Origin of the sequence: Roseivirga thermotolerans (assembly GCF_014653175.1) — a bacterium.
GTDB lineage: Bacteria > Bacteroidota > Bacteroidia > Cytophagales > Cyclobacteriaceae > Roseivirga > Roseivirga thermotolerans.
The window spans coordinates 461,372-519,042 of the sequence record NZ_BNAG01000002.1 but is presented as its reverse complement, the minus strand read 5'-3'; the positions used below and the strand labels follow the sequence as shown (position 1 = coordinate 519,042).

Below are 57,671 nucleotides of genomic sequence, written 5' to 3'. Positions count from 1 at the left end.
GAATGTATTTATCTAACTCCCTTTTCATTTCGAGGTGTAAATTGCAGGCTCCAAGTACTTCTTCCAGTCGCTCATCATCGGCCTTTACTTCTACACTCAGGTTTCCTTTGCCCACATCTTCTACCAAACCATTGTATATGAGTTTGCCTCGTTGCAACACACAAAAGTGAGTACATACCTTCTGCACCTCATCTAGCAAATGACTGGCAATGATGATGGTTTTACCACTATTGGCAATGGATATAATCAGGTCTCTGATTTCGGCAATACCCTGTGGATCGAGCCCATTGGTTGGTTCGTCCAAAATCATTACCTCAGGATCGCACAACAAAGCAGAAGCAATAGAAAGTCTTTGCTTCATACCCAAAGAATAGGTTTTAAACTTTGAGTTTTTGCGTTCTTCCAGCCCTACCTGAAGCAATACCTCGTCTACCCTTTCATAGGGTACTTGTTTGATATCGCAAACAATCATGAGGTTTTGCCTACCGGTAAGGTATGGGTAGAAAATGGGGTGCTCCAGTATGGCGCCAATGCGCTTACGCGTAGCAGGTCCACTTTTCTTTCCAAACCACTCAAATTGCCCGGCTGTGGGGTTAATTACATCCAGAATCATTCCGAGTGTAGTGGTTTTTCCACTTCCGTTGGGGCCTAATATGCCAAATACATTACCCTTCTTTACCTCCAGGTTGAGGCCATCAAGGGCTTTTATCTTCCCATAGTGCTTGGAAAGACCTTTTATTGATAATACTGTGTCCAAATCGTGAATTTTAGGTTGACCTTACTTAATTGCTTCTGACAGATTGAGGCTATTGGAGCTATTATTGATCAGGTTAGAGAGCTTCATGATCTTATTGACATTAGGATAGCCCTCAATATCTATAATGCTATATCCGGTTTCCATTCGCACAATCACCACAAAGCCTTGCGGACGGCTTCTGCCCTCTTTCATGAAAACACTCATTTGATTACCTTCAACCCTGCCGGACATGAGCTCCTCATAGCCTTCTGATCGCACATCTTCTGTCAGCTTTTCAAACAATTGTCTGTCTTGCTGAGACGTCCAATCTTCGTATAAAAAGAATTTGATTTTTTCTATTCCATCAATCATTTCGGCCAACTGTGGCATTTCTGAAAACTCTTCAGCATCGAACTGACCTTGCAGACTTTGCTGCATTCGAGCATACATTTTTAATGTACTCTTATAAAAGAAGAGCGATGTGGTGGGTTTATGGTCTTTTCGAAACCGCTCTACATGCTTGCTTTGCGCTGTGGCAAAACTTACCATACATAGGCATAGACCAAGGGATAAGATTTTTTTCATGTGTAATCGTTTTGTGTTGTCTGCACACATGAAATTTGCTAAAACCGCAAAAGTGTAGTTCCGAAACAGGGCTCCGGAGGGTGGTTTCAGCTCATTTCATACATCCAAATAGTGAGCTTTTGACTTAAAAAATTGGGACGGAGCCAATCGTAAAGCTCCGCCACAATTCGGGTATAATTTAGTTTCCTTTGCGCTGATCCAGGAATTCAAGTTCCTCAAAACCATCCATTCCTATTTTCTTGGACAGCTTATATAGGGCGTTCAAATCGATTCCGTCTCCAACAATGCTTAGCAAGCCAAACTCGTTTTTGCCACCCATTACCATAAATAACTCATCGATTTTATTGTTGCTTTCTTTGATAAGGAAACGGATGTCTTTGTCATCTTCTCTTACGGACATAAGCTCCTCAAAACCTTTACCTTCTACTAGTTTAATGGCTTCGGCATACATTTTTCTTCCGTCTACATTCTTATCTTTCCCCAGCACCTGCACGCGCTTAATTTTGCCGAGCGACTCTTCCATCATTTTTTGCTCTTCAGCGTTATCCATTTCCAGACGACTAATCATCTGAAACATTTTACCGCTAAAGTTTACGTGCATAAAGGAAGTATCAGAAACGTACTTGCTAAAGTACTTCGATATCGCATCAGTCTGTGCCTTTGCTCCTACAGCAAACACAGCCATAACCATTGTTAATACTAACTTTTTCATATTCATTCTAACTTAATTTTCAACATTCATTTCACTTAACATTTCCAGGCCTTCAGAGGCTTCACTCATTTTGGCAAAGTCTTTCAGCTCGGAGGGTACCTTGCTTAGGTTGTTGAGCTCCGATACGGTTTGTTGCCCCTTGTTCAGGTAACGCGAAACAATCAGTAACTGCTTTTTCAACTCGGCATAGGCTACTTCAGGGTTGTCAAAAGTATCTTCTACCACCACTTCTTTTTGTTGTTGCTGATAGAGCATTCCTGAAACCAGAAGCACTACCACTGCGGCCGCAATTTTGTAGTACTGCTTAAAATAGTCGGTCCATTGCACTTGCCTGGTTCCGGCCGTTTCACGAGAGTCAATCTCAGCAAGAAGGGCCTGATCGAACGAATCGTCCAGTTCTGCTTCTTTGGCTTGTTTAAAGTGGGCGAATAATGCTTTTTCTTCTTCCCAATCGGTTTCGTTGGTGGCAGAAAGCAACTCTCTTTTCAGTTGTTCTTCTTCCTGAAGACTTGTATCTGCCTCCCAATATTTTTTTATTAGTTCTGATGTCTTAAAGTCCATAAGCATCTACTTTTATTAAGCTCTCTTTTAATTTTCTTCGCGCTCTGAACAAATTGGTTTTTACCAGATTGATGTCTATGCCCAACATTTCGGCAATCTCCTTATAGGCATACCCTTCTATATCTCTTAGGTGCATTACTTCTCTTTGCCTGTCCGGAAGATTTTCAATCAGTTCCATAATTCGTTGCATCAAATCGCCTCTTTCCGTAACCACAAAGGGTGTATCTCTCTCCTTTCGGGTATCGAATTCCACCTCAAAAAGGTCGGTCTTCTTTACGTGCTTGCTTCGGAGTTTGTCGAGCGACTTGTTGCGCGTAATTTGCATGCACCAGGCTTCTATGTTTTGAATTTGCCCCAGCTCTTCCCGCTTTTCCCAAACCTTTATAAGGCTCTCCTGCACTACGTCTTTCGCCAGTTCCTCATCTCTTACAATGTGGAGCGAAAAGCGGTAGAGTTTATTCTTAAGAGGTAAAATCTCTGCTTTGAAGCGCGATACATCCATAATCAAAAGTGAGACGCCATGTGATGTACCGATGTTAACACAGGCATGAAAAAAAAATATTGGATATCTGAATATACGGCCAAATCGGGCTATCGGCAAACTTGCTGACGCAGGTCTTCAACCTCGGGTAAAGTGGTGGTTTCACGAGATAAAATCTCACAAGCCTCTTCTCCACGGTTCAGACTTTGCAGCGTTTGGGCCCAATAGAAATGAAGCAAGGGTACTTCATTGTCCATTTTAGCGGCTAATTCAAAGTTACGAATGGCATCTTCGTATCGCTTATTTAAGTGAAAGTAGTAACCTCTGTTTCTGTAAGCCCATGCGTTGTTTGGCGCACCAATTATTGCTCTGCGCAAATCTTCTTCTGCTGCACTTATACGGTTCATCTGAAGGTATAGATACCCTCTGTTGTTCAAGTAATACGCATTGCCCGGATCCATTCTTAGAGCTATGTTAAACCAGTTGAGTGCATTACTATACTCCTTCTTTTCCATGGCTATGAGACCTCGGGTGTTATAGATATTGGGTTCCGATGCGTCAATAGACTCGGCTCTGTTCAACAACTGCTCTGCCTGCTCAAATTCCTGAAGCATATAAAAACTGTTGGCCTGGTTCACCATGGCTTCTGCATCGTTCGGTTGCATTGTGAGGGCCTTTTCGAATGCATCGATTGCCTCAGCATAGGCCTTATCTTCGTGCAGCGCAATGCCTTTGGTGAAATAGACAAATGAGGAGTCTGGATAAATGCGTTGTAGCCTGTTTAGGTCTTCTATGGCCTTGCTATGCCGGTGGTCGGCCAGGTAGGCGTTGGCCCTGTTGCGAATGGCATCGGCATAGTGTTCATCTATCTGTACCAACGCATAGCTGTAATCATTAATAGCCTCCGCATAGCGACCATCTTTGTAATAGGCCACACCACGGTTATTATAGGCCTCTTTCATAGAAGGTGCCAGAGCAATGGCTTCTGTATAATAACGTACGGCTTCGTTGTACTGCCCCTGATTCAAAGCTTCGTTTCCTTTAATGAAAAACCTACCCGCCTTGTCTTGATCAGAGTCGCAAGCCACTAATAGACTCACTAGTACAATTAACTGAAATACTTTCTTCATGCCTTTGGAGGGGCAAATTACACCTTAGCTCCTGCTCAAACAATGTAAAGTTGAATAAAACTGTTTGGTGTAGGCGAACAAAACATAGCGGTTTGTGCATTCCGTGTCTTAGACGCAAAACCCTGCAATTAGCAGAGTTCCTATTCACACAGTATAATTTAAATTATCCTCTAAAAAATAAAACTTTGGCCTTATTTTTGAGACAAATGCGCCAAACTACTGCTATGAAAAACTTACTGATTCTACCTGTTCTGCTTGTTGCATTATCCGCTTCTGTTGTTGCCCAACAACAAAAACTTCAACTTACGGTCACTCATTCAGATACTTCTATAACTGATCAAAAGAAGAAACCTCTTATTGAAATACATTTAGGAAACGAAAAACTTCTGCTCTCTCCATTGGCCCGGCTAGACCAAATTGATCAGGAGGCCATAAAGAGCATAACCGTATTGAAGGGACAATCGGCCACGGCTCTGTATGGAAATGCAGCAAAGAATGGGCTCATTCAAATATGGTTGAAAGACAGCCCTGAAACACGAGCTTATTTTAACGTTGAAAAAGGAAGGCGCTCCCATCTACTGGAGGTACATCCTGTTTTAGGCAATGCCTCTGAATCCCAAAGTATTACGAATCAAAGCGAGGCCAAAGTGCAAGTAAGAAGCCACATAGAAAACCCGGCCATGGAAGATGTTGCTTTTTTGGTACGATATGGCAATGAAAGTTATTTACTGACATCCAACGACAACATAGACTCCATTGGCCCGGAAAACATTCAAACTATTGAGGTAATCAAACAAAAACAAGTACTCGAAATTTATGATCTGGAAAATAAAAAAGGCCTTATCATTATTAAGCTAAAGAAAGGAAAAGACAGTAAAAACATTTTTAAAGCCTTGAAAGGCAACAACTAGCCGCAACCTAATTTTCCGGGGCTTTATTGACAACCACCGGTCCAAGGCCCTGTTCATCAAAAAAATAATTCGAATCGTTTTTCTATTTTGGAGAAACGATTTTTTCTATGCCTTTACGCTACGCTGTCCTATTCTGCTTTTTCCTTACTATCGCCTGCACTAAACCTAGGGAGCAAAAACCACCTAACATATTGCTAATTATGGCCGATGACCTTGGCTATGGCGAACTGGGTAGCTATGGTCAGCAGGTGATTCAAACTCCCCATTTGGATGCACTGGCCAGAGAAGGCACGCGTTTCACCAATTTTTATGCAGGTTCTCCCGTGTGTGCACCCTCACGCTATGTACTGCTCACCGGCCGGCATACGGGTCATGCCTTTATAAGAGGTAATGACGAATGGACAGAACGTGGAGATGTTTGGAATTATAAAGAGGCCATAAAAAACCCTGAGCTCGAAGGTCAACGTCCCATCCCTGCTTCTACCCTGACCATGGGGGAAGTATTACAATCGGCAGGCTACCAAACGGCTCTGGTAGGCAAATGGGGGCTAGGAGCTCCAAATACAGAAGGCACACCTAACCGGCAGGGGTTCGACTATTTTTTCGGATACAATTGTCAGCGCCAGGCACACAACTTATACCCCGTTCACTTGTGGGAAAACGAACTTAAAGTTGCCCTGAACAACGACACGGTGCCTCCAGGCACCAAGCTAACTGCAGAAGCCAACCCATACAATCCGCAAGCTTACGATGCCTTTACTCAAACGGACTATGCACCGCAAAAAATGCAGGAGAAAGCACTTGAGTTTATAAAAAACAGAGATAAAGAGTCTCCCTTTCTCCTTTACTATGCCAGCCCTCTCCCCCACGTACCACTACAGGTGCCACAGCCATATGTAGAAAAGTACCGAGACATTATTGGTGAAGAAAAACCCTACCTGGGCCAGAATGGGTACTTTCCCCACCCCTCTCCGAAGGCCGCCTATGCAGGTATGATCAACTACTTGGACGATCAGGTGGGAGAACTCGTTGCATTATTAAAGCAAGAAGGTATTTACGAGAACACCTTAATTATTTTCACCAGCGACAATGGCCCAACCTATGCGGGAGGAGTAGACCCCGAATACTTTAATAGTGCGGGGCCATTCCCCAACGCTTATGGTCGCACCAAGGGTTTTACATACGAAGGTGGCATTCGTGTACCACTTATTGCCTCATGGCCGGGACATATCCCTTCAGAATCCATATCTCAACACATCGGTGCTTTTTACGATCTGTTGCCCACAATTAGCGAACTGGCTGGCGCAGTTATACCCCAAACCGATGGAAAAAGCCTTGTTCCGGTACTTAATGGCAAGCAAGCCAAAAACACTCACAACTTTCTGTACTGGGAATTTCCGAGTTATAATGGCCAACAGGCTGTACGTATGGGCCGATGGAAGGGTATTAGAAAAGACATGATGGAAGGCAACTTAGCCATAGAGCTGTATGATCTGGAAAACGACCCGGCTGAACAGCATAATCTGGCTAATAAACACCCCGATATTGTGGAACGGATAAGAAAAGCAATGGAAGAGGCACATGAAGAGCCTGAAATAGCTAAATTCAAAATCCCTGTACTGGATAAATAGTAGAACCAATGGGCAAAAACGAAAACAAAACCACGGAAAACAACGCCAGCGTTGATGCATTTCTAAATTCGGTAAAAGACGAAAAGAAACGTGCCGATAGTTTTGCCATCAAAAACATGATGGAGCGAATAACCGGCAAACCAGCAAAAATGTGGGGCACGGCCATTGTTGGTTTCGATGTATACCACTACAAATATGACAGCGGCCGGGAAGGTGACTTTATGAAAGTAGGCTTCTCTCCACGCTCCCAAAATCTGACCCTCTACATAATGCCCGGCTTTGAGCGGTACGATTCCCTAATGAAAAAACTGGGGAAATATAAAACCGGAAAGTCATGCCTGTACGTAAAAAGGCTGGAAGATATAGACCTGGAGGTATTGGAACAACTTATTCAAGAATCGTACGATTATATGACCAAAAAATATGGATAAGATAAAGCACAAATTAATTCCCGTTCTGTTCTTTATTTCAACAGTGGCTGTATCGCAGATACATGCCCAAACACAAACCCAATTCAATCACCTGGCCATAGTGGTCAAAGACCTACAGCAAAGCAAAGATTTTTATGCCAAAGCCCTCGGCTTTAAGCCCATTGAAGACCCAACGGGCAATCCTTTAATTGACTGGATGGGCAACAGTCGAGGCCAGCAAATTCATATGCTTCAGGGCGATATGAGCGCCATACAATTGACCAAATCATTCCACCTTAGTTTAGCGGTAGAAGCTCTCATGCCCATTATCAACCGACTCAAAGAACATCAAATACCCTACGAAAGCTGGGAAGGCGAGGCGGGTAAAGTAACGATCAGACCCGATGGTGTAAGGCAAATCTACATTCAGGATCCGAACGGCTACTGGATAGAAATAAACGATGACTGGAAATAGCTTAGGCGTATCCCCTATTTGCTCCTAATTTTTGAGAGGCAGGTAGGGTAGTTTGGCTTTGTCTGGTATAAGTTGCAATGATGAGCAGACTTTTCACCTATCTCTTGGCAGCTTGCCTGTTTGCCCTATGCCTTTTCAGCTATCAACTTGTTCCAGACAATCTTTCCGATCAGTTTTTGGGCATTGTAAAACGCAACCTGAAAAAGGAACGCAAGGAGCTGCTAGAAGACATGAAAGAGATAAGCAAACAAGGGCTTATTTATTTTGAGATTTATGATGAAGCAGGCCAACTCATTACTACGCTAAAGCAGCCCATTGACTTTGAACACGAGAAGCTCAAAAAGCTCGAAAACCTAAACTTCACCATAAAGTCGGTAACAGCCAGTACCCTTTTAGGCTCCATTTCCCTTCCTTCCAATTTACCTTAAGCCACTACACGGGCAGCCCATTCAGGTTTAGTAGTCTTCACCCTGGCCTTCAATTCGTTAAGAATATTATATAGTCCAAAATAGGTTCGGTTTATATACAAACCATCCCGGGCTCCTCTGGCCTTTTCAGACGCTCTGAATTTCTTGGATTCAGAAATTACTTCTCCCATCTCAAAAATCTGTCGAAAGTATGTATCGTCACCAAAATCAAATTCGTCCTGATGAAACGGTTTTCCCAACAAGCCCATCATATCTTTCACAACACCTGAGAAATAGGCCTTATCCTCAGCCATATCATCGTCATAAATAAACTGAAGTTCCTTAAATCGGTTTTCCAGCTCATTGTCGGCCGTAAGTATATCTTTTCGAATAAGGCTAAAGTAAGGGTCATAGAACCGATCGGGAATCACCTTTACACAACCAAAGTCAATTACACCCAGTGTACCCTCGTCATCAATTATAAAATTACCGGGGTGCGGGTCGGCATGAACCTGCCTGAGGGTGTGAATTTGAAAGTCATAGAAATCCCACATAGCTTGTCCCACTCTGTCGCGGGTGGCCTGATCGGGGTTAGACTTAATAAACTCCTTCAACACTTTGCCTTCCATCCAGTCCATGGTAATAATTCGATCGGCCGAAAGATCGGGGTAATATCTGGGGAATTTTAGGTTAGGAATATGCGAACAAGCCTCAGAAATCTCCATAGATCGTTCTACTTCCAGATGGTAGTCGGTCTCTTCCAGCAACTTGGTTTCTACCTCCTCCATGTAATGATCCAGGTCTCGTTCGTTCAGGTTCATTAGGCGCACGGCAAACGGACGTACCAGCTTGAGGTCGGACTTTACCGAATTGGCCACTCCAGGATACTGAATTTTTACGGCATACTTATGGCCGTCTCGGGTTGCCTGGTGTACCTGGCCGATAGAGGCCGCATTGACAGCCGACTTGGTGAATGTATCGAAAATCTCCATCGGATTTTTCTGAAAATACTGCTGAAAAGTCTTTACTACCAACGGGTAAGAAAGTGGTGGCGCACTGTATTGAGCCATGGAGAATTTGTCTTGATAAGCGGCTGGTAACATATTCTTATCCATGCTCATCATTTGCGCCACTTTTAGTGCACTACCTTTCAATTCACTTAGCGAATTGTAGATATCTCTGGCATTATCGGCATGCAATTCTTCTTTTCCCAGAGAAGGGTTAATGGCCTTCTTTGCATAATGTTTTACATAATTGCTCCCTACCTTGGCTCCGGTAGTCACAAATTTGGCAGCACGCTGCACCTTAGAGGTAGGTATTTTAGATTGTTCTTTCATGAACTGGAATTAACGGTTCTGGAATAAAAATTTGCCAAAGTCTACGATGGCATCGAGCGGGCCCCGCCCCAAAAGATCAAAGGCCAGGTTTACAGACTTTTCAATAGCGGCATCGGTCTTTTCAAAAGCTTTGCTTTCATCCTTAATCCAAAATCCGAGCACAAATAGAAATTGCCACCAAAGCGCTTCGTCATATCTTTTACCAATCAACGGACGGCTTTGTACCTCTTCTGTTTCTTCACCTTCTAGCAACAACTCTCCCACCCATTCTTTAAAGCTCTTTCGTACGGTTGTGAGGTAGTATGGAGTAAGTTCAGGTCTTATTTTGCGCGGCACCGTTTGCAAAATGTAGCTACGGTTAGTTTTAAGTAGCTCTATAAATGTGTAGAAGAAAGCCAACATTTTTTCGCGTACCGAATATTCATCATATACCGGGTCGGTCTTTAGCGTGTCTACTGTTTGTCTGAACCAATGCAACCAAATATCTTTTTCAATGCTTTCGAACGAGTTATAGTGGTTGTAGAAGTCTTCTTCCTTAATTTTTACCGACTTAATGAACTGGTAAATTGAAGCCGGTGCCTTGCCGTGTTCCAGCACATGACCAATGTAGCCGTCCCTTATTTTCTGGTCTGGCGACTTTTTTGAGGTAGCTTTTGCCGCTTTTGATTCTTCCATGCCTCACTAACACCAGTTATATGAAAAAGGTTGACGATTTAAGCCGAATGTGTCCTTTAAAACACAGTTTTTTTATTACCTCCTCTGGTGGATAGGACTAAGCCGTTTGTGTTTTTGGCTGGTCTTTGTTACCCAAGTGCTTCATCGGTTCGTCATTCTGTCAAATCAGCCATTTTTATGGAGTCATACAGCATAGAAACCCGGGAGCTCAATTTTTACTTTAAAGACTTTAAAGCCCTGAGCAATGTTAGCCTGCAAGTACCCACAGGTAGTATTTTTGGATTTTTAGGCCCCAACGGAGCAGGCAAAACCACAACCATTAGAATTTTACTCGACCTTTTTCATGCGCCAGGTGGTAGTGTAAAACTTTTTGGCAAGAGTTATGAAACAGCCCGCAGTGCTATTCTAAAACAGGTAGGTGCGCTTATCGAAAACCCCAGTATTTACAAACACCTCACCGGCCGCCAAAATCTGGAGGTAATTAGAAGAATGGTGAACGTTCCTGTATCCAGGATAGACGAGGTGCTCAGGATTGTTCGCCTTGTTGATAATGCCGACAAAAAAGCCAAGCATTACTCTCTGGGTATGTGTCAGCGGCTAGGCTTAGCGGCTGCCTTACTGACTGATCCGGAATTACTGATTTTGGATGAGCCCACCAACGGCCTGGATCCCAGCGGGATTATAGAAATGCGGGAGTTAATTATTCGCCTTAATCGCGAACATGGGAAAACCATCTTCCTTTCCAGCCACATACTTTCAGAAATTGAAAAGCTGGCCACAGACGTTGCAATTATTGATCAGGGAGAGGTGCTTTATCAGGGCAAGTTGGACGGACTCCGCCAAGGGTCCCAGCTAACAGAGCTCAGGGTAGAGCTCAACCATGTGGCCACCGCTGTTCAGGTACTCAAAACCGGCAACTTCACCATTTCCGAACAAAACGGGCAGTCACTGATCTTACCCATTCAATCCCGGCAGGAGATTGCGCATGTAAATAAGCTGTTGGTAGATGCCGGCCTGGAGGTATACGGATTGAGCACAACAGCTCAAAATCTCGAATCGATATTTCTTAATCTCACTAAAAAACTTGATCAGTAATGGCCATTCTAGCATTGAAAAAAGGTATTTCTGCAGAAATATATAAGTACCGAAGCACCTTTGTATTTTGGTTCGTTTTGTTGGCCCCGGCCTTTATTCCGGCCATAAACCTCATTGCCTTTTTAAGAAGAGGCGATGCCATTGTTGCCCGGGGTGGTACGGCCTGGGAAAACCTGATGCAGTTTAGCAGCGGACCTGCCAACTTTCTGTTTCCCTTCTTTGTGATTATAGTAGCACTCTTTGTGAACACCATAGAATCTAACTCCAACACATGGAAACTCATTTATGCTCAGCCGCTTTCCCGACTGAATGTGTTCTGCTCCAAAATGCTGGTGTATATAGCCATGTTGTTTTGCAGCCTAATGCTCTTTGGTCTGATGACCTACGCTGTTGGTTGGCTGGTGCACCTGGCCAACCCTGACCTGGGTTTTGCCGATCCGTTTAATCTGTGGCATTTACTTGGCAATTGTTTTACCATCTTTCTGGCCACGCTGGGCTTTGGATCCATACACTTTTACTTAAGCCAGCGCACCAAAAACCTTATTCTACCCTTAGGTATTGGAGTAGGTGGCATTGTATCGTTTATGATTCTGGTGCAAGGATGGGAATATGCCAGGTATCACCCCTACGGTTATCATGTATTGTCTTCCGGGCCGGTTGGTACCGAAAACTTTAGCCTCTGGAGCCACATGGAACCGGTGTACCTAAGTCTGGCTTTGGCCGCGGTGGTCTTTTCCATTGCCGCCATTGATACGCAGCGTAAACGAATTATTTAGCATTAACCTCAGCCATATGATAGCTCTTTTCCAAAAACATCAGCCCAGACTACTCGTTGTTATTCGATTTTTTTTAGGGCTTACTTTCTTCAGTTCCGGCATGGCCAAACTGTATTTCGAGCATAGTTTCCCCGGTTTTATTGGCCCTGTTTGGTTAGAAGATGAACTTTCGACCTACGGGCTTGGGCTATATGCCCGGTTTATTGGAGCCAGTCAGGTAACCATAGGTTTGCTACTCCTTACTCATCGTTTTGCCACCCTTGGCGCAATTATGTGTTTGCCCATGATCTCGAATATTTTCATGGTTACGGTTTCTCTTGGCTGGCAGGGCACTCCTTATGTCAACGCCTTTCTTATTGTTCTTAATCTGTGGCTTTTGATTTATGACTACCCCAAGCTGAGATTCATCTTTGCCGAAAGGCATATGGCTACCCGCGAGATAAGTACCGGAAGAAGTAACCCCAAAGCCGACCTGATTTGGGCCATTGGCATTTTGACTGTTCTTGCCAGTATACCTCTCTCCTATGTACACCTGGAAATAGCCTGGGGACTATGTGCACTAGCTTTGGGAGGTATTGCCTGGAACCAGTTAAGGAAAAAGAAAAAATAATTAGCGAACAGCGGAAACATTCCCAACGACAAATCGTCCTACTAATATCCCACACGTGGGATAACATACATCCAAATCGTGCCCTGGCTGCTTGCAGCTGGGGTTTTTTTGTTTATTAATTAACCTGAGTTAGATGTAACGAAGTAGCAAAATATCCCCTCTTAGGACGTCATTGCGGAATTTTCCTCTGAAAACTTCACATACGCAAAGGAAAATATCCGCAATCTCATTTAGACTCTGTTGAGATACCGAAAAAAAAGCCCTTTTTGAGAGTTTAAGACCTGTTTTTCCGGCATGACGTTCTTTTCGTACATCGAACTCAGGTTAATTAGGCTTACTCATTTAGATCGCATTTGTTAGATCCAGTATACTAGCCACAAGCTGTGTCCTCACAGCGTCTTTTAACAGCCATTTGTGAAGACACAAATGGAGGCAAGGTTCAGAAATGTACTTCTTGCGACTTAAGTAAGTAACCCTATTATTATTTTAAAAAGCATGCAACTCGGCCACCTTTAACGATGAGCAGCCTACAGCAAAAAAGCAAATGCCTTCGCCCAGAACTTCACTACCACTTCGCACAATTCTTTACCTTTGTGTTTTATGGCAATTGAATATACCCGGAACGAGAAAATTGGGAGCCAGCCCAATAACCCTTTACATGGCGTAAAGTTGGCTCATATACTTGAGCATTTGGTGGCCGACATGGGTTGGGAACACATGGCCGAGCAGGTCAACATTAATTGCTTTAAAAGCAATCCTAGCATTAATTCCAGCCTTAAGTTTTTGCGAAAAACTCCCTGGGCACGAGAAAAAGTAGAGCGCCTATACCTTAAACAAACAGGGGCGCTCTAAGTATATTTTCAGTAATAGACGCTTTACCAGTTATGATGAAGGCTGATTTGCGCCTGGCCTTTATCCCAGTTATTGGTGGTTTGTTTCATCCATCCCAATTGCATACGCAGTTTGTCATTCAAACCATACCCCATTCCCACATACGTGCGGTTTCGGTCGAAGTATTGTACGCTTCTTCCATCGCCAATACCTCTTTGGCCATTAATAAATAACTCATTGTACAGGGCTATATATGTTGTGCCCTTCTTCAGCTCCGTAGCATTGAGCGGAATATTCACAAAAATATTGTACCGGTATCGGGTTCGAAAATTCTGATCGGCTACCCAACGTTGCTCGTATCTAAACCGATGCGTGAGGAGCACTCTGCTGCCCAGGCGGTGAGGAAGCAAAGCCTCCTGATAAATGCGGCTTTCATTGAAAGTATTCGTACCATCTCCAAACTCTCCGGTGGTGATGTGGCCATACCCCAAAGTAAGCAATACGTTCGATTTTTCGGGAGTATAGGTGATACCTGTGCGTAGCAACAACTGCTCAAGGTCGCTTCCGGCATTCCAAAAACGGAACTGATAATCGCCCTGAATACCAAAAGGGCCGTCACCAAACTTCTTGTTAAAGAAGTACATGTACCAGGCGCCCAATTGGTCTCCCGGTATGTTTTGAGCTTTTAACGATGAAAAAGTAAGCAGAACTAGCAGGAAAATTATAACTCTCTTCATTCTTTAAATTTTACAGTGGCCAAAAGTAGCCCACCCTTTTTAAACATTGATGTTGTTTGGGGCCGAAAATAACGGAATTGTGCTATTGCGCACAGCCTTGTTATGCCAATGCCAGTATCCTTATTCAAATTCAGCACAAAAACGTAAGTATCCCACCCCACCTACCACAGTTTTGGCATTAGATTTCAAAAGAAAACGAAACACGCCAAAAGCAATTTTTCCCTAACTTCGAAATTCTAAGAAACGACTATCTATGGAAAAACAGCCAGCGGTTAAAGTAATTGAAGGATATGAGCACATTGAGTACAGCCATGTACACTATGAGCCCGAAGAAATGATTCAGAGAAGTCGCAACTTCTTTGAGTGGATGGATACAAGAAGGTCTGTTCGCGAATTTTCGGATCGGCCGGTACCTAAAGAAGTTATCGAAAATATTATTAAATCGGCTTCAACAGCCCCTTCAGGCGCACACAAACAACCCTGGACTTTCTGTGTGGTAAGCAATCCGGAACTCAAAAAGCAAATCCGGGAAGCTGCTGAAAAGGAAGAATACGAAAGCTATACCAACCGAATGAGCGATGAGTGGCTCCAAGACCTGAAACCTATGGGAACGGATTGGAGAAAGCCTTTTCTAGAGATAGCTCCGTACCTAATCATAGTTTTCAAACGACCATTTGAATACAATGATGATGGGTCTAAACATCAGAATTATTATGTCAACGAATCGGTTGGTCTGGCCGCAGGAATGCTCATAACGGCCATTCACGATGCGGGTTTGGTTACTCTCACCCATACGCCAAGCCCCATGAATTTTCTGCAAAAAATCCTGAACCGTCCGGACAATGAAAGACCTTATTTGCTCCTTCCTGTAGGCTATGAAGCCAATGAGGTTTATGTGCCCAACATTAAGAGAAAAAGCCTGGACGAAATGGCCGTGTTCTATGAATAGCAGAATACTCTGCCTGGTTTTGTTACTCTTGTTGGCCTGCCAGAGCATCTGGGGCCAACGGTATTCCAAGCGCAAAATCCGAAAAGACCTGCAAGAATTACCGGGGTTCGAAAACGCCTATATAGGCTTTACATTGGTTGACCCCGAACGATCTAAGCCAATTTTTGAGCAGAATGCTCACAAGCACATGACTCCGGCATCTACAACCAAACTCTTTACGGTGTTTGGAGCCATGCAGCACTTGCCCGACACATTACCGGCTTTGGAATACATAATAAAGGGAGATTCCTTGATTTTTTGGAGCACAGGTTATCCGCTAACCCTTCATCCGGATCATCCCGATTCTACCGTCATACAATTCTTAAAAGCCTCTGACAAACGGCTTTACTACTGGGTTCGGCCTACCAAAGATTCGCGCTTTGGCCCGGGTTGGGGCTGGGACGACTACCCTTACTATTACGGAGCTGAGAAGTCTGTATTTCCATTGTATGGCAACAGCGTGAGGTTTATTCTCAACAATCAAAACAAAACCTATAGTCTCCAGCCTTACCATCAGGGATTTAGAGTAACCACCGACTCGCTGAATGCACGGAGAAACAGAGTGGTAAGAGATGAATGGTGGAATGAGTTTACGATTGATTTTTCTGATTCGGATGAGCCCGACACTCTTCTTAGGTCTTTCCATTATAATCATGCTCTTTTTACCGATTTACTGGCCAAAGAAGTAGGCCAACCCATTGAACGCATTGCCTTAAATAAGCGTCCACAGTACTACCAAACCCTGCCCGGAGTTCCTGCAGACAGTCTTTATAAGTGGACTCTCCAACCTTCTGACAACCTCTTTGCCGAACAGCTTCTGCTCATGATTAGCGGACAAATGAGCGATACTCTAAACACAGAAAAGGGCATTGAGGCAGCAGTGAATAGCTGGAAACAACAAACCAACAATCCGGAAGATTTAGTATGGGTAGATGGTTCGGGGCTTTCGCGCTACAATATGTTTAAACCCTCAGAATTCATTGCCCTGCTGAGTTTATTCCGTGAACAGCGCATCTTACCTTTAATGGCTCAGGGAGGCACTTCAGGAACCCTTCAAAGCCGCTACGGCCCTTACGTGTATGCCAAAACCGGAACCCTGCGACATAATCATTGCCTCGCGGGCTACATTCGCACTGACAAAGGCAAGCTGCTTTACTTTGCACTTATGGTTAACCACTTTACGGCCCCCACCGGCACCATTCGCAGCTCCATGGGAACCATGCTGGAAAAGATAAAAAGCGGCTACTAAAATTAGTTTTAAGTAAGGTGTTTCACATGAATTAATACGCCCGGCCGGGGCCGTACCAATGCCCTTACCTGGCCTTTATGCCACTCCAAAGCTTTTGTGGAGGCACAAGAAACAGGGAAAACTTCAGCTGAGTGCTGTCATCTACCTTAAACTCCTCCACTGCATTGCGCAATCGCTCTCCGGGTTCGGCCACAAAAAAGCTCAGGTTGCTCAGATAGCTTACTTCACCGGCCAGCCAAAGCCAATCGTAGAGCTGCTTCTCAAGCATTAGCCCACCATATATATCGGCTCTTTGCAGCGTAAATTGACCCGACCCGTCTTGCAAAGCGTCTGTTACATTATATCGCCAGTTGTCAAAAGCCAATTTTGCTATAATGTGCGTCTTATTATCTGGGTGGAACCTTAGCTGAGCGTTACCCGGTAGATTGAGTTCAAGCAACCACTTATCCCTCAACTGCCTGTGATACAATAGTGTAGGATATACATTCCAAACACCCAGTGCATAATTAACCACTCCTCCATAGCCCCAGCGAACCCGTTCGTTAGGTTTCCGGGTAAGCATACCCGATATATAGTGTCTACCGGCAAATCGGTTCAAGCTGAATTCGTTGCTGGCCAATTCAGACACTCCAATAAGAATAAGCTGTTTACTGTTTTCCAGCGTTCGTTGATAAAGCAAGTTTATGCCCGTATTGAAGAGTTTGCCCTCATCGAGCTTTTCGTAGAGCGGTTCGTTGGTGCCCGAAAGAGACAAAGTCTGATAGGCCAACTCTGTATGCTTAAGCTGTACACCAAAAAGTGTTTTCTCTCTAAGCACCAGCGGAATGCCAAAGCGATACTGCCAAAGCCTATCGGTTTGGATTCTTGTGGTAAGCCCATCGGGACCCATGGCACTGTAGTTACCAATAGAAGATACGGTAACCTCCGACACTCTTGGCCTGTAAGTCATCAGTTTCTGCCCAAAAGCAGCAAAGCATACACATTTAAGCACCGCTATTAGCAGAATGTACTTCCGCATAGGTTTGGTTGTTAGTAGTTTTTAGCAAGCAAGACTTCAAATAAACGAAATTCCTGCTTAGCGCAGATTAGCTACCACTCTTAAAAAAATGAACTTTGGCAGAAGCGATAATTTTTATCTTGAGGCCTCATTCAACAAAAAACCAAATGAAAAAAACGCTTCTGCTTTTATTCAGCCTATTTTTTACTCTAACCGCCTCACTGCAGGCTCAAATCACTTCTCAAACCTTATCCGGCCTACACATTAGAAACATTGGCCCCGCCACCATGAGTGGTCGTGTGGTAGACCTGGCCGTATATGAAGAAGATCCCTATACCTTCTACATTGCCACAGCTACCGGTGGGGTATGGAAAACCACCAACAACGGAGTAACCATGGAGCCGGTTTTCGAAAATGAAAACACCCACTCCGTTGGAGCCATTGCCCTGCATCAAAAACACCCCAACATAGTATGGGTAGGTACCGGTGAAAGAGCCAACAGACAAAGCTCTTCCTGGGGAGACGGGATTTACAAATCGAGCAATGGAGGAAAGACATGGCAACACATGGGCCTCAAAGACTCTCACCACATTGGCCGAATTGCCTTGCACCCTTCCGACACCAACGTGGCCTATGTGGCTGCAATGGGCCACCTTTGGGGCCCCAACAATATGCGTGGTCTTTATAAAACCACTGATGGTGGAAAAACGTGGAACCGAATTATTTATGTGAATGACGACACCGGAGTAGTTGACGTAGCGTTGGACCCGCAGAACCCTGAAATAGTTTATGCCGCCACCTACCAACGTAGAAGAACACCTTTTGGCTTTGATGGTGGAGGACCGGGTTCAGGGCTTCACAAATCTACCGATGGAGGTAAAACCTGGAAAGAACTAAGAAACGGACTACCCGAGGGCGACTATGGAAGAATTGGAATTTCCATCTTCCGTAAAGACCCTAACATTGTCTATGTCTCCGTAGAACAAGGCTATCAATACAATGCCTCTACTGCCTATAATGAAAGAAGAGCAGGCGTTTACAGATCGAAAGACAAAGGCGAGAGCTGGGAGTTTATGAGTGATTGGAACCCTCGTCCAATGTATGCCAGCCAGCCACTGGTTGACCCTAGTGATGCTTCACGCATATACATGATGAACCAGTACAGCTATTCAAGCGATTCTGGCAGAACCTTCCGTCCGGCCCGGCAGTCCCTGCATGGAGATGATCGCATTTTTTGGGTGAACCCAAAAGATTCGCGCCATGTAATGAAAGGCGATGATGGAGGAATTGGCATCTCCTACGACCGTGGCGAAACCTGGCTATTTATTAACAACCTTCCCGTATCTCAATACTATAGAGTTGCAGTAGACATGGCCACTCCTTACAACGTGTATGGCGGCTTGCAAGACAACGGAAGCTGGGTAGGCCCTTCTGAAACCTACCGAAGTGCGGGCATTCTCAACGAAGACTGGAAAAAACTAGGAGGCGGAGACGGCTTTTTGAACCTTCCCCACCTTACCGACCCTGACATTGTTTATACCGAATCGCAGTATCTGGGCTTATCCAGACTTAACATGAAAAACGGTCAGCGACAAAGCATTCGTCCGGGAGACCCCAGAGGACACATAAGTGCCAGACGAAACTGGGATGCTTGGGGGCCCGGTATTCCCGAGCCCGAACTCGGCAACGCCATGGCACCAGCCAACTGGGACGGCCCGTTCTTCCTGAGTTACCACGACCCCAACACAATATATGCTGGAACCGACCAGCTTTGGAAAAGCACTGACGGAGGAGCTACCTGGAAAAGCCTGGGTAACCTCACCACCCGTGTCAACCGCAGAGAGCTCACCATTATGGGACAAAGAGCGGATACCTCTACCCATTCGCTCGATGACGGTATACCCTACTATCCTACCCTGACCGCAATTGCCGAAGACCGGTTTGTTGCCGGACACCTGTATGCCGGTACTGACGATGGATTACTACAGGTTTCTACAGACGATGGTAACACCTGGACAATTGTAAGCGATAAACTTCCCGGTTTGCCAAAAGACTCATGGATCAACACCATTGAAGTATCTTCGCACCATACCGGTACAGCCTATGTGGCCATTAACAACTACAGAAACAACGACTTCAACAACTACATCTATAAAACGAGTAATGGTGGAAAGACCTGGGAGTCTGTTGCAGGCGACCTTCCGGCCAACCGGGTGGCCCGGGTACTGCGCGAAGATCCTAAAAACTCTGATTTATTATACCTGGGCACTGAACTTGGCTTATTTGTTAGTTTTAATGGAGGCAAGAATTGGGTGGAGCTTAAAAACAATATGCCTACCCTCCCCTTCAATGATCTGGTAATTCACCCCAGAGATAACGACCTGATTTTGGCCTCGCATGGCAGAGGGGTTTGGATTCTCGATAACCTCTCGGCTTTGCAGGAAATTGGCTCTCAATGGCATCAAAAAATGGCACTCTTTAGCATTGCCGATGCAGAAATGGTTAACCGAAACATTGGTGGAGCACATACAGGCGACATGTATTATCGTGGAGAAAATCCGCGCTACGGAGCAGCCATTGACTATTACTTGCGCGACTCTGTTGATGCCGGAAAGCTCAAACTCACCATTCATGATATGGCCGGCAACGAACTGGCCGAAGTAAACACCTCCGGCAAAGCAGGAATTCACCGGACCTACTGGAATTTCCGTGGACCAGACTTCAAAGCCATGAACTCCGATCCAAACAGTAACCGAAGGGGTCGAGGATTCGGCCTTGGCGGACCGGAGGTAATTCCCGGGCTTTACAAAGCAAGATTATCTTATGACGGTAAGGTAATAGAGCAAACCTTTAGGGTTAAAAACGACCCTCGACTAGACGTGAGCATCAATGTGCAAAAGGAATGGCATGCCTCATTGCTCAAAATAGGAAAACTATACGAAGCCGTGATTGATGGTATGCTACCGGCCCAACAAATGGGCTGGCACCTGAACAAACTGGATAGAGAAAAGGTAAGCTACAATGAAGACGCTGCAAAAGCCATTCACCAACTCAACGACCGTTATGGTGAACTGCTCAGTAGGGTGCGCTCACTCTATTATGAGTCGAGTGGATGGATTGGCCCCTGGACAGGCGACCAGAAGGCGCAATTTGATTACTACTACTCAATGCTGCCAAAACTGGCCAATGAAACCCAGCAAATCATTAAAAACACTATTCCTCAATTAAACAGAGGCTTAAAACGAGAATTCAGATACACCTTAGATTAATTTCAACACTATGAGAACAATGAAACTATGGACAATAGCTCTTTTGGTACTCTTTAGCCTTGGTCTGAGTGCCCAGGAGTTCGAAAGACATATCCCAATAGAATCGGCCGTTAAAAGCCTGCATGCGGTAACCATTAAAGGTAAAAAAGTTCAGTATGAAGCTACTGCCGGCACACAACCCGTGTGGAACGATGCCGGTAAACCGGTGGCCACCCTCTTCTATACTTATTATGAACGAACAGATGTCACGGACAAAGACCGTAGGCCTCTGGTCATCAGCTTCAATGGTGGACCAGGTTCGGCCTCTGTGTGGATGCACCTGGCCTACACCGGACCTAAAATTCTCAGGATTGATGACGAAGGCTACCCGATTCAACCCTATGGTGTGAAAGACAACCCCCACTCCATTCTGGATGTGGCTGACATTGTGTTTGTAAACCCTGTGAATACGGGCTATTCTCGAATCGTGGACCCGGAAGCCGACAGACGTCAGTTTTTCGGAGTAAATCAAGACATCAGCTACCTGGCTGAGTGGATCAATACCTTTGTGAGCAGAACCAACCGATGGAACTCTCCAAAATACCTGATTGGCGAAAGCTATGGAACCACGCGGGTGTCCGGCCTGGCATATCGCCTGCAAAGCAGCCACTGGATGTACCTGAACGGGGTTATATTAGTATCGCCTACCGAATTGGGTATCGACCGTAGTGGCCCTGTAGAAATGGCCAACAGACTTCCGTACTATACCGCTGCAGCCTGGTATCACAAACAGCTACCTTCTGACTTGCAGAGCAAAGACCTGCTGGAAGTACTGGAAATGTCGGAGCAATACACGCAAAACGAATTACTTCCGGTGATTGCCAAAGGTGCCTGGGCCAGTGATAGCGAAAAGAACGAAGCCATTCGCATGTTCGCCCGATACTCCGGTCTCGATGAAGAAGTGGTAAGACAACATAACCTGGATGTACCGGAGAATTTCTTCTGGAAAGATTTGCTCAGGCACGAAGGATTCACTGTAGGACGACTGGATTCCCGATATAAGGGTATCGACCGAATGGACGCAGGGACAAGTCCTGACTTCAATTCGGAGCTCACCAGTTGGTTACACTCTTTTACCCCGGCCATTAACTACTATTTCCCTAATGTGCTCAATTACAAAACCGATATTAAATACAACATGTTCGGTCCGGTAAGCCCTTGGGATAGAAGCGGAGACAATACGGGTGAGAACCTGCGGCAGGCCATGGCCATGAACCCCTACCTGCATGTAATGACCCAGTCGGGCTATTACGATGGAGCTACTACATATTACAATGCCAAATACAACATGTGGCACTTAGACCCAAGTGGTAAATTGAAAGACCGCCTTAGCTTTAAGGGTTACCGAAGTGGACACATGATGTACCTTAGAGCGGAAGATCTGGAGAAAGCCAATGAAGATATTCGTGAGTTTATTCGCAAGAGCATACCTCCTGCCGGTACTCCGGCCAAGTATTAGGAAGCCTTGATTGGGGGTGGTAGAGCTTGGGCTTTCTAAACCATAACTTGGGGCTTAAAGCCTGAAGTCTTCTAGCTCCAATCGCAAAGACTCATAGATAACGAACCTAAAAGAGGGTATTTAAAAAGCTAAGCAAGCATCACCCTGAACGCGCCTACCTGTCTCGGTAGACAAGTTCAGATGATCAGTTTGAAGTTTTGAAATACCCTCTTTTTTAGTGTTATAAATTACATCGTGCTACTTCATACTTACAATGTATTAATTGCTCTTTTTCATAGCCTCTAAAGTCACAAGCAAAATAGCATAATGCACTTTAAGCTAAATTTTACACTGACTTCTGTCTTTCTTTCAGCTTGGAAGTTTCATCGATATACCAAAGTTCATTTGTTTCCAGTGGTGTAGACTTTATTTTGGCATCATTGCTTTTCATCAAGGTTCCCAAGTCAACCATCCTCAGCTGATTATTGTGCTGGTCAAAATAGTAATACTTAAGGTTCTTGTGATCTCGCACAGCACTCCATAGAGTTGAGTCTCCCACTTCATCCGGATGCTCATGCGGTGCAACGGTACCTATAGGCACGGCCACATTTCCCAACATCTGTATAGTAGCACCTATTGCGTCCATATTTTCAATAGGATCGTTATAGACTGTTTCCATAAGTAAATGAGTTCTTATGAATCTGGAAATTGGCGTTCCATCTCCCGGCATACCGAGTAGCCCACTCCCATTCACTTCTTGCGGATCATTCTGACCCTTTTGCCTATTAGTTGGTCCTATGCCTTCATGCTGTAGTAGAAAAGACTGGTAGTTCTTCACTTGTTCATCATATGGGGGATAATTAGTCAAAGCTCCTGAGGCATGTAAAAAAGGGTTATGCTCTTTGTCTCTACTATCGTAGATTTTGACCTCTTTGTTAATAAACTCAATAACCACACTGTTACCATCTACATCTTGCACATTGAAATGGAATGGCAGTTTCTTCTTTTCAATACCGATTTCGAGCTCAAACACTTTTAACGGGCCTTTAGGGGCAAAAAGCCCATTCAACTCGTCCAAATTGCCGATGTTACCCAGAATAAAGCTAGCCAAATACCAGCTCAAGAAAAGGGTATTATTCTCTTTATCTTGCGGACTGTAAGGAAACTCAGAGCCGGGCAACCATTGCATAGAAACGGCTATTCCACATTCATTCAATCCATCGGCAAAAACCCTTGTCTGAGTGTGCCATTGTTTCGAGCCCCATTCATTCGCAACCCCTATAAAAGAATAGCGACTTCCTCCATCCTGTTCATATAAGTTTATTCCAATTTCCGATAACACTTTTCTAATTCCTGAGGGCATGTAATCCTCGTGTTTCGGCATAAAATACAGATATGCTGCATCGCGCATATTCTCAAAATCCATAGTTCTTCCGCTAATGCGGTGATTCTTGAACGGCATGTAAAATGTTGTACACATAGTAATTGGTTTGTTGTGAATATTTATTTAGAGTATTAAACAGATTCGCTTCAATGAACAGACTGTCTGATCAAAAAATTGGGCAGAAGTATCAAGAGAAATAATCTTGTTTGGTTTGATTGTGGTATTGCAGTGTTTTGCTCCAATGAACAAGTGTAAACTTACCCAGTCTTCAGGTTATTCAATAAAAAACAAGGTTTAAAATTCAGACATACTTGGCCAAAAAACAGACATCTCTTCCTCAGCCCATATTCTAACCCATTGAACGACAGTTGTTTTTTTGTAATTTCCATTTCCTAACGCACATACCTTATGCCTTCAGCCAAAAAAGAAATCATCAATTGTCATACGCATATTTTCACCCGCGACCATGTGCCTCCCTTTTTAGCCAAATCATTTGTGTTTTGGCCTTTCTATTATCTTATCAATCTACGATGGATCACTTCGGGCATTAAGAAATGGCTTCGCTTCAGCGGTCGGCAGAAATATGCCCCCAACTCGCTTTACAACCGCGTAAAAGACTTTATTCAAGCCATCAACAATCACATACTCTCGGGTATTCTTCTCAAAGTGTTGGCCTTTTGGCTATCCATTAATGCCTTCTTTGTTCTGGTTTCCTGGCTTTCGTCCATAAGCCCGGCAAGTAGCGGGTTCTTAGCACAAATCGAAAAGCTTCAGGCGCGTTTAGCCGAATGGTTTGTGGTATTAAAGCACCCCTCTGTGGTCTGGCAAATCAGTCTGGTAGTAATCGTTGTTTTTTTAATTCCTAATTCGCGCAAGATCATTTTTACACTGCTTAAGCTCATTTGGAGGTTCCTTCGGTTTATTCCCGGCAAACGCACTTTCGAATTATTGGAAAGATACTTGTTGCTGGGCCGGTTTGCCTTGTATAAAACGCAGAGCGGAGTGTTTACACGTCTAAAAAATCAATATCCTTCAGGAACCCGATTTGTAGTACTACCCATGGATATGAAATACATGGAAGCTGGAAAATTGCCCGCTCAAGGCGCTTTTAAACAACAAATGGCTGAGCTGGTAAAGTTGAAGAAAAGCAGTTCGGGGCAGTGGCTCGAGCCCTTTGTGTTCATAGACCCAAGAAGAATAAGAGAGGAAGGCGACTCATTCTTTAGCTATACCGTAGACAATGGAAAAGTAAACCTGAACGATTGTGCTATTAAAGAATACATAGAAACTCAAGGGTTCAGCGGATTTAAAATTTACCCTGCCTTGGGTTACTATCCTTTCGATGAAGACTTGTTGCCCTTATGGAAATATGCAGCCGACCGTGGGATTCCTATAATGACCCACGCTATAGCAGGCACAATTTTCTACAGAGGTAAAAAGAAAAAAGAATGGAATGAGCATCCGGTTTTTCAGGAGTCTGATGGCAAAGGAAATATGAGACCGCTGAGCCTTCCTGAAAAAAAGAACTACGATTTCAGTATCAATTTCACCCATCCGCTCAACTATCTGTGCCTGCTCAGCGAACCTCTGTTGAGAACATTGGTAGCCAAATCGACCAAACCTGTCCTTAAAGAGCTTTTTGGATATGTAGATGAGCAGACCCCATTGGCTCACCACCTTTCTCACCTAAAGGTATGCCTGGCTCACTTTGGAGGTGAAGAGGAATGGGTAAAGTATTTGGAATCGGACCGGTATTCTTTTTCGCAACAGTTAATTAAGGACAGAAGTAGGGGTATTGATTTTCGTCTCAACCAAAACTCAAGCATCAATTGGAACATCCTTTCGCAGGTATGGCGGTTTGTAGACTGGTATTCCATTATGTGCAGCCTTATGGTGCAATACCCCAATGTATATGCCGACATTAGCTATATACTGAGTAAGCCCAGAATACTTCCTCTTCTTAAGGAGACCATTAACCCTGATATAAATCCGCAGTTGAGCCAACGGGTATTATTTGGCACTGATTTTTACGTGGTGCGTAATCACTTTTCTGAAAAAGATTTGCTTGCGCAGTTAAGAGGGGGATTAACGGAGCTTGAATTCGACCGAATAGCGCGGGAAAATCCGGTGCATTATTTAAAAAAGTACTGAAGGCCTAAACTAAAGAAAAAGGGCAAAATAAGGACAAAAAAAAGAGGCTGCCCTACCCGACAGCCTCAAATTTTCACTCAGCTAACCACTCCATAGCCGTTTCATGATCTACGAACAAACGCATATCTCTATGGCCTGCACTTAGATTATGATTCTCCCACTGTTTGTATCCTTTTACATCTTCCCTAACCACAACTGCACGTTTGTAAAAAGATGACACTCCAAGCTGAGCAAGCTCTTGAGAAAGTTCACTCATATCGACTTCATCAGCCTTGAGGCTCGCCTCACGCAAATCAGTTATCACTCTATTCAACCCATTCTGATTTGCAATCTTCCCTACTTGTTCAAAGTACCTCTTGGCGATTTCTTTGGTCAGGTCTCCTTCAATTTTGCCGGAGACCAGCTTTAAACTATCAACCACTTCAACCTTAATCATCTCAAAGACCCTTCTCTCAAAAGCGGGTGCAAAATTAGTAAGAAAGACATCATAATCAAACCTTACTTCTTAAATATCAGATAGTTAACAATAATTTTATGCACCACGTTTTCCGGGAAAATATTCTATAGGAAAAAAGGTATTCCCCCTTCTTAATCAATGGCCATATGGGCCCGGGGGCAAATAAGATAGACCTGCCCCGAGACCAATTCATACCATTACAGCCTGGTTTCTTTGTTTGTACTGTACGCTCTCCTTTACAGTACGCGGCACATCATACAGCGCACACTACCACCACCAAACTTTTCTATAGTAGGAATCTGTACGGTTTGAATTTTAGAATGTGCCGACAGACACTGTATTTGAGCCTCTGTGAGGCTGTCATAGGCCGTTTGTGACATTACCAAAACGGACTCTCCCTGCTGGTTTTCAACCTCCAGCATGTTACCGGCAAATCCGTACATCTGATCCATGGTAATTTCAACCACCTCATGACCGGTTGTTTTAAGCGTTTGCAAGACATCAAAACGCTGGTCTTCTCTAATAGACTCTGCGCAAATAACGGCATACTTACTGGCTATGCACATAACCACATTGGTGTGGTATACTGGAACTCCCTCCTTATTAAAAGACTCAAAAAGGACAGGCTCATAACCGTTGAGCTCACAGAGCTTATTGAGAACGTCTTTATGCGTTCGCGAAGAAAGGCAAGCATAGGCCAGGTCGTTTTCATAATCTATGACCACGCTTCCCGTACTTTCCAAAAACTTATCTTCGGCCTCATATTTCGAAATGTCTATTACCTCCTTCACAGGTACTCCTGCCTCAGCTAACTCATCGAGCAAATCCATTCGTCTTTCCCATCGCCTGTTTTCGGCTAACATGGGATATAGAATTACACGACCATCGTGAAAGGAAACCCAGTTGTTCGGAAACACCGCATTTGGCTTTTTTGGCTCATCGGTATCGTCAATCACCACCACATCGATACCCGTAGCTCTTAGGGTTGCCACCGCACCATTAAATTCTTCTACGGCCTGACGTTGAATTGCATATTGTTGCTCTGCTCCTTCTGTTTGTTGAAATGAATTTGTTTCTGCGGTAGATGGATCGTAACCAAAATGTGCCGGTCGAACCATCATTATCTTAGCAGCCGCTTGCTTCATATATTTTCTATTTTAAAAATCGTTTACTCAAACCAAAGCCCAACAACAGGTTGGAAGCACTGTCCGAAAGCCCAGTACCTCCATAAACATCTATCTGCAAACTGGAGCTGAGCAAATAAGTAAGGCCGGCATCCATGGCATGTTCGCTTTGTCCGACCTTTGGAAATCCTCCATAAGATTCAATAAACACTCCCAATTTATCATTGAGCCCATAGGCAAACATGAGGGTGTAAAAGGTATTTCTGTTTTCAAAACCATTGTTGTGGGTCATTCCCAGGTTGGCCGAAAGAGCCAGCGACTCAGCCAGAGGGGCATCTACTGCCAGCCGTATATCGGTAAGAAGGCCACTTTGGGTTTCTTCAAAAATCCCGCCTCCGGCACTTACAATAAGCCCTATATCCGGTAGGGAAGAATTATCCTTAACCAATCCCACTTTGGCGCCAAACATGGTAGGAGCCACTTGGGCATCGTTCACAAAGAGAATATTACCATCAATTACCTGTCTTCTTTTACCTACTTCCTGGGAAAAGCGCAATTCAAACCGTTCAGAAACACCATAGCGTAGCAGAGTATTGTTTAGAGAGAAATACTGGTATTTACTATTGCCATTCGGTTGCATGGTGGCAACCGAATATTCCAGCAAATAAAACCCTGTTTCAACCTGAAATGCTCCCTTGGGAACAATGGCAGAAGAGGTGGTTTGGGTGGGCCTGTCTGTGTAAATATTCTGTGCTCTGGCCTGTACAACCAGTGCCATAAAACACAGCACACAAATGAATTGACTTACCTGTTTCATAAGCCACAAATGTATAAAATTAATGGGCCTTACGTAGTAGGTTGAGTAGCTCTTTTCTGGAGAGGTAGTTCCTTTTAATTGTCAAAAATTTGAACTCCATATCCAATATAGCTAGGGTTGGTGTAACAGGCTCTTCGCCCTCTTCGGCAAAAAGGTAGGCCATTTCATGAAAGCCCTTATTAGAAGCACCGTTAAATACCTTTCCATCAAAAACACACGGGTTTGGGTTTTCGATATCCAGTTTCACCGCATAGAATTTGTCGTTCAGTAATTGCTGTATCGCTGTATCGGTAAAAGCCTCTTTCTGCATTTTCTTACAGTAGGCACACCACTCGGCTTCAAGAAAAACCACGGTAGGTTTTGGGGCTTTGGTCAGGGCACTATCCAACTGTTCAAAATTCATCCAGTTGACCTGAGCCCAAACGGTCGTGCTACAGTACAACAAACACCCGATGAGCCCCGATTTAATCATTGTTGCTCAGTTTAAGACTGACAAAATAGGTTCTGGGACGTCCGGGGCCATAGATGTAGTCAGAATCTCTTGTGGGCCCGGTCTGAAAATCGGCCTGATAGCTATTGAAAAGGTTCTGAATACCCCCACTCAGTTCTATGTGCAGGTTCTTACCAATGTGAAAATGATGCGATGCCTTAAGGGTTGTATCCCAAAACCAACCGGAATTACGCAGCACCAGCACACCACTTTCTTGCAGTATTTCTGGCACCACCATGGGGCCCGTAACTACATTGGAAATAAAAAACTGCCAGTCTGTAGTTGTTTCATAAGTCAGGTTCCAAAAGCCGTATGCATTGGGCATACGGGTAAATCGTTGAGTTGTCACCAACTGCCCTTCTCCCGGGTTTTCCGGCTCATAAAGTACTTGCTCTTGTTCATAACGCGTTTTTTGGAGGGTAAAACCCGACTGAGCCACCCATCGGCTCGAAGGGGTATAGTTAAGTTCGAGGTTTAGTCCCTTTACCAAAGCCCCTTCACCATTTCTAACTTCTTCTATGATGGAACCATTGGGCAACTGACTCCCGGTATTTACCAAAACAAAGGGATTGTTGAGTTGGGTATAGAATCCTTGCAAGTTCAGCTCAAACTGCCGCTGCCCTTCTGCCCGGGTATAGCTCAACGAACCGGTGTAGGCATCGGAAGTTTCTTTTTCCAACCCGTTGGAGAGCAAAACGAATACGGGCTCTCCTCCGGCCGAAGCTATGTGCAAATCTTCATTAAACGCCTGAGGAGCTCTGAAGCCGCGAGCATAGCCCCCTCTAAACTGCCAATTGGAACTGAAAGAATAGAGCAGCGTAAATCGTGGGCTAATCACTCCAAAATCATTGTCAATAGTTCGATCAAAATCACCAACCTGATAGGTACCTTCTACCAAAGACCTATCGAAACGAGCCCCTGCCAGGGTCTTTAATTTTGAGTTGAGCTGCCACTCCCATTGTCCGTACCAGCCTATATTCTTCACCGACTGGTCCACCACACGGTTATAGCCGGGAATACCATCGTCTGTGGTGTTCTCCTGAAATTCAATACCTGAGGTGAATGAATGAGAGCCATCATTGGAATGAACCCATTGCAAGCCTGAAATCCAGCTCATATCATCGGTAATACCGTAAGCATTGGCAGCTAAAAGACTATCTTCAGGTGTTCTGGCTCCTCCCAACCCGCCATAATAGCTCCCTCTATCTGTTTGCTGCATGGAGGCATATAGCGAAAGCTTGTTTCTTTCACCAATAAACTGATCGATATTAAAGGCCCCCATCACTATTTCATGGTCGAGTTGCTCGGTAATATCAGTATACTCAGGCCTCAAATCCAGCCGGTTTCCTCCTCTTCTAAATTCATTGATGTAGTTAAAATCTACCGAGAGCTTTGTGTTTCGCCCCACCTTATAGAAGCTCTTTAGCCCTAGCGTTTCGGCTTGCAGATTCACCATTTCTGTAAAGCCATCGTTATTGGCATCGAAAGATTCACGACTGCGGCTGGTGGCAAAGCCTGTGATTCCGAAGTTCAAACTATTGGAAACATAGGAGCCGTTGACAGAGTGATTCCAGTCGCTGGCTCGTCCATCAATGGAAGCAAAACTACTTCTGGCCTCCCAGGTATTGAGAACCGGCTCTTTCGTAATAATATTGATTGTACCCGCAATGGCATTGGAACCATATAGTGCCGAACCTCCGCTCTTTACAACCTCTACCCGCTCGATCATATATGCCGGAATCATCTCCAAACCATATACCCCGATTAGCGCGCTGAACACCGGCCGACTGTTGACCAAAATTTGTGTGTAAGGCCCCTCCAATCCGTTCAACCGAACCTGGGTAAATCCGCAGTTCTGGCAATTGGTTTCAACTCTTACTCCCGACTGAAAATTGAGGCCATCGGCCAGCGATTGAGACTGGGTAGCATTGAACAATTTTTGACCGATTACACTCACCGCAACTGGTGCTGATTTTTTGTCTATTTCATAGCGACTGGCACTTACCACCACATCATCTAAACCCAGCACATCCAACTCTAAAACCAGCTCTATCTCCAGGGTCTCACCTTGCTTGAGATTAAGCTTTTTGAGTGTTCTTTTATAGCCCACAAATCGAACTTCCAGTGTGACTTGCAAGGCCTCGGCCACTTCAATCCGGAACCGCCCTTGAGCGTCAGTTACATCAGATATGTTACTCTGTTGAACAAATACAACTGCACCGGCTACAGGGCCATCGCCATCCACTACCTTTCCTTTTATCACAGATTGTGCCTGAATTTGGAAAGCACAAAAGAGTATCAGTACAACGTAAACAGCCTTCATCGCAGTAAAATATTTCGACAAAGTTAAACACTTCTAATCATAAGACTAAATAATACTTTACTTTATTCTAATTTTATTTTTAGACTAATCTAAATTATATTAATTAATTATTTTTAAATCAAACAGTTACCAAACTATTTATCATGTCTTTCTTTAAGTATTGAAACTACCTCATTTAGCGTATATCCTTTGGCCTCAAGGAGCATCATTAGGTGAAAAAGTAAGTCAGCCGACTCGTTTAGAAACAGCTTTTCATCATTATCTTTAGCCTCTATCACTACTTCTACCGCCTCTTCTCCTACCTTTTGAGCCACCTTATTTATTCCCTTTGAGAATAGTCTGGCCACGTAAGATTCATCGGTCGGCAGCTGCTTTCTCTCCTTTATAACCTGAGTGAGATAGGAAAGGAATTGGATGTTGTTCACATTGATTTCGTCCCAGCAGGTATCGGATCCTGTATGGCAGGTTGGCCCCTTTGGTTCTACCAAAACCAATAGAGAGTCGCTATCACAATCTACGGCCACAGACTTTAGTTGAAGGTAATTTTCAGAGGTCTCACCTTTAGTCCATAGGCGCTGTTTGCTCCTGCTAAAAAATGTAACTTTTCCGGTATGGAGAGTCTTCTCCAAAGCCTCCTTATTCATATAGCCGAGCATCAGTACTTTGGCCGTTTTAAGGTCTTGGATAATGGCCGGCACCAGCCCATTTTCCTTCTCAAAATCTACTTGATTTATGTCTGTTAGCTTCCTCATTGTTCTATTCTTACAGGGATGTTTTTCTCTTTTAAATATGTCTTCAACTCGGGCACTCCAATCTCCTTAAAGTGAAAGATACTAGCGGCCAGAGCAGCGTCTGCCTTGCCCTTCGAAAAGGCCTCAACAAAATGTTCCATAGTTCCTGCTCCACCCGAGGCTATTACGGGCACAGATACCATGGTTGAGATTTGGGCCGTCAGCTCATTCGCAAACCCGGCTTTGGTTCCATCATGATCCATGGAGGTTAACAAAATTTCACCGGCTCCCCTCTCCTCTACCTCTTTTGCCCAGGCAAGAGTCCTCAGTTCTGTGGGGGTTCTGCCACCCCTCACATGAACAATATGCTCTTCATTAAGCCAACGGGTATCTATGGCCACCACTACACATTGGCTACCAAACTCCTGAGCCAGTTCGTTGATCAGCCCCGGTTGTTTAACCGCAGATGAATTGATGCTGATTTTGTCTGCCCCGGCATTAAGCAAAGCCGACACATCTTCTTTTGAGCTAATGCCTCCTCCTACTGTAAATGGAATATTGATTTCTGCCGCCACCCGTTTTACCAGTTCCACCAGGGTTTTTCTCTTTTCTACCGTGGCGGTTATATCCAGAAAAACAAGTTCATCGGCACCTTCTAAGGCATACCTTGCCGCCAGTTCCACCGGGTCTCCGGCATCGCGCAAGCCCACAAAGTTGACTCCTTTTACCGTTCTGCCATCTTTGATATCGAGGCAGGGAATAATTCTTTTTGTTAGCATGATATAGATATACGATCTATGGTTTTCAGTTATAAAAGGCAGTTTTGCCTGTTCTACTTATTAAAGGCGGCTAGTTCATCCAGAGATATTCTCCCCTCATAATAGGCTTTGCCAACTATGGCACCATAAAGACCTGCTTCGCGGAGCTCATATAAATCGTTCAATTCGGCCACACCTCCACTAGCAATAAGTTTTAGCTGGGGAAACTCTTTAATTATCTTCTTATACAACTCGATTGAAGGTCCTTGAAGCATTCCATCTTTGCTCACATCAGTACAAATACAATACGTTACGCCTTTGGCTAAATACTGCTCTAAAAAGGGGAACAAATCGAGCCCCGAGTCTTCCTGCCAACCACTTATGGCTATTTTTTCATCGACTACATCCGCCCCCAGAATAACTTTTTCTGCACCATAGTGCTTCAGCCACGAGAAAACCATCTCCGGATCTTTGGCTGCAATGCTTCCGGCTGTTACCTGTTGTGCACCGGCTTTGAGTACAGCCTCAAGCGATTCGCCAGACTTCACTCCTCCTCCAAAGTCTACTCTTAACCGGGTTTTGGAAGAAATAACCTCTAAAACCTCCAGATTTTGAGGTTTTTGGGCTTTTGCACCATCCAAATCCACAAGGTGCAAATGAGTAATTCCGGCCTGCTCAAATCTTTGGGCTACCTCTAAGGGGCTATCTGAGTATTCTTTTTTCTGATTATAATCTCCTTTGGTAAGGCGAACGGCCTTGCCGGAGATAACATCTATTGCGGGTATTATTTTCAATGCTGAAATCTTTAGGGTTTATTCGTCAATGATTTTTTAGCCTGGCTGATACTGCAGACTCCTGAGAAACAAGCTCTTTTTGCCTCTCAATAACTATCGATTTGCGGTTTTTACTATCTCCCACAACTCCAAACTATCTCTCACAACTCCAAAAAGTTGCGTAGAATCTGCTCTCCAACTTTTCCACTTTTTTCGGGGTGCGCTTGCAAGGCATAGAAATTTTCTTTTTGCAAAGCGGCAGAAAAGCGGTTTACATAGTTCGTTTCTGCCACCGTATGATCACTCAGTTCGGCATAATAGCTATGTACATAGTACACAAAGGGCTCATCAGGCAAGCCCTTAAACAGGGGCGAATTCATTTGCTCCAAATTGTTCCAACCCATTTGTGGCACCTTCAGCTTTGGGGCAAACTTCTTCACCTGCACATCAAAAATACCCAGGCAATCGGTATTATTCTCTTCCGAATGCTTGCACATTAGCTGAAGCCCCAAACAGACTCCAAAAACAGGCTGTTTCAGATTCTTTATAACCACATCGAGCCCTTTCTTTCTCAGAAATTCCATGGCCGTGCTGGCTTCTCCCACCCCCGGAAAAATCACCTTTTCGGCTGACTGAAGCACTTCAGCCTGATCGGTAAGTACAGGCTCTACCCCCAAGCGTTGCAGGGCATAGGTTACTGACTGCACATTACCGGCATTGTAATTCACAATGGCTACACTCATATTCTTGAAATCTTTTAAGCTTAGGATACAACCGGTCTTTCCTTCAATCGTTTTTCAATCTTCTCTTTTATTTCAGGAATCGACTCGTAAAGCTGCTCATAAGAATCGATAATGAAGTAGTTTTCCTGCATTCGGTCTTTTCGGTAGCCCGTATCTAAAATATGATCTACATCGTAAGCAAAATGGTTAGGTTCATTAGACAAGGAATATTTGGTTTCTCCTGATGAAGACAAAATACCGGCTCCGTAGATACGTAGACCTTCCGCTTCTCTGATAAGGCCAAACTCAATCGTAAACCAGTAAATTCTAGAAAGCAAGTGAATAGCCCACTCGTCTTCAATCCACTCATGACCAAATTGGCTGATGGCCTGAAGAAAATCTACAAAGGCTTGATTAGTGAGCAAAGGAATATGAGCAAACACGTCATGAAACATATCTGGCTCTTCCAGGTAGTCCAATTGGCTCATTTTTCTAACCCACGTTGTAGCCGGAAACTTTTTGTTCGACATTAGCTCGAAAAACAAACCGTCTTCCACTATTCCCGGAACGGCATAGATTTCCCAACCGGTAAGTTGCCGCAAAATTTTGTTGGTATCATCAAAATTGGGAATGGCATCGGCTGTAAAGTTTACCTTATCGAGGCCCAACAGAAACTCCTTAGTGGCCGCTTTGGGCAACTCAGGAAATTGCCTGTCGAACAGAATCTTCCATACTTTCTGGTCTTCTGCTGTGTAATTTTCGTAAATCTGTTTCATATGGTTTTCTAAGTTTTAAGCACAAAAAAAACCCGGCTCTTGCGGAACCGGGTTTATCTATTTTCAATGAGTTTAAATCAATCAAAACATAAAACTACCGTTCCGCGCTGGCGTAGCATGGTAATAGTGGTAGTAATATGCGTTTGCGAATAACATGGCTACAAAAGTAGCTTATCCATTTTTAGGCGCAAGTTATTTCTCACTTTTTACATCAAAACATACATAAATAGGACAGCCGGTTGACTTTTGAACCCGCTATAAAAAAGTTCGCTATCTTAGTAACTACAAACTACTCATGAAAAATTACGCCTTTATACTGCTAGTAATCAGCATATTAGGATGCAACCAAAGCATAGACATTGACCCGGACACAGGCTTTGAAGTGTTTACCATTCCTGAAGGGTCTCACAGTTCTATTTTCCGAAACGAACCTTTTTCAGGCAATGGCATATCGGTAACAGCTCTTTTCGATGAAAGCGCCCGATACACTTTAGAAGTTGCTTCCGATCAGGCCGACATTAATAAACTGGTAGGGTTTTCGGATTGTGGTCAGGATCATCAGAGCGAAAGCGCCCGCATTGGTTGGCGCTGGTTTAATGACGAGCTGCAAATACTCGCCTATACTTACCGGGAAGGGCAACTTAGCTTTGAAATGATGGGTACGGCAAAAATTAATGAGTCCCTAAGCCTCCGAATAAAGATTGCTACCGACCATTATGAGTATTCTGGAGATGGAATGAATACCATTCGCATGCCGCGCACCGACAACTGTGAAAGTGGTGAGAACTACTGGCTATGGCCTTATTTTGGAGGAAATCAGCCAGCCCCACACGACATTACCATTCGACTAACCCGAGAAGTCATCGATTAATTTTCAAACTCTTTCATTTGTCTTCACATATGGTGACCATATTTTTCTAAGTTGAATTGTGAAAACTCAACTGAACCTTGCTTGCTCCCCTCCATTCGATTTTAATAAGTGCTTAAACGCCTTGTACAGAAGCACAGATGAAATACTTTATCAGGTTATTGATGGTTCGGTGTTTCGGCTAATTAAACTGGAAAATGAGTACATACCTGTAGCTCTGACTGGCAGGGGCAATGAAATCATCATCGAAACTCCTCAAAGCCTCACTCCCCATCAAACAGAACAACTAAAGCAGTACGTAGGCCGATGGTTCGATGCAGACCGAGACCTGAAACCTTTTTACGCACTAGTGGAAAGCCACCCAAAACTAGCCCATCTGAGCAGTCAACTGCATGGTTTGCGCATAATGGGCATACCCGATTTGTTCGAAGCCTTATGCTGGAGTATTATAGGGCAACAAATCAACCTCTCTTTTGCACATAAACTCAAACGAAGATTGGTTGAGCTTTATGGCGAAAAGTTAACATGGAAGGAAATGGATCTTTACCACTTCCCTAGCCCCGAAAAAATGTTGACCATAGATGAGGAATACCTCCACAACCATCAGCAATTTTCGCGAAGCAAACTGAAGTACCTAAAAAACGTGGCTCAAGCTTTTGTTTCGGGCAACATTAGCCATCAACGTTTGCTGACTTTACCCGATTTTGAGAGCAAACAAGCGCTGCTTACTTCAGTAAAGGGTATTGGCGTTTGGTCGGCCAACTATGCCTTAATGAAGTCGTTTGGTGCCCCTAAAGCCATTCCTTTTGGTGACACTGGCCTTACACAGGCGCTCTTTAACCTGGGGCTTATCGATGACCGGAAAAACGAAGACGCTATTAGAGCCTTTTTTAAAACCATGCCCGGTTGGGAGGCGTATACGGTTTTTTACCTGTGGAACAGTCTTTCATCCTAATGCCAGAACAAAAGTTTATAGGCTACTCGGTTCTCAAAGTTTCTGCCGGATTCATATTTCTCACTCTTCTTATCTGAAGATTGAAAGTAAAAAGGGTGACTGAAAGCAGAATAAAAACCGCTACTGCCAGAGGTCCCACTCCTATGCCGGGAGCATAGGCATATACATTATCTACCAACGCACCCACCAGCAATACCGCCAAAGGACAACCAACCAATATCGCAAGCAGTAGCACAAAACGGAATTTTAAAACAATGGCTTTAGCCAAGTTGAATGAAGAAGCGCCCAGCACCTTTCGAATACCATAGTCCTTAATCTGACTGGATATGTTGATGCTCACCAAGCCATAGAGCCCCATGGCAGCCAGCAAAATGGCTATACTGGCCGTAAAGATCATAATGTTTCCTATTCCTCGGGTTTCGTCATAGAACCCTTCAAACATCAATTCCTGAATGCCTACATACACAGACTTCTCTTCTACCATAGCCTGTAGTTTTTCTTCCAATCGACCTCGGTGTTCAAAGATGTTGCCCTCTCTCATTTCAACAAGGTAGGAAGTGTATAGATTAGCCGGAATTGCGCGCATTGCAGCGCCCCTAATCTCCATTCCGGGATTCCAATAATGGTAGTCTTCCACAACACCAATTATGGAATATTCAACCGAATCCTGAACTACTGTTGTACCATCCGGATCGAAAGTGAGCTGCAGGTCTTCTAAAAACGATTGATTAACAATGAGCATCTTCCGAAAATCGCTCTCCAGGTTCTCATCGAACAGTCTGCCTTCAACCAACTTAAGCCCTAGTACTTCCGGATAATTACGACCTACTTCAAACAGTTCGGCATAGGTTTTTACCTCACCGTTTTTAAACTGAACACCATTCAGAGACTGCCCAATATTAGATCGTGTACCTGCTATTACTTCCACGCTTGGGTCGGCCAATAACACATCTCGGAAAGCATCTCTGTAATCACTTTCCGGAATACCAATTACCAACTTGTTGTGCTGGTCGTAACCCCATTCTATGGACTCATTGACTTGGTTGGCATACACAAACATAACGGCCGCAACAATGGTAACCATTGCCAAAATCATCTGGAAAGTAAGAAAAACACTACTGAGAATGCGCCTTCCTCCTCTTTGAGTAGCCTTCCTCAAAATAGAAATGGGCTTATATGACGAAGCCACAACGGCAGGATAAAGACCTGAAGCCAGGCTTATGAACAACAACAGGGCAGCAAGGAACATTAAAAAGTTCTGGTGCGACAGCAAATTGAGCTGAAAACTAACACCTGCTATTTCATTGAAACCAGGTAAAAACAACCCTTGGGCCAGCAAAAGTCCCACGAACATGGAGAGCAAGCACAGCAACAGGTTTTCGCAAAGAAACTGAATGATAAGTTGTCTTCTGGGGCTACCCACAACCTTTCTTACCCCAATCTCTTTTAGCCTCTTCATTATCATGGCCAGTGAAATATTGACGTAGTTGAGCGTAGAGAGCAGCAACATAAATACAGCAATGGCAGAAAGAGTAAGAATAGGAGCTTTGTTGGGTGCGGAACCAATACTATTACTCATTTCGTAGGCATTGTTGGCCATAGTAGTTATTGGCTCTAACTCAAAATTACTATATGCCCCATCTTCATTGTCTTTGTTGTAAATAGGCAAAAGCTTGTCCATAGACTCCAACAATAACTCTGGTTGGATACCCGCCTGCCGCTGAATAAAGAAATTAGTACTCCAGTCATCCTGCCCTAGTTTAGACAAGTGTTGCTCAAAGTGCTGGTAGTTGACCAGAATACCCAACTGAAGGCTTCCGTTGTGGGGTTTATCTTTGTATACAGCCCCCACCGAAAACACCTTCCACTCTTCTCCAATTTTCAGCTCTATGGACTGATCCAGAGCCGACTGCTCCCCAAAAAGCCGGATGGCCGTACTCTCATCAATCACTACTTGATCGGCCGAATTGAGCGTTTTGGGATTTCCGGCCTGAAGCTCAAAAGTAAACATCTCTAAATAGGCCGGATCTACGAAGTGGGTAAGATTATAAGTGATGTGTTTATTCACCCGTGCTTCTAACTGCAGACGGTTGTAGCGGGTAGAAGCCTTTATGCCAGGAACCGATTCAAGAATTTCTCTTGTCAATTCATTGTTGGTAGCTCCGTTTCTACCCTTATTAGATTCTAGTTCCTCCCAGTGTGTAACCAGAAAGAGGTCTTCCTTATTCTTATGAAAATTATCCTTTACATAGCTGAATTCCACAAACTTAAAAGCCACAATGGAACAGCCCACAGCAATGGAAAGACCGATAATATTAATAGCACTAGGCATTCGCTGCTTCCACAGGTTCCGGACACCTATTTTAAAATAGTTCTTAAACATTCCGATTTGATTTAGTTTTTGACCTTGTTTTCTTGTTCGTCTGATGTTAGACCAGCGGAATAGTCGGATTACATCCCAGATAAATGACCATTTTGCATGAGAATAGCCCTTTTCTTCCACCCGCCAATAGAAGAGTTCGTGTACATCGCCTTGCAACTGCTCGAGTAAATCGGGATTACAAAAGAGGCCGAGAAACCAATCGGCCCAACGTGGCGGACTGTGCTTGAACCGTTTACTCATGCAAAAAATGAATAGGCAAAATCGGTAGGCAGTTGTTTATAGAGCTGGTCTCTCTGATGTTTTACTTCATCGAGCATTGCTTTACCTGCCGCAGTAAGGTGGTAATAGCGTTTTCGCCTCCCACCGCGTTCTTCGGTGGCTCCCCCCATATCTGAATAAAGCCAACCTTTATCTTCCAGCCTGTTAAGCACGGCATGTATAGCACTAATATTCAGCTCTCTACCCGTCTGTTCCTTCATTTCTTTCAAAACCGAAACAGCGTAGGCTTCATCGCGCAAAATACCCACCAAAAGCAGTATAAGCTCTTCCAGTTCTCCGATGTAATTTCCTTTTCCTTTCATTATAAAACATCTACAAACATAGAACAAATATATTATCTCTATACTTGTAGAACAAATATTCGTGCGAATATAATAGCCCGAGATTTTGACCGAATCCCAAGGCACAGAACCATGCCTACCTATATTTTGCTAAATTTCAGGGCAACCACTACCGGCCAATGAATACAGGAGCAAATACCATAAGCAGAATAGTAGAACAGCAAAGAGTTTATTTCGCCAGCGGCCACACGCGCAGCGTAGAATCGAGACTTGCAAAACTCCGATTACTCAAAACCACCATTCTAAAACACGAACCCGATATTCTCGCAGCGCTGCACAAAGACCTTAGCAAATCCTCGCAAGAAGGCCTTATTACAGAAATTGGACTGGTTATTAAGGAAATAGACTATCATATCAAACACCTGCGCAAATGGAGCAAGGCCAGGCGTGTAAGCACCCCTATCTATCTACTCCCCTCTTCCAGCTACACCCGCTACGAACCCATGGGGGTTGTTTTAATCATCGCTCCCTGGAATTATCCTTTTCAGCTCTTAATGACCCCACTTGTTGGTGCCGTTTCTGCCGGCAACTGTGTGGTGCTTAAACCTTCTGAATTCTGTGTGCACACCAACAAGGTTATGAATACTATTACAGACGAGGTATTCGCAAAAGACCATGTAGCAATGGTACACGGTGGCAAAGAGACTAATCAGGCTTTGTTGGCCCAGAAATTCGACAAAATATTTTTTACAGGAAGCTCAAGGCTCGGAAAAATCGTAATGCAGGCTGCAGCCAATACTCTAACCCCTGTAGTGCTTGAGTTGGGCGGGAAAAGTCCCTGCGTAGTAGACCATTCGGCCAAAGTAAATCTTGCGGCAAAACGTATTGCCTGGGGCAAAACAGTCAATCTGGGTCAGACTTGTATTGCTCCTGACTACCTGCTCGTGCATGAGAGCATTAAAGACGAGTTGGTTGAAGGTATCAGGTATTACTGGAAAAGCTTTTTTGGTGAACAACCGGAAGAAAGCAACTACCTGGCCCGTATGATTACCCCCGAAGCCTTCGATCGTGTAGCCAATTACCTCAATCAGGGGAAAGTTCTGTATGGAGGAAATGTAAATAGGGAAAGCAAATTCATCAGCCCTACACTTTTAGAGGTTGCAGAGGCTGATGCTCCCGTAATGCAGGAAGAAATTTTTGGCCCAATACTTCCTGTAATTACTTATAGTCAGATTCAGGAAGCGATTGACTTTATTAACTCGCGAGACAAACCTTTGGCCGCTTACTACTTTGGCGATTCGGCAACCAACAAGCAATTACTTCGCGAGACCACTTCAGGCGGTGCCTGCCTAAACGACACACTCATTCATATATCTAACCACTCTCTACCTTTTGGAGGTGTTGGAATAAGCGGAATGGGGCACTACCACGGAAAACACAGTTATGAAACTTTTTCCCATGTACGCTCCTTTATGAAGTCACCTACTTGGATAGATTTACCTTTCCGATACCCTCCGTTTCGCTATTTTCGATGGGTGAGGAAACTCTTGACTTAAGTTGCCATATATGTTGAAACAATTTGGAGGCCGGTTGACCACCGAACTGAAAAATCAGTACGCCCAATCGAACCATTGGCTCAATGGCCGATTTCAAAACCTTGAAGAAACCAGTATGAATATTGACTGGCGTACGTTGCCGGTAATCCTTTACAAACAATTTTTTAAAACCAAAGGCAGAGTACCGAAACAGCCTCTCCCTATACCGCCTTTCAATAGAGAGATGTTTTTTGCCGAACCTTCAAAAGCACAAATGGTGTGGTATGGTCATTCGGCTATTCTGATGCGCATTATGGGTAAGACTATCCTGATTGACCCAATGCTGGGGGCTGATGCTTCGCCCATTGCGCCATTCAAAACCAAACGCTTTTCACCAGACACCCTCAAACTGGTCGATGATTTTCCGACCATAGACCTGATGCTACTTAGCCATGATCACTATGACCACTTGGATCTGGCAACCCTGCAAAAGCTTAAACCTAAAATCAGGCAATATTATGTAGCTCTGGGCTGTGCAAGACATCTGAAACACTGGGGCATTTCTGAGTCGAACATCAAAGAATTCGATTGGTGGCAACATTCGGTTTTTGAGGGTATTGAAATAACCTTTACTCCTTCGCGGCATTTTTCCGGCCGAGGCCTTACCGATCGTTCCCAGTCGCTCTGGGGTGGTTGGGCTATTAAAACGCCTCATGAAAACATTTACTTTAGTGGTGATGGCGGTTATGGAAAGCATTTCAAACAGGTAGGAGATCGTCTTGGCCCCTTCGATTTTGGGTTTATGGAATGCGGCCAATACAACGAAAACTGGCATCAAATACACATGTTTCCACAAGAAGCGGTGCTAGCTGCAAAGGAGGCAAAGGTTTCTAAAGCCATGCCCGTACACTGGGGTGCTTTTGCCTTGGCACAACACAGCTGGACCGAACCTGCCGAGCAGTTTGTGGCCGTAGGCCGCAAAGACAACCTAATGGTAACCGCACCACCTCCGGGGCAAATTTTCGGTGTAACAGACACCCATGATGATGCCTGGTGGGCCGATCACGTATAAATCAACGCACTGACTATCAATATCTTTTGACTCGTTACTCATATTTTAATAAATTAAGAGGGTTACTTATTTAGATCACATAAACTAAATAGCTCACTTAAGCTACAAGCTGTGCCTTCACAGCACTTTGTAAAAGCCATTTGTGAAGACACAATTAGTGGCAAAGTGTCAAAACATACGTCATGCGGACTTATGTAAGTAACCCTAACTCTATAAATTAAAACATGCAGAAGATAGCTCTATCCATTTGTCTGTTGGTATTGACGGTTATGCTCAGCCTGGCTCAAGAAGGTCAGGTAAGCGGTAAGGTCTTCGCTTTTAAGGACACCCCTGTTGCCAACATTAAAGTCACCGCCAAGAAGTCTAAAAAAACTACCACCACAAATATGAGAGGTGAATTCAGTTTAGAATGCAAAGCAGACGATAAGCTGGTTTTTGAAGGCTCAGGATTTAAAAAACTGGTGAAGCGGGTTACTGCCGGAGAACAGCTTAATATAAAAATGCTCTTTCTGGAAGGTGAACGGAATGCCGAAGTGGCTATTGGTTCGGGACATCTTACCCGAGAGTCACTGACTTACGCCACCAGTAATTTTTTGGAATACAACAATGACTACCACACTTATCCCGACATTTTCACGCTGATCGCTGGTAAATTCCCGGGCGTACGTATTGAAAACGTATTGGGTGAGAAACGCATAATCATCAGAGACATTCAGTACTTCAGCAACGATGGCAACAACACCGCCCTATATCTGGTAGACGGGCAAATATGGCAAGACATTTCGGTGCTACGACCCGAAGAAATTAAGGCCATAAATGTGATGAAAGATGGAGCTCCTATGGGCTTTAGAGGCGCCAATGGAGTAGTACTCATTACCACAGTAGATGAATACGGTAAGGTTAAATTTCCTGAAAGGGATAACGATTAAAGGTTCCACTCCTGAATAAAAAAAATCTCCACCGATTAGCTAACCCGTGGAGATTTTACGAACCAGGGCAGGTTATTACCTTCTTCTAATCTGCTGATAAGGGAATACAACCGTAGACTCATTGCCATCTTTACCTACGGCAGCCACTCCAAAGTAATAGTTGTCTATAACAATACCTTCCAGCGTATGTTCATTGACACCTGTTACATACACAAAATTATCCCATGTTGGGGAAGTGGTCAGTCTCCAGTAAATCTTATATCCGGCTACATCCGAATCGTCCGATGCCTTCCATTGTAAAGTGGTAGAAGGCTGCACTGCACCTCCAATTCTTACTTCTTCAGGGGCGGGAGGCGCCCAGGCCAGACCTGCTAGAGAGATGGCATTTACCGCTGTGAGCTTGGCCGCATAGTCAAAATTCACTCCTTCGATTACATCTCCGTATTTAATTCCGTTTTCTTCACGAATGTTCTGGTGTTGTCGGTTGTAGTTTTCGTGTGCCTCCATAATTCTTACACCGGCATAGCCCAAATCATTGAATGGTCTATGATGACCTCCTCGTCCGAACCTGTCCAACCGATATATCATCATTGGATTCATCTCTGGCATATAGGTCAATACCTGCTTGTGTATGTACCTTGCCAATTGCCTGGAGTTACCATCCACTTCTCCCCCTGTAAATCTGCGAGAGGCACGTTCACGGTCTGTTTCGTTGGCGGGTGTTGGCTCAGAAAATATTCTGAAACTTCGGTTATCAATTACCCCATCCACTCCTTCAATGTTGCCAATCATATCGTTATTAAGCACACCGATTATATTCCAGCCTTTTTCCTGGGCATAGCGAGCCAACCCTGCCCCTCCAAACAATCCTTGTTCTTCACCGGAAAGCCCCACAAAGGCAATACTGTTTTTAAACTTGTACTTAGAGAGCACCCGCGCAGCCTCAAGGGTGCCGGCCATGCCTGAGGCATTATCGTTCGCTCCGGGAGCATCTACTTCATAATCCATAGTATTAGACGCTCTTGAGTCGATATCGCCCGACATCATTACGTAGTTGTTTGGATTGTCTGTTCCTCGTAAAACCGCTACCACATTTACTATGTAGGCATCTTTCGGTACTCTGTTTCCCATTTCGGTAGTCACCAGGTCTTTTTGATAAAACACTTCTAAACATCCTCCACAGGCTTGTGATATTTTTTCGAATTCGGCTTTTATCCATCGCCTGGCCGCTCCAATACCACGGGTATCGGAAACCGTATCGGAAAAGGTATTCCGTGTACCAAAACCGGCCAGTTTTCGAATATCTGCTTCAATTCGGTCGGCTGACACAGATGAGATTATGTCATAAATTCGGGTATCAATAGCCGGAGGGGCCTGTTGTGCCTTTAGCGGAGTCATTAGCAAGGCCATACCCAGTGCACATACAAAGGTTAGTAGTTTTTTCATATCCATTTGATTCTCAGGAAGGTCAAAATAAGAAAGAATTCAACCGCCAAAAACGGATAAATGACCAATGGAAAAATTTCTTTAAAAAATGAATCCAACCGGTAGGGGTTTTGCGTTGTATGAGTGTGTTAGAGATGAGACTTTTCTAAGACAAAAGAATAATTTCTGACGACTGTAACAAATTTGGTACAATCATTGTCTTAAAACAGGGAGATCACAAATAAAATGAAAACAAAAACTATTTTACTCACAGCTGCTGTAATTGCCACCGGTCTTGGTATTTATAGTCTTGCGGGCAAGAAAATTGCGTTGCCAAAGAAAAAGGGCACTAGTAAATAAATCTTACACCAAAAGAGTTAAATACTGTTAAGTAGTTAGGCCTCGGGTTTTCCGAGGCTTTTTAGTTTGTAGAGTTTGGTATTTTTGCGGAACATTGTTTCTCATGAAAAAGCTTCTATTCATCTCCTTTTATCTCTGTGTGTTTGGGCTTTCACAAGGAAATGCACAGCAAACCGCTGACCCCCGAAGACATATCGATTCGGCCGTCTATTTTATGGACCTTGGCCAGTATAGTAAAGCGGATGATCTCTTTATGACGGCTTTGGAAAAAATTGATGTGCTCTCAGCCGATTTCTGTTTTTTCTTTGGTAAAAACTCTTTCTACCTGAATAAATATGCCCAAAGCATTGATTGGCTCAATAAGTATTTAGAGTTGAAAGGAAGCCGAGGCCAGTACTCTCGCGAAACACTCGATTTGCTGGAAAAGGCCGAAGAGGCTTTTAGAAACAACCGAAGCACGGGGAGTGTGGCCGATGTTAACGCCAAGTTTTTCTATCTGAACACTATTAATTGTGACGAGAAAGATCACATTGTCTGCCCGGTTTGTAAGGGAGATGATGTAATAACCCGAAGAGACCAATTCGGTGAAATACTCTACAAAACCTGCCCCTATTCTACCAATGGTGTACTCACCTGTGTAGAATTCAATCTACTCATTCAGGGTAATTTAAAACCTAAAAAGAACTGAGCTTATCCAGCGTAAGCTCAATAAGCTTCTGAGTAGTTTTTTCTGCCTGAGCAGAAAAGGTGCCCTGGGCTCTATTGGCTATAAGGGCATTCAGACTAATCATTTCATGACCCAGCAATTGTGCCATGGCATAGTAGCCTGCTGTTTCCATTTCAAAATTGGTAAACCTTCCCCAAGGGGTATCGGTTTTAGCCAGAGTTTCTAAAAAGCCGGGAAGCTTAGGTCGCAATCTTATTTCGCGCCCCTGAGGTGCATAAAAACCGGGTGCAGTTACTGTAACGCCCGTATACATTGTACTTTTAAACAAATCGAAAAGCACCTCCGAACCTTCAGCTATGTAAGGTTTAAAAGGAAGTTCCAGCACTCTCTGAATCTTATTTTCCGTGATTTGTTGCTCTTCACTTGTGATTCGCTCATAGAAACTCATGAGGCTATCCAATCCCAGTGCCGCTCTGGAAACCAAAAGGGTATCTAATGGAATATCAGGCTGCATACAGCCTGATGTTCCAACCCTCACAATTTTTAACTGACGCAGTTCTTTTCTGACCGTTCGAGTTTGAAAGTCTACATTCACCAGAGCATCCAACTCCGTCATGAGCAGCTCAACGTTGTCTGTGCCCATGCCGGAACTTATCACCGACACTCGCTTTCCACCCAGAAACCCTGTATGAGTAACCAGTTCACGGTTGTTGATCTGTAAGTCTATTTTATCAAAATAGCGACTCACTTTAGGCACTCGTTCCGGATCGCCCACAACCACTATGGTATCTGCCACCATATCAGGTTCCAGGTTCAAATGATATATCCTACCATTTGGGTTGAGAATGAGCTCAGACTCTGGAATTCTACGTGATGTCATTGAACAATTTTTGCGGGCTCTCTCTTAACCCCTTTCAAAGGGTTATAGTGGTTGGTATTTTTTTGGTAATAACCGGTGCCATCGTATGGTCTTCTGGCCGGGTTCTTTCGGCACTCCTCAGAGCAACACCCGTCCATTAACCACCCTGCTTCTTCCGACATGGGTATGTGTGCGTTGCACTCCGGATTGGCACAGTTCACCATTCGATCGGTAGGTTTTTCGGTAATATGGCATCGCGAAACAATGGTCGGGTTGACCTTGTTTACATCGGCCGTTATGCGATTATCAAATACATAGCACTTGCCTTCAAAGTCTTTACCCTCGGCTTCCAGCCCATATTTTATTATACCTCCATGCAGTTGATACACGTTTTCAAACCCTTGTTCTAAAAGGTATGCACTTGCCTTTTCGCATTTAATACCTCCCGTACAGTAGGTTACAATCTTTTTACCCTTTAAGTGTTCCAGCTCTTTCACTTTTTGAGGAAAGTCGCGAAAGTTCTCAATATCGAGTGTAAGAGCATTTTTAAATCGACCTACATTGTGTTCGTAATTGCTTCGTACGTCTAGGATAACGGTATCTTCCGGTTGCTCCTCAAGAATTTTTTTAAACTCAATGGGTTCTACATAAGCCCCGGTTCTTTCTCTGGGGTTAATATGCCGAAGACTGGAGTGTACTATTTCAGGTTTTACGCGTACATGCAATTTGGCAAAAGCCATTTGGTCGTGCGCTTCCACTTTAAATTCTGTATCGGCAAAGCGCGGATCTGACTTTACATAATCCATGTAGCGCTCACAATCTTCCTTTAACCCCGATACCGTTCCGTTCAGGCCTTCAGGAGATATAATGATTCTTCCTCTAAGGTTGTTTTCAATACAAAAGAGGTGATGTTCTTCTCTGTACGCTTCATAATCCTCGATTTGAGCGTAGCAGTAATACAATAATATTGAATACTTCTTTTCCATATGTTCTGCCCTATTGCTTGTAGGGTGAATTTCTAGTTCAAAATTTTATACTCCACGTTTCAAGTCGACTATGAACTTGAACCTTTGAACACTAAACTGCTTTGGCCGGATTTCCAAATACCGTTAGGCCTTCTTCCACATTGGCCACTACAACCGAACCGGCCCCTATTCGGGCGTTTTTACCTATTTTAATACCCGGTACTATGGTTGCTCCCGAACCAATAAATACGTTTTCGCCTATCTCGGCCTCGCTACCAATAACTGAGCCGGCTCCCACCTGCACCAAATCGCCCAATTTGGCGCTATAATCGATAGTGGCATTGGTATGAATAATGCAATGGTCGCCAATACGGGCATTGGCACCAATTACCACTCCACTATTGATGAACTCTCCATGGCCTACATGAGCCGAGGGAGCAATTTCTGTATTGCTATGAATGGCGTTTACGGGCATCATTTTTCGCCTTGTCTTAATGAGCTCTACCAGCCCTTTTCGCAAAGGCCGATCGTCTACGGCAATAAATGCCTCACACTTTTTACCGATCAACTTTAAAAAGCCATCGTCTTCGGTATGCCCCAAAATGGCCAGCTCTCCAATGGTTTGACCATGCAGCTCCTCCTTGTCGTCCAGAAAGCCATAAACGATGATATCATTGCTCTCGAATATCTCTACTGCTGCTCTTCCCAGTTCGCTGGCACCAAAAATTATAACAGGATTTTCCATAGCTTTTATTTGCGGGCTGCAAAGTTAGGGCTTTTCATGGCAAAAAGTAAGTTATGGCAAAAGCTTCTTGAGCTACTGAGGCTCAGCACCTTTAAGACCGAATGAGTTCTACTCCAATTTTACACTTGAGGCAATTGTTGTGCTTACAATACTCGTTGTACAACTCAATTAAACCCTGAGTATCGAAGCCCGAGTTGACATTCCACCCCAATTCATACCAACTACGAATAATATGGTTGTTTTCTACCGGCAAACTCATGAGCACATTCATGGCTTGCTCCAACATATCGGTTTCGTCTTTGTATTCGGAATAGGCTACCAACAACGGAGCTACTGTATTAATCATGAGATTGGAGATGGCAGACTTGGAGAGAAGATCGTTGCCTTGCTTGTTTTCAACCCCAAAGTTGAAGTGCTGCTGCCAATATGTACTTTGCTGTACCTGCAAGCGTTTTTGTAGCTCTCGGGTATTGGAAAAGTCTGTGAATAGGGAAAAGAGACTATGGTTTTTATGTACAAGTGCCGCCCATTGGGCTATTCGTACGGTTGGAAAGTTGGTTGGCCGAACCCCCGAGAAATGCCATTGGTTGAAACTTAACTGCGAATTGATAGCGTATTTTCTCTCCAAAAAGGTATACTCTCGCTTTAGCTCATAGGCATAGGATGAGGTGTGACGGGTATTGAGTAACCCGCTGGCCCCAAAAAGCAATGCTTCCCACTGCTTCAAGTCGCTGTGCTTGCGCAATACACGCAAAGGAACAGCCTGTGCCAGAGCCAGCATACTTTGAGCATTGGTTTTGAAACCAAAGCCCTGTGCTAGCCACTCATAGACTGATTGCTCCCAGTCTTGCTTATTCCTAACAAGTAACTCCTTAAAAAGTGCTCCTTTGCGTTGCAGCCGTTGAATCAGGGCAGCTTCCAGCATGGCTAGCTTGGTAACCGAGCGCACCTTTGGAAAAAGTTCGGCACAGGCAATTGGGTTATTGCTTTTAATAATTTGCTGATATCGGTTGAGTAAGCCGGGCTTTATAAGGCCCTTAAGTTCTACCGTAGGAATGGGTTTACCTTCGTTGTCACAAACCTGATAGTCGTTGAAGTAAACCAGATGCAGTACCACATTGCTGTAGTTCGGGTCGCCTTGATGCTTATGAGCTTTCCAGTCGGAGGATTTGATGTGAATTTCGACTGAGCCAGCCCATTGAATTCCGTTCACATCGACCAATGCCTCCTTAAAGTCAGGACCAGCTAATTGATTTACTACTCCGGGTTTTATAACAGCAACCGATTCACCGGCAGTTGTCCTAAGTGCTTTGGAGTTAAAATACTGATGTTGCCAAACGAAGTGTAGAAAGTCTTCTTTGATCATCGGTGTGTGCTTACACCGATGAATCTAGCAATATTTTTCCAAATAGTTAGCCATTTCTTGCTGAAGCTCACGGGCTTTGCTACCTGCTACAGATGCAAACGACTTGCTCCCATCGGCATAAATAATGCCCCGAGAAGAGTTGACAAGAAGCCCACACTCACTATTGAGCCCGTGCCTTGAAACCTCAGACAAGCTCCCCCCCTGCTCTCCTACCCCGGGCACGAGCAAAAAATGATTAGGAACAATCTGGCGAATATTGGTAAGGGCTTCCGCTTTGGTAGCCCCAACTACATACATGAGTTCTTCGTCTGAGCCCCAATCCTGGCTTTTCTTTAACACTCGCTCATAGAGTTGATCACCTTCTGTAAGGGCAAGATTTTGGAAGTCTTTACCCCCTGCATTAGAAGTGAGAGCCAATAGAATGACCCATTTTTCAGGAAAGTCCAGAAAAGGTTTTACTGAGTCTTCTCCCATGTATGGAGCAACAGTAATGGCGTCACAATTCATTTGCTCAAAAAATGCACGGGCATACATTTTGGAAGTGTTACCAATATCTCCACGCTTGGCATCGGCAATTATAAACACATCATCGGGCAAATAGGCTATGGTTTTCATAAGGCTTTCCCAACCTTTTAGTCCATGTGCTTCATAAAAGGCTATATTGGGCTTATATGCCACAGCATAGTCTATAGTTGCATCTATAATCTGCTTATTAAACTCAAAAAGCGGATCGTCCGCTTTTCGTAGGTGTTCCGGAATTTTATGAATGTCGCTATCAAGACCCACGCACAAATAAGATGCCTTGGCTCTGATTTGATCAAACAGTTGTTTTTTGTTCATTAATTACGAAGGTCTTCTTTGTATTGAACCGGGTTCTTTTCTTCGTCAAACTCGAAAAATCCCTGTGGAAAGGTTTTGTTGGGCGTAAACTTTGAGACTTCAAAAGCAGTCTTGGCTCCGTCATAATCAATGAGATCCCACGCCTTTAGGTAAGAGTCTTTCTGACCGATATACATGATCACATTGGTAAAGTCAGATTCCTTATCGGTAGAAATTAGCTCTATAACATGAACAAGCTCACCATTTATAGAGTCTTGCCTTTTATATTTGAAGCTAAAGCCCTGCTTATAAATGTCGTACACATTGGAGGGGTTAATGACGGCTTCCTCCGGCTCAAAATTACTAATGGTCAATTCCTGAGACTCTACAAGATAGGTCCATAGCACAGTGCCATTGCAATAGATATGCTGATCTTGAAACTTTATACGAAACTTCTCTTTCGATACCGAAGCCTCACCGGTTAACCGGGCCACAACTTCCGATTCGTTAAGAATTTTTTGCACGAACCCTATTTCAAAGCCTGGCATGGCTTTATAGACCGAACTCATTTTGTCTAAAATGGCTTTCGGATCCTGATTTTGCCCCACAGCTGCCAAGGAGGCAACCATCCAAATCATCACAATTAATACTCTTTTCATTCTTTTATCAATTTCTCGAAATCAGTTATTGCCCAGGTTGTTCAATAACTGTTCCAAACTGTATTCATCGGGAATTAAAACCTCTCTGGCTTTACTTCCTTCAAACGGGCCAACAATTCCGGCTGCCTCCAACTGATCAATCAGTCGGCCAGCCCTGTTGTATCCCAATTTGAGCTTACGCTGTATCAAGCTGGTACTTCCTTGCTGGTGTGCGACAATAAGGCGGGCAGCTTCATCGAACAGAGCATCTCTTTCCGACAGGTCTACATCGGCTCTTCCTCCACCTTCATCTTCGCCCACAAACTCGGGCAGCAGATAGGCTGAGTCATAACCTCTTTGAGAACCAATGAATTCACAAATTTCGTCTACTTCGGGCGTATCTACAAATGCACACTGCAATCTTATAATATCGGAACCCATAGACAGTAGCATATCTCCCTGCCCAATGAGCTGATCGGCCCCTCCAGCGTCCAAAATAGTTCGTGAATCCACTTTAGAGGTTACTCTGAACGAGAGGCGTGCGGGGAAGTTGGCCTTGATAATACCGGTAATTACATTGACAGACGGTCGCTGTGTGGCCACTACCAGGTGTATACCAATGGCTCTTGCCAACTGTGCCAGCCTAGCTATGGGGGTTTCCACCTCTTTACCGGCTGTCATCATCAAGTCGGCCAACTCATCGATAACCAACACAATATAAGGCAGGAAGCGATGTCCTTTTTCGGGGTTGAGCTTTCGGTCTACAAACTTCTTGTTGTACTCCTTAATGTTTCGGCAAGCCGCATCTTTTAGCAGATCATAGCGCTGATCCATCTCTATACACAGGGAGTTTAGTGTGTAGATTACTTTTTTGGTGTCGGTAATAATGGGTTCTTCATTGTCGGGCAACTTGGCCAGATAGTGCCGCTCAATCTTATTGAAGAGGGTAAGTTCCACCTTTTTGGGGTCTACCAACACAAATTTGAGCTGAGACGGATGCTTTTTGTACAGCAGGGAAGTAAGTATAACGTTTAGCCCCACGGACTTTCCCTGACCTGTAGCTCCGGCCATTAGCAGGTGGGGCATTTTGGCCAAGTCGGTTACAAATATTTCGTTGGTAATGGTTTTGCCCAGCGCAATAGGCAACGCCATATCGGAATTCATGAATTTATCGGTTGAAATAACCGAGCGCATGGAGACCATTTCTTTGTTTTTATTGGGCACTTCTATACCAATGGTGCCTTTTCCCGGAATTGGGGCAATAATACGAATACCCAATGCGCTTAGGCTCAAGGCAATATCGTCTTCCAGGTTTTTGATCTTCGAAATTTTAACCCCTGCTTCCGGCACTATTTCATAGAGGGTCACGGTGGGGCCAATGGTTGCTTTAATACTGGCTATGCCAATTTTAAAGTTGGTAAGCGTTTCTACAATTTTGTCTTTATTCTGTTGAAGCTCGTCTTTGGTTACCTGTATTTTACCCGTTGAATATTCATTTAGTAGGTCTACATTCGGAAACTGGAATTTAGGTAAGTCCAGTGTTGGGTCGTAGTGTCCTGCCTTTTCCACCAACTTTTCTGAGGCTTCTTTTATTTCTACCTCAAAAGCGGGCTCTTTGTCCTGACTCTTGGGCTGTGGGGTGTTTACCGGAGCAATTTCCAATTCTAGCTCATCGGTCTTCTCTTCCACTTGAGGCTTTGGTGTATTTTGGGCCGGAGTAGTAGAAAGGTTTATGGTTGGAGCCGATTCTTCCTTTTCCGGTTCCGAGTCTGCTTCTTCTTCGTCTTTTACAGTTACCACCCAGTTTTCGAGTGCCTCTTCAGACTCTTCTTCCATATCTTCTTCGGCTTCTTCCTCACTTTCCGGTTCTGTTGCTGTGCTCTTGGTTTCTGGCATTGAGTTATCTTTCTCAACAGGCCCTACTGCAGCTTTTTTCAGGCTCAACACCTCGGTAATGTTAAAGAAGAAGATAACATACACCAATAGAGTAAAGGCAAGAAAGAGAATGGTACCATAGCCTAAAAGACCATCGAAGAATAACGAAAGCTCGTATCCCATACCCCCGGAGTAGAAACTCCACTCCGAAACAGAATCGTCTGACCGGATCATTGACCCCATAAGCAGGCTTATCCATACTAAGAAGAACAGGGTTGTAACCAAAGCCCGTGAAATTTTCATGAGTTCTTTGCCCCATACAATCTTATACCCCAGAATGAACAGGAAGGGAGGAATAAGGAACGCCCCAATTCCGAACCACGAGAAGATGAGTTTATGGGCTGTGAGTGCCCCCAGAAGCTTCATCCAGTTGGCTACCTCTTGCCCCAAAGATTTTACAGATTCTCCTTTATCGAAAAAGGCTTCTACAACACTCTGATCGGCCTTACCCGTAAACAAATAGCTGAAACAAGAGAGGAAAATGAATACCGAAGCCAACAACAGAAAGAATCCGAGAGAGAGCTGAAACCTTCTATCCTTTAAAAAGGGGATTTTAAGATTTAGCGATAGCTTCTTTTTAGCCTTAGCCTGTTTTCCCTGGTTACTCTTAAATGTATTGGACTTGTAGGTATTTTGGGCCATTGAAAAATTTTAAACCAGTTTGTACGAAGTTAAAATGAATTTTGGAAACCGCACATTGGCACTAGCCTCTATCGTGCGCTTTTTTCCAACGAAGAATTCCTTTGTTAATTTTCTTCACCATTGCCGGGCCTTCGTAAATAAACCCTGTGTATACCTGAACGAGCGTTGCGCCTGCCTCCAACTTCTCAATGGCATCGCGGGCAGTAGATATACCCCCTACCCCGATGATTGGAAAAGCTCCGGCCGATTTGGTGTGCAAGTAACGAATAACTTCGGTAGACTTTGACCTTACGGAAGCACCACTTAAACCTCCGGCTCCTATTTGCTCAACCGTTTCTGCCGGAGTGCTTAGCCCCGCGCGGTCTATAGTAGTGTTTGTGGCTATAACACCATCAATGCCCGTTTCCTTTACAATATCAATAATATCGTCTAATTGTGAGGTAGTTAAATCGGGAGCAATCTTAAGCAAAATAGGTTGACTGGCCCCGGCTTGCCGCTTGCGATCTTGCAAGGTATTGAGCAGCGCAGTAAGAGGCTCCTTATCTTGTAGTTCTCTCAGGTTGGGAGTATTGGGCGAACTCACATTTACCACAAAGTAATCTACATAAGGCAGTAGGGCGTTGTAGCAATACACGTAATCTTCTACCGCCTCGTGGTTGGGGGTTACTTTGTTTTTGCCAATGTTTCCTCCAATTAGAACGCGGGTTTTCTTCTTTCTGAGTCGTTCGATAGCAGCCTCCACCCCTTCATTATTAAATCCCATACGATTGATAAGGCTTTTATCATCGGGCAGCCTAAACAACCTGGGTTTGGGGTTACCTTCCTGAGGTCTGGGGGTAAGAGTTCCTATTTCAATAAACCCAAATCCAAATGCCTCTAACTCGTTGAAAAGGCGCGCATCTTTATCGAAACCGGCTGCCAACCCCACAGGGTTTGGAAACTTGAGCCCCATGCACTCTACCTGTAGGTCAGGATGCTCGTATCGAAATAAAGCACGACACATAGCCTGAACACCCGGCCAGCTAAATGTTTTCTTTATCAGGTTGAATGTAGAATAGTGAGCCGGCTCTGGATTCTTGAGAAATAAAAACGGACGAATGAGAAACTTATACAAGGCTGAAGATTTCGGGCAAAAATAAGTGAGTTGAAGCAGAATTGAAATTTTAAGCTACCCTTTCAACTATTTCCAAAAATTGTTTTGGCGATTACTCGAATATGTCTGAATTTGATAAAAATCTTAAGATAGATGTACGAGAAGATACTTGTGCCGGTAGATTTTACGGACAAAACCATAAAAGCTCTGGATGTAGCCAAGTGCATTGCCAAAAAAACCAATGCAGAAATTGCGCTTATTCATGTAGTAAAGGCTGCCCTGGCGGTATATATGGACGAACTGGGTATATACAAGAGTAAGTCTAAAACAGGGCAAAAGTTTCTGGAAGAGATTATAGAGCAGAACGAGCGCAAGATGGAAAAGTACATGGAGAAGCTCGAATCAGAAGGGTTGAAAATCTCATATAAATTAAAGATTGACAGTTCGCCCGATAAGATTGCCGAGCTGGTGGCCGAGGAAGGCTATGACCTGACCATAGTGGGCAACTACGAACACCAGAGGTTCGATGAGTTCCTTAAGAAAACCCACCCGGAGCGTATCGCCAAACTGGCTCAAAACCCGGTAATCACGGTAAACCACACTGATGAGACCTTTAGCCCTAACCGAATATTGGTGCCTACGAATTTAGAGGATGACTGCACTCAAAAAATGAATGACCTGCTGGCCTTTGCACAAAAGTTTGAGAGCGAACTACAGTTTGTATTTGTAAACACTCCCGCCAATTTTCATACCACGCCACAAATTAGAAAACGCAGCCGAATCTGGTTCGAAAAACACGGGCTCAGCGGACATCAGCTGCATGTATATAATACCAAGCAGCTTCAGAAAGGATTGCTCAACGCAGCAGACTTCTACGAATCGGACATGATCGCTCTGTTTTCGAAACACTCCGAGTCGCTGCGCGATCTTATTAAGGGAAACATTACGGAGTACCTCATTACCAGGTCAGATATTCCGGTAATGACATTTAACCTTAATCAAGCCTGATGGAATTACCTTTTGAATTTTTAAACTATACATCATACGGTTGGGTAAACCTAGCCAGCTACGTCATAGGCATATTCTTTATTGCCTACATTTTGTTGCGAATGCTCAGGGCTATTCTCAAAAAATTCATCAATAAGTCGAGCGATGAAATGAGGGTAGACCCCACCAAATACACATTTTTGAGCAATGCCCTGGGGTTTATTATTTACACCATAGCCCTCATTGTTATTTTTCTTACCATCGATGAGCTCAAAACACTAGGTGTAACTCTTTTTGCTGGTGCGGGTATTATAGCCGCCATTATTGGTTTTGCCTCCCAGGCCGCCTTCTCCAATATAGTGAGCGGTATCTTCATTGTTATTTTTCAACCCTTCAGAGTAGGCGATATCGTTAAAATAAGCTCCAGCTACTCCGGGGTGGTAGAAGATATTACCCTAAGGCACACCGTAATCCGCGATTTTGAAAACAAAAGACTGGTTATTCCCAATTCTGTAATAAGTGCCGAAACCATTCATAATTTTAATATTGTAGATGAAAAGGTCTGCAACCATATATTCTATGGTATCAGTTATGACTCTGACATAGACCTGGCCATAAAGATCATTCAACAAGAGGCCATGAAGCATCGCCATTTTATTGACCAGCGCAGCGATGAAGACAAGGCCCGTAAAGTGCCGCCTGTAGTGGTGCGCCTTATCGATTTTGGAGAGTCGAGCATAAACCTTAGGGCTAGTGTATGGACAGAAGACCCTATGAAGGGTTTTGAATTAAAGTGCGATATTAATAAGTCAATCAAAGAAAGATTCGATCGTGAAGGAATTGAAATACCTTTCCCCTACCGAACTATTGTCTATAAGGAGGCGAAGAAAAAAGAAAGCTGAAACCAGTGTAGTTTCTAAAAAGCTCAACCAAATGCCCGGCTCGCTAATTTATACGGGCGAGCAGCATGTAGACAAGGTAAGTCTGGACCTAATAATGTTTAATGCCGACCACCTGGAAGAGCGTAGCCTTAATCTTAATGAAGTATCTACCGTGAAAGGCAACGGGCATGTAGCCTGGCTCAATGTGGTAGGCCTACACGACACGGAGTATATTAAGACCATTGGCGAAGCTTTTAATATTCATAACCTGGCTATGGAAGACATTCTGAATGTACACCAGCGGCCTACTTTCGATGAATATGACGACCATTTCTTTATTGCTACTAAGATGTTCCGAACCGCTCAGGAAGCCATTATCTCTGAGCAAGTGAGTATGATTGTGGGTGAAGGCTACATCATTACCTTTCAGGAAAAGTCGGGCGATATTTTCGATGGTGTAAGAAACAGGCTTCGTAATGCTAAAGGGCGTATTCGAACCAGACGATCGGACTATTTGGCCTTTGCCTTACTCGATGTAATTGTGGACCACTACCTGGCGATTATTGAAGAGTATGGCGATGAAATTAATGAGCAAGAGGCCCGGCTACTGGGCAACTACAATAAGGGCATTCTCAACGACCTGAACCTGAGTAAAAAAGAAGTTAACTATCTGAGGCGCTTTGCCCGGCCACTGCGCGATACGGTGATTAGCTTCAACAAATCGGATCTTCCGGTCATTGACAAAAAAACACGCCCTTTCTTAAAAGACTTACACGACCATATAACCAATGTTACTGAAACCATTGAGGTATATAGGGAAACCATAAACGACAACCTCAACACCTACCACACGCACATGACCAATAAATTAAATGATGTGCTTAAAGTGCTCACCATTTTTTCTGTGGTGTTTATTCCACTCACCTTTATGGCGGGTATATATGGAATGAACTTCGAGCACATGCCGGAACTAAGTTATAAATACTCTTACCCCATTTTCTGGGGAGCTATTGTTATTGTTGCGGCAGGCATGATCTACTACTTCAAGCGCAAACGGTGGTTATAGTTTGGGGCTTGTTGGTTCATGGTTTTTAGTTTATGGTACAAAGTGGCTGTCTGTATTTTTTTATTAATGCTCGGATTTGGTGATTTTAAATTATTCGAATGTTAAAACGGTATCTTATTTCAAATACAGACACTGAACTTATAATCATTAAGAATCCGGCAAGGGCTAAAGTTAATTTCTACCTTATTCTTCTTTTTACCATCATATGGTATGTTGCTCTAATTAGAGGTCACAAAAGCACTACAGATAGTTGGGGGTTTATTTTTTATCTCGTCCCGCTTCTGCTTATACCCCAAGCGTTTAAATATTTAACTTCTGGATTCTCTTCCAGCAAA

56 protein-coding genes (2 of these 56 running past the window's edge) are annotated in these 57,671 nt (G+C 44.1%); 24 read left to right on the top strand and 32 right to left on the bottom strand.

Annotation, left to right across the window (positions count from 1 at the left end):
- The 6 genes from IE164_RS08295 to IE164_RS08270 all read right to left on the bottom strand — a co-directional run.
- Positions 1-757: the 5' portion of an ABC transporter ATP-binding protein gene (locus tag IE164_RS08295; protein WP_189629745.1), read on the bottom strand. Its footprint begins 149 nt before the window's first position; 757 of the gene's 906 nt are visible here — the first part of the coding sequence; its start codon is at positions 755-757; the stop codon falls past the left edge of the window.
- Between the two features lie 21 nt (positions 758-778).
- Complete coding sequence (locus IE164_RS08290; protein ID WP_189629744.1) at positions 779-1,321, bottom strand: DUF4252 domain-containing protein; 543 nt, start codon at positions 1,319-1,321, stop codon at positions 779-781.
- A 178-nt stretch (positions 1,322-1,499) separates the two neighbouring features.
- Entirely contained in the window at positions 1,500-2,033 is a 534-nt protein-coding gene (locus IE164_RS08285) for a DUF4252 domain-containing protein (RefSeq protein WP_189629743.1), read from the bottom strand.
- 12 nt (positions 2,034-2,045) lie between these two features.
- A complete protein-coding gene (locus IE164_RS08280; RefSeq protein ID WP_189629742.1) occupies positions 2,046-2,594 on the bottom strand; it encodes a PG0215 family putative anti-sigma factor in 549 nt (182 codons plus the stop codon).
- Entirely contained in the window at positions 2,584-3,096 is a 513-nt protein-coding gene (locus tag IE164_RS08275) for a GFO_1088 family ECF-type sigma factor (protein ID WP_189629741.1), read from the bottom strand. The genes IE164_RS08280 and IE164_RS08275 overlap by 11 nt, the downstream gene beginning before the upstream one ends.
- 89 nt (positions 3,097-3,185) lie before the next feature.
- Positions 3,186-4,205 (bottom strand): tetratricopeptide repeat protein, encoded by a 1,020-nt coding sequence (locus IE164_RS08270; protein ID WP_189629740.1) that lies wholly within the window; start codon positions 4,203-4,205, stop codon positions 3,186-3,188.
- 224 nt (positions 4,206-4,429) lie between these two features.
- Here IE164_RS08270 and IE164_RS08265 point away from each other — a divergent pair, with 224 nt between their 5' ends.
- The 5 genes from IE164_RS08265 (at position 4,430) to IE164_RS08245 (ending at position 8,060) form a co-directional block, all read left to right on the top strand.
- Positions 4,430-5,116, top strand: a complete 687-nt coding sequence (locus tag IE164_RS08265; RefSeq protein ID WP_189629739.1) for a hypothetical protein — start codon at positions 4,430-4,432, stop codon at positions 5,114-5,116.
- A 107-nt stretch (positions 5,117-5,223) separates the two neighbouring features.
- A complete protein-coding gene (locus IE164_RS08260; RefSeq protein WP_189629738.1) occupies positions 5,224-6,747 on the top strand; it encodes an arylsulfatase in 1,524 nt (507 codons plus the stop codon).
- A gap of 8 nt (positions 6,748-6,755) precedes the next feature.
- Positions 6,756-7,178 carry a DUF1801 domain-containing protein gene (locus IE164_RS08255; RefSeq protein ID WP_189629737.1) on the top strand — a complete coding sequence of 141 codons (423 nt, stop codon included), beginning with the start codon at positions 6,756-6,758 and terminating at the stop codon, positions 7,176-7,178.
- The gene (locus IE164_RS08250) at positions 7,171-7,632 is read left to right on the top strand and encodes a VOC family protein (RefSeq protein WP_189629736.1); all 462 of its coding nucleotides are present in this window, start codon (positions 7,171-7,173) and stop codon (positions 7,630-7,632) included. The genes IE164_RS08255 and IE164_RS08250 overlap by 8 nt, the downstream gene beginning before the upstream one ends.
- 77 nt (positions 7,633-7,709) lie before the next feature.
- Positions 7,710-8,060, top strand: coding sequence for a hypothetical protein (locus tag IE164_RS08245; RefSeq protein WP_229838586.1), 351 nt, complete (start codon positions 7,710-7,712; stop codon positions 8,058-8,060).
- Here the strand turns inward: IE164_RS08245 and IE164_RS08240 are convergent.
- Entirely contained in the window at positions 8,057-9,376 is a 1,320-nt protein-coding gene (locus tag IE164_RS08240) for an ABC1 kinase family protein (protein WP_189629734.1), read from the bottom strand. The genes IE164_RS08245 and IE164_RS08240 overlap by 4 nt on opposite strands.
- Before the next feature lie 9 nt (positions 9,377-9,385).
- Positions 9,386-10,051: a TetR/AcrR family transcriptional regulator gene (locus tag IE164_RS08235; protein WP_189629733.1), complete on the bottom strand. Its 666-nt coding sequence runs from the start codon at positions 10,049-10,051 to the stop codon at positions 9,386-9,388.
- A gap of 177 nt (positions 10,052-10,228) precedes the next feature.
- Between IE164_RS08235 and IE164_RS08230 the strand changes: the two genes are divergently transcribed.
- From IE164_RS08230 to IE164_RS08215, 4 genes are all read left to right on the top strand, one after another.
- A complete protein-coding gene (locus tag IE164_RS08230; RefSeq protein ID WP_189629732.1) occupies positions 10,229-11,146 on the top strand; it encodes an ABC transporter ATP-binding protein in 918 nt (305 codons plus the stop codon).
- Entirely contained in the window at positions 11,146-11,922 is a 777-nt protein-coding gene (locus IE164_RS08225; RefSeq protein WP_189629731.1) for an ABC transporter permease, read from the top strand. Before IE164_RS08230 ends, IE164_RS08225 begins: the two co-directional genes overlap by 1 nt.
- Before the next feature lie 16 nt (positions 11,923-11,938).
- A complete protein-coding gene (locus IE164_RS08220) occupies positions 11,939-12,532 on the top strand; it encodes a hypothetical protein (protein ID WP_189629730.1) in 594 nt (197 codons plus the stop codon).
- Positions 12,533-13,132: 600 nt separating this feature from the next.
- The gene (locus IE164_RS08215; RefSeq protein WP_189629729.1) at positions 13,133-13,384 is read left to right on the top strand and encodes a VF530 family protein; all 252 of its coding nucleotides are present in this window, start codon (positions 13,133-13,135) and stop codon (positions 13,382-13,384) included.
- Between the two features lie 23 nt (positions 13,385-13,407).
- Here IE164_RS08215 and IE164_RS08210 read toward each other — a convergent pair whose 3' ends face one another.
- The gene (locus tag IE164_RS08210; protein ID WP_189629728.1) at positions 13,408-14,100 is read right to left on the bottom strand and encodes a DUF2490 domain-containing protein; all 693 of its coding nucleotides are present in this window, start codon (positions 14,098-14,100) and stop codon (positions 13,408-13,410) included.
- A 253-nt stretch (positions 14,101-14,353) separates the two neighbouring features.
- Between IE164_RS08210 and IE164_RS08205 the strand changes: the two genes are divergently transcribed.
- A complete protein-coding gene (locus tag IE164_RS08205) occupies positions 14,354-15,049 on the top strand; it encodes a nitroreductase family protein (RefSeq protein WP_189629727.1) in 696 nt (231 codons plus the stop codon).
- Positions 15,042-16,337, top strand: coding sequence for a D-alanyl-D-alanine carboxypeptidase (locus tag IE164_RS08200; protein WP_189629726.1), 1,296 nt, complete (start codon positions 15,042-15,044; stop codon positions 16,335-16,337). The genes IE164_RS08205 and IE164_RS08200 overlap by 8 nt, the downstream gene beginning before the upstream one ends.
- 64 nt (positions 16,338-16,401) lie before the next feature.
- Here IE164_RS08200 and IE164_RS08195 read toward each other — a convergent pair whose 3' ends face one another.
- Positions 16,402-17,355 carry a DUF6268 family outer membrane beta-barrel protein gene (locus tag IE164_RS08195; RefSeq protein WP_189629725.1) on the bottom strand — a complete coding sequence of 318 codons (954 nt, stop codon included), beginning with the start codon at positions 17,353-17,355 and terminating at the stop codon, positions 16,402-16,404.
- A 146-nt stretch (positions 17,356-17,501) separates the two neighbouring features.
- Here IE164_RS08195 and IE164_RS08190 point away from each other — a divergent pair, with 146 nt between their 5' ends.
- Both IE164_RS08190 and IE164_RS08185 read left to right on the top strand, forming a co-directional pair.
- Complete coding sequence (locus tag IE164_RS08190; RefSeq protein ID WP_189629724.1) at positions 17,502-20,603, top strand: WD40/YVTN/BNR-like repeat-containing protein; 3,102 nt, start codon at positions 17,502-17,504, stop codon at positions 20,601-20,603.
- A 10-nt stretch (positions 20,604-20,613) separates the two neighbouring features.
- Positions 20,614-22,101 carry a S10 family peptidase gene (locus IE164_RS08185; RefSeq protein ID WP_373298978.1) on the top strand — a complete coding sequence of 496 codons (1,488 nt, stop codon included), beginning with the start codon at positions 20,614-20,616 and terminating at the stop codon, positions 22,099-22,101.
- A 325-nt stretch (positions 22,102-22,426) separates the two neighbouring features.
- On the opposite strand, the gene IE164_RS08180 is transcribed toward IE164_RS08185, so the two are convergent.
- Positions 22,427-23,560 carry a linear amide C-N hydrolase gene (locus IE164_RS08180; RefSeq protein ID WP_189629723.1) on the bottom strand — a complete coding sequence of 378 codons (1,134 nt, stop codon included), beginning with the start codon at positions 23,558-23,560 and terminating at the stop codon, positions 22,427-22,429.
- A 312-nt stretch (positions 23,561-23,872) separates the two neighbouring features.
- Between IE164_RS08180 and IE164_RS08175 the strand changes: the two genes are divergently transcribed.
- Positions 23,873-25,615 (top strand): amidohydrolase family protein, encoded by a 1,743-nt coding sequence (locus IE164_RS08175; RefSeq protein WP_189629722.1) that lies wholly within the window; start codon positions 23,873-23,875, stop codon positions 25,613-25,615.
- Positions 25,616-25,688: 73 nt separating this feature from the next.
- Here the strand turns inward: IE164_RS08175 and IE164_RS08170 are convergent, their stop codons facing one another.
- The 10 genes from IE164_RS08170 to IE164_RS08125 form a co-directional block, all read right to left on the bottom strand.
- Positions 25,689-26,051 (bottom strand): STAS/SEC14 domain-containing protein, encoded by a 363-nt coding sequence (locus IE164_RS08170; protein ID WP_189629721.1) that lies wholly within the window; start codon positions 26,049-26,051, stop codon positions 25,689-25,691.
- 257 nt (positions 26,052-26,308) lie between these two features.
- Complete coding sequence (ctlX, locus tag IE164_RS08165; protein ID WP_229838584.1) at positions 26,309-27,217, bottom strand: citrulline utilization hydrolase CtlX; 909 nt, start codon at positions 27,215-27,217, stop codon at positions 26,309-26,311.
- Positions 27,218-27,224: 7 nt separating this feature from the next.
- A complete protein-coding gene (locus tag IE164_RS08160; RefSeq protein WP_189629720.1) occupies positions 27,225-28,013 on the bottom strand; it encodes a transporter in 789 nt (262 codons plus the stop codon).
- 19 nt (positions 28,014-28,032) lie between these two features.
- Positions 28,033-28,485: a thioredoxin family protein gene (locus IE164_RS08155; RefSeq protein WP_189629719.1), complete on the bottom strand. Its 453-nt coding sequence runs from the start codon at positions 28,483-28,485 to the stop codon at positions 28,033-28,035.
- Positions 28,478-30,826: a TonB-dependent receptor gene (locus tag IE164_RS08150; RefSeq protein ID WP_189630059.1), complete on the bottom strand. Its 2,349-nt coding sequence runs from the start codon at positions 30,824-30,826 to the stop codon at positions 28,478-28,480. The genes IE164_RS08155 and IE164_RS08150 overlap by 8 nt, the downstream gene beginning before the upstream one ends.
- A gap of 134 nt (positions 30,827-30,960) precedes the next feature.
- Complete coding sequence (gene hisIE / locus IE164_RS08145; protein ID WP_189629718.1) at positions 30,961-31,578, bottom strand: bifunctional phosphoribosyl-AMP cyclohydrolase/phosphoribosyl-ATP diphosphatase HisIE; 618 nt, start codon at positions 31,576-31,578, stop codon at positions 30,961-30,963.
- The gene (gene hisF / locus IE164_RS08140; protein WP_189629717.1) at positions 31,575-32,336 is read right to left on the bottom strand and encodes an imidazole glycerol phosphate synthase subunit HisF; all 762 of its coding nucleotides are present in this window, start codon (positions 32,334-32,336) and stop codon (positions 31,575-31,577) included. The genes hisIE and hisF overlap by 4 nt, the downstream gene beginning before the upstream one ends.
- A 53-nt stretch (positions 32,337-32,389) precedes the next feature.
- A complete protein-coding gene (hisA, locus tag IE164_RS08135; RefSeq protein WP_189629716.1) occupies positions 32,390-33,109 on the bottom strand; it encodes a 1-(5-phosphoribosyl)-5-[(5-phosphoribosylamino)methylideneamino]imidazole-4-carboxamide isomerase in 720 nt (239 codons plus the stop codon).
- Between the two features lie 140 nt (positions 33,110-33,249).
- Positions 33,250-33,831, bottom strand: a complete 582-nt coding sequence (hisH, locus tag IE164_RS08130; RefSeq protein WP_189629715.1) for an imidazole glycerol phosphate synthase subunit HisH — start codon at positions 33,829-33,831, stop codon at positions 33,250-33,252.
- Between the two features lie 20 nt (positions 33,832-33,851).
- Positions 33,852-34,586: a phenylalanine 4-monooxygenase gene (locus IE164_RS08125; protein WP_189629714.1), complete on the bottom strand. Its 735-nt coding sequence runs from the start codon at positions 34,584-34,586 to the stop codon at positions 33,852-33,854.
- A 295-nt stretch (positions 34,587-34,881) separates the two neighbouring features.
- Here IE164_RS08125 and IE164_RS08120 point away from each other — a divergent pair, with 295 nt between their 5' ends.
- Positions 34,882-35,457 carry a hypothetical protein gene (locus IE164_RS08120; protein WP_189629713.1) on the top strand — a complete coding sequence of 192 codons (576 nt, stop codon included), beginning with the start codon at positions 34,882-34,884 and terminating at the stop codon, positions 35,455-35,457.
- A gap of 58 nt (positions 35,458-35,515) precedes the next feature.
- Complete coding sequence (locus IE164_RS08115) at positions 35,516-36,409, top strand: DNA-3-methyladenine glycosylase family protein (RefSeq protein ID WP_229838583.1); 894 nt, start codon at positions 35,516-35,518, stop codon at positions 36,407-36,409.
- A gap of 22 nt (positions 36,410-36,431) precedes the next feature.
- Here IE164_RS08115 and IE164_RS08110 read toward each other — a convergent pair whose 3' ends face one another.
- Complete coding sequence (locus tag IE164_RS08110) at positions 36,432-39,032, bottom strand: ABC transporter permease (protein ID WP_189629711.1); 2,601 nt, start codon at positions 39,030-39,032, stop codon at positions 36,432-36,434.
- Entirely contained in the window at positions 39,029-39,373 is a 345-nt protein-coding gene (locus tag IE164_RS08105) for a PadR family transcriptional regulator (RefSeq protein WP_189629710.1), read from the bottom strand. The genes IE164_RS08110 and IE164_RS08105 overlap by 4 nt, the downstream gene beginning before the upstream one ends.
- Positions 39,374-39,531: 158 nt before the next feature.
- On the opposite strand from IE164_RS08105, the gene IE164_RS08100 reads away from it, so the two are divergent.
- From IE164_RS08100 to IE164_RS08090, 3 genes are all read left to right on the top strand, one after another.
- Positions 39,532-40,908: an aldehyde dehydrogenase gene (locus IE164_RS08100; protein WP_189629709.1), complete on the top strand. Its 1,377-nt coding sequence runs from the start codon at positions 39,532-39,534 to the stop codon at positions 40,906-40,908.
- A 10-nt stretch (positions 40,909-40,918) separates the two neighbouring features.
- The gene (locus IE164_RS08095) at positions 40,919-41,959 is read left to right on the top strand and encodes an MBL fold metallo-hydrolase (protein WP_189629708.1); all 1,041 of its coding nucleotides are present in this window, start codon (positions 40,919-40,921) and stop codon (positions 41,957-41,959) included.
- A 224-nt stretch (positions 41,960-42,183) separates the two neighbouring features.
- Positions 42,184-42,888, top strand: a complete 705-nt coding sequence (locus IE164_RS08090; RefSeq protein ID WP_189629707.1) for a carboxypeptidase-like regulatory domain-containing protein — start codon at positions 42,184-42,186, stop codon at positions 42,886-42,888.
- 75 nt (positions 42,889-42,963) lie between these two features.
- Here IE164_RS08090 and IE164_RS08085 read toward each other — a convergent pair whose 3' ends face one another.
- Positions 42,964-44,334, bottom strand: a complete 1,371-nt coding sequence (locus IE164_RS08085) for a M28 family peptidase (protein ID WP_189629706.1) — start codon at positions 44,332-44,334, stop codon at positions 42,964-42,966.
- A 442-nt stretch (positions 44,335-44,776) separates the two neighbouring features.
- Here IE164_RS08085 and IE164_RS08080 point away from each other — a divergent pair, with 442 nt between their 5' ends.
- A complete protein-coding gene (locus tag IE164_RS08080) occupies positions 44,777-45,361 on the top strand; it encodes a tetratricopeptide repeat protein (RefSeq protein ID WP_189629705.1) in 585 nt (194 codons plus the stop codon).
- Here the strand turns inward: IE164_RS08080 and IE164_RS08075 are convergent.
- The 8 genes from IE164_RS08075 to IE164_RS08040 form a co-directional block, all read right to left on the bottom strand.
- Positions 45,348-46,220 (bottom strand): nucleoside phosphorylase, encoded by an 873-nt coding sequence (locus IE164_RS08075; RefSeq protein WP_189629704.1) that lies wholly within the window; start codon positions 46,218-46,220, stop codon positions 45,348-45,350. The two genes, IE164_RS08080 and IE164_RS08075, sit on opposite strands and share 14 nt — an antisense overlap.
- Positions 46,217-47,185 (bottom strand): oxygen-dependent tRNA uridine(34) hydroxylase TrhO, encoded by a 969-nt coding sequence (gene trhO / locus IE164_RS08070; RefSeq protein ID WP_189629703.1) that lies wholly within the window; start codon positions 47,183-47,185, stop codon positions 46,217-46,219. The genes IE164_RS08075 and trhO overlap by 4 nt, the downstream gene beginning before the upstream one ends.
- A 91-nt stretch (positions 47,186-47,276) precedes the next feature.
- Positions 47,277-47,909: an acetyltransferase gene (locus IE164_RS08065; RefSeq protein ID WP_189629702.1), complete on the bottom strand. Its 633-nt coding sequence runs from the start codon at positions 47,907-47,909 to the stop codon at positions 47,277-47,279.
- A gap of 91 nt (positions 47,910-48,000) precedes the next feature.
- The gene (locus IE164_RS08060; protein ID WP_189629701.1) at positions 48,001-49,275 is read right to left on the bottom strand and encodes a DUF2851 family protein; all 1,275 of its coding nucleotides are present in this window, start codon (positions 49,273-49,275) and stop codon (positions 48,001-48,003) included.
- 24 nt (positions 49,276-49,299) lie between these two features.
- Positions 49,300-50,115: an orotidine-5'-phosphate decarboxylase gene (gene pyrF / locus IE164_RS08055; protein ID WP_189629700.1), complete on the bottom strand. Its 816-nt coding sequence runs from the start codon at positions 50,113-50,115 to the stop codon at positions 49,300-49,302.
- Complete coding sequence (gene lolA1 / locus IE164_RS08050; RefSeq protein WP_189629699.1) at positions 50,115-50,753, bottom strand: outer membrane lipoprotein periplasmic chaperone LolA1; 639 nt, start codon at positions 50,751-50,753, stop codon at positions 50,115-50,117. Before lolA1 ends, pyrF begins: the two co-directional genes overlap by 1 nt.
- A 21-nt stretch (positions 50,754-50,774) precedes the next feature.
- The gene (locus IE164_RS08045; RefSeq protein ID WP_189629698.1) at positions 50,775-53,309 is read right to left on the bottom strand and encodes an FtsK/SpoIIIE family DNA translocase; all 2,535 of its coding nucleotides are present in this window, start codon (positions 53,307-53,309) and stop codon (positions 50,775-50,777) included.
- Positions 53,310-53,370: 61 nt separating this feature from the next.
- The gene (locus tag IE164_RS08040; protein WP_189629697.1) at positions 53,371-54,423 is read right to left on the bottom strand and encodes a quinone-dependent dihydroorotate dehydrogenase; all 1,053 of its coding nucleotides are present in this window, start codon (positions 54,421-54,423) and stop codon (positions 53,371-53,373) included.
- Positions 54,424-54,555: 132 nt separating this feature from the next.
- Here IE164_RS08040 and IE164_RS08035 point away from each other — a divergent pair, with 132 nt between their 5' ends.
- The 4 genes from IE164_RS08035 to IE164_RS08020 all read left to right on the top strand — a co-directional run.
- Positions 54,556-55,410: a universal stress protein gene (locus IE164_RS08035; protein WP_189629696.1), complete on the top strand. Its 855-nt coding sequence runs from the start codon at positions 54,556-54,558 to the stop codon at positions 55,408-55,410.
- Positions 55,410-56,291: a mechanosensitive ion channel family protein gene (locus tag IE164_RS08030; RefSeq protein WP_189629695.1), complete on the top strand. Its 882-nt coding sequence runs from the start codon at positions 55,410-55,412 to the stop codon at positions 56,289-56,291. The genes IE164_RS08035 and IE164_RS08030 overlap by 1 nt, the downstream gene beginning before the upstream one ends.
- Positions 56,221-57,336 carry a magnesium/cobalt transporter CorA gene (gene corA, locus IE164_RS08025; RefSeq protein WP_189629694.1) on the top strand — a complete coding sequence of 372 codons (1,116 nt, stop codon included), beginning with the start codon at positions 56,221-56,223 and terminating at the stop codon, positions 57,334-57,336. Before IE164_RS08030 ends, corA begins: the two co-directional genes overlap by 71 nt.
- Before the next feature lie 98 nt (positions 57,337-57,434).
- On the top strand, positions 57,435-57,671 hold the beginning of the coding sequence (locus IE164_RS08020; RefSeq protein WP_189629693.1) for a hypothetical protein. The gene runs 270 nt beyond the window's last position; the window shows 237 of its 507 coding nt (coding positions 1-237); its start codon is at positions 57,435-57,437; the stop codon falls past the right edge of the window.

What these genes read in the sequence shown, in the direction of transcription:
- IE164_RS08290 (WP_189629744.1), bottom strand. Translation starts at nt 1,321, where the DNA reads ATGAAAAAAATCTTATCCCTTGGTCTATGCCTATGTATGGTAAGTTTT.
- IE164_RS08285 (WP_189629743.1), bottom strand. Translation starts at nt 2,033, where the DNA reads ATGAAAAAGTTAGTATTAACAATGGTTATGGCTGTGTTTGCTGTAGGA.
- IE164_RS08280 (WP_189629742.1), bottom strand. Translation starts at nt 2,594, where the DNA reads ATGGACTTTAAGACATCAGAACTAATAAAAAAATATTGGGAGGCAGAT.
- IE164_RS08275 (WP_189629741.1), bottom strand. Translation starts at nt 3,096, where the DNA reads ATGGATGTATCGCGCTTCAAAGCAGAGATTTTACCTCTTAAGAATAAA.
- IE164_RS08270 (WP_189629740.1), bottom strand. Translation starts at nt 4,205, where the DNA reads ATGAAGAAAGTATTTCAGTTAATTGTACTAGTGAGTCTATTAGTGGCT.
- IE164_RS08265 (WP_189629739.1), top strand. Translation starts at nt 4,430, where the DNA reads ATGAAAAACTTACTGATTCTACCTGTTCTGCTTGTTGCATTATCCGCT.
- IE164_RS08260 (WP_189629738.1), top strand. Translation starts at nt 5,224, where the DNA reads ATGCCTTTACGCTACGCTGTCCTATTCTGCTTTTTCCTTACTATCGCC.
- IE164_RS08255 (WP_189629737.1), top strand. Translation starts at nt 6,756, where the DNA reads ATGGGCAAAAACGAAAACAAAACCACGGAAAACAACGCCAGCGTTGAT.
- IE164_RS08250 (WP_189629736.1), top strand. Translation starts at nt 7,171, where the DNA reads ATGGATAAGATAAAGCACAAATTAATTCCCGTTCTGTTCTTTATTTCA.
- IE164_RS08245 (WP_229838586.1), top strand. Translation starts at nt 7,710, where the DNA reads ATGATGAGCAGACTTTTCACCTATCTCTTGGCAGCTTGCCTGTTTGCC.
- IE164_RS08240 (WP_189629734.1), bottom strand. Translation starts at nt 9,376, where the DNA reads ATGAAAGAACAATCTAAAATACCTACCTCTAAGGTGCAGCGTGCTGCC.
- IE164_RS08235 (WP_189629733.1), bottom strand. Translation starts at nt 10,051, where the DNA reads ATGGAAGAATCAAAAGCGGCAAAAGCTACCTCAAAAAAGTCGCCAGAC.
- IE164_RS08230 (WP_189629732.1), top strand. Translation starts at nt 10,229, where the DNA reads ATGGAGTCATACAGCATAGAAACCCGGGAGCTCAATTTTTACTTTAAA.
- IE164_RS08225 (WP_189629731.1), top strand. Translation starts at nt 11,146, where the DNA reads ATGGCCATTCTAGCATTGAAAAAAGGTATTTCTGCAGAAATATATAAG.
- IE164_RS08220 (WP_189629730.1), top strand. Translation starts at nt 11,939, where the DNA reads ATGATAGCTCTTTTCCAAAAACATCAGCCCAGACTACTCGTTGTTATT.
- IE164_RS08215 (WP_189629729.1), top strand. Translation starts at nt 13,133, where the DNA reads ATGGCAATTGAATATACCCGGAACGAGAAAATTGGGAGCCAGCCCAAT.
- IE164_RS08210 (WP_189629728.1), bottom strand. Translation starts at nt 14,100, where the DNA reads ATGAAGAGAGTTATAATTTTCCTGCTAGTTCTGCTTACTTTTTCATCG.
- IE164_RS08205 (WP_189629727.1), top strand. Translation starts at nt 14,354, where the DNA reads ATGGAAAAACAGCCAGCGGTTAAAGTAATTGAAGGATATGAGCACATT.
- IE164_RS08200 (WP_189629726.1), top strand. Translation starts at nt 15,042, where the DNA reads ATGAATAGCAGAATACTCTGCCTGGTTTTGTTACTCTTGTTGGCCTGC.
- IE164_RS08195 (WP_189629725.1), bottom strand. Translation starts at nt 17,355, where the DNA reads ATGCGGAAGTACATTCTGCTAATAGCGGTGCTTAAATGTGTATGCTTT.
- IE164_RS08190 (WP_189629724.1), top strand. Translation starts at nt 17,502, where the DNA reads ATGAAAAAAACGCTTCTGCTTTTATTCAGCCTATTTTTTACTCTAACC.
- IE164_RS08185 (WP_373298978.1), top strand. Translation starts at nt 20,614, where the DNA reads ATGAGAACAATGAAACTATGGACAATAGCTCTTTTGGTACTCTTTAGC.
- IE164_RS08180 (WP_189629723.1), bottom strand. Translation starts at nt 23,560, where the DNA reads ATGTGTACAACATTTTACATGCCGTTCAAGAATCACCGCATTAGCGGA.
- IE164_RS08175 (WP_189629722.1), top strand. Translation starts at nt 23,873, where the DNA reads ATGCCTTCAGCCAAAAAAGAAATCATCAATTGTCATACGCATATTTTC.
- IE164_RS08170 (WP_189629721.1), bottom strand. Translation starts at nt 26,051, where the DNA reads ATGATTAAGGTTGAAGTGGTTGATAGTTTAAAGCTGGTCTCCGGCAAA.
- ctlX (WP_229838584.1), bottom strand. Translation starts at nt 27,217, where the DNA reads ATGAAGCAAGCGGCTGCTAAGATAATGATGGTTCGACCGGCACATTTT.
- IE164_RS08160 (WP_189629720.1), bottom strand. Translation starts at nt 28,013, where the DNA reads ATGAAACAGGTAAGTCAATTCATTTGTGTGCTGTGTTTTATGGCACTG.
- IE164_RS08155 (WP_189629719.1), bottom strand. Translation starts at nt 28,485, where the DNA reads ATGATTAAATCGGGGCTCATCGGGTGTTTGTTGTACTGTAGCACGACC.
- IE164_RS08150 (WP_189630059.1), bottom strand. Translation starts at nt 30,826, where the DNA reads ATGAAGGCTGTTTACGTTGTACTGATACTCTTTTGTGCTTTCCAAATT.
- hisIE (WP_189629718.1), bottom strand. Translation starts at nt 31,578, where the DNA reads ATGAGGAAGCTAACAGACATAAATCAAGTAGATTTTGAGAAGGAAAAT.
- hisF (WP_189629717.1), bottom strand. Translation starts at nt 32,336, where the DNA reads ATGCTAACAAAAAGAATTATTCCCTGCCTCGATATCAAAGATGGCAGA.
- hisH (WP_189629715.1), bottom strand. Translation starts at nt 33,831, where the DNA reads ATGAGTGTAGCCATTGTGAATTACAATGCCGGTAATGTGCAGTCAGTA.
- IE164_RS08125 (WP_189629714.1), bottom strand. Translation starts at nt 34,586, where the DNA reads ATGAAACAGATTTACGAAAATTACACAGCAGAAGACCAGAAAGTATGG.
- IE164_RS08120 (WP_189629713.1), top strand. Translation starts at nt 34,882, where the DNA reads ATGAAAAATTACGCCTTTATACTGCTAGTAATCAGCATATTAGGATGC.
- IE164_RS08110 (WP_189629711.1), bottom strand. Translation starts at nt 39,032, where the DNA reads ATGAGTAAACGGTTCAAGCACAGTCCGCCACGTTGGGCCGATTGGTTT.
- IE164_RS08105 (WP_189629710.1), bottom strand. Translation starts at nt 39,373, where the DNA reads ATGAAAGGAAAAGGAAATTACATCGGAGAACTGGAAGAGCTTATACTG.
- IE164_RS08100 (WP_189629709.1), top strand. Translation starts at nt 39,532, where the DNA reads ATGAATACAGGAGCAAATACCATAAGCAGAATAGTAGAACAGCAAAGA.
- IE164_RS08095 (WP_189629708.1), top strand. Translation starts at nt 40,919, where the DNA reads ATGTTGAAACAATTTGGAGGCCGGTTGACCACCGAACTGAAAAATCAG.
- IE164_RS08090 (WP_189629707.1), top strand. Translation starts at nt 42,184, where the DNA reads ATGCAGAAGATAGCTCTATCCATTTGTCTGTTGGTATTGACGGTTATG.
- IE164_RS08085 (WP_189629706.1), bottom strand. Translation starts at nt 44,334, where the DNA reads ATGAAAAAACTACTAACCTTTGTATGTGCACTGGGTATGGCCTTGCTA.
- IE164_RS08080 (WP_189629705.1), top strand. Translation starts at nt 44,777, where the DNA reads ATGAAAAAGCTTCTATTCATCTCCTTTTATCTCTGTGTGTTTGGGCTT.
- IE164_RS08075 (WP_189629704.1), bottom strand. Translation starts at nt 46,220, where the DNA reads ATGACATCACGTAGAATTCCAGAGTCTGAGCTCATTCTCAACCCAAAT.
- trhO (WP_189629703.1), bottom strand. Translation starts at nt 47,185, where the DNA reads ATGGAAAAGAAGTATTCAATATTATTGTATTACTGCTACGCTCAAATC.
- IE164_RS08065 (WP_189629702.1), bottom strand. Translation starts at nt 47,909, where the DNA reads ATGGAAAATCCTGTTATAATTTTTGGTGCCAGCGAACTGGGAAGAGCA.
- IE164_RS08060 (WP_189629701.1), bottom strand. Translation starts at nt 49,275, where the DNA reads ATGATCAAAGAAGACTTTCTACACTTCGTTTGGCAACATCAGTATTTT.
- pyrF (WP_189629700.1), bottom strand. Translation starts at nt 50,115, where the DNA reads ATGAACAAAAAACAACTGTTTGATCAAATCAGAGCCAAGGCATCTTAT.
- lolA1 (WP_189629699.1), bottom strand. Translation starts at nt 50,753, where the DNA reads ATGAAAAGAGTATTAATTGTGATGATTTGGATGGTTGCCTCCTTGGCA.
- IE164_RS08045 (WP_189629698.1), bottom strand. Translation starts at nt 53,309, where the DNA reads ATGGCCCAAAATACCTACAAGTCCAATACATTTAAGAGTAACCAGGGA.
- IE164_RS08035 (WP_189629696.1), top strand. Translation starts at nt 54,556, where the DNA reads ATGTACGAGAAGATACTTGTGCCGGTAGATTTTACGGACAAAACCATA.
- IE164_RS08030 (WP_189629695.1), top strand. Translation starts at nt 55,410, where the DNA reads ATGGAATTACCTTTTGAATTTTTAAACTATACATCATACGGTTGGGTA.